Genomic DNA, 45,541 nt, shown 5'->3' on the forward strand with positions numbered 1-45,541 from the left:
TAAATACTGACAATGGTGAGGAATCTGCAGTAATCTCTGTTGACGTTATTGAATCTCAATCCGCCGAAGCAGGTACGATTGAAAACAGAACAGTGAGTGAAACTTCTGGGGTAATCTTTCTCGATAGTACTATTCTTAGTGATGATGCTACACAAGGAGGTGATTTCACAGCCGATGAAGGAGTGCTAAATGCTGATGGAAATTTTGATCCTTCAGTTGGACCAGGAGTTTACCAGATAACTTACTCAGTAGATAATTCAATTCCTTGTGTTACAGGTCAGGATTCAGTTACTTTTAGTATAACGGTCACTGAAGAAACACAAGAAACACCTGTGTATAACATCCAGCTGTGTTCTGCTGATATTAACAACCCTGATCTTCAAGGTTTCAGAAATTATTTCCAGGCCCAGGTCACAACAAAAGCAAGGCTGCCTCTAGGTGGAACATTTAATCCCACTATAGCCGAGCTACACAGTCAATACCAAGCTGATCCTTTCGGAGTTTTTACAACTACCTATACAGTAAATACTGACAATGGTGAGGAATCTGCAGTAATCTCTGTTGACGTTATTGAATCTCAATCCGCCGAAGCAGGTACGGTTGCAGATGTCACCCTTCAGTGTGGTGCAGATTTATTTGTTCTCAACGAAACATTGCTGAGCGAAAATGCAGTTCGAGGTGGAACATTTACAGCCGAAGCAGGAGTTTTAGATTCGAATGGCAATTTTAATCCATTCATTGGACCCGGAGAATACGTCATTACCTATACTGTAGATTCTTCAGTTTTATGCGTAGAAGGTAAAGACTCCACTTCTTTTACTATTACGGTAACTGAGGATCCGGCCGAACAGACTCCTATACATGTGGACATTTGCATTATAGAAATTAATAATCCCACAGTAACTGGATTTACCAACTTTTACAAAAACTTGATTAATTCAAACACAAATTTTCCTACTGGTGGAACCTTCAATCCTAGTATGGAAGAACTGGTTTCCAACTACAACGAAAATCCTTTGGCAACTTTTACCTCTGTTTATAGTGTAAGCACTGCATGTGGAGAAGCAACAGTAGAAGTTTCTGTAACGGTATTGGAGTCTCCTAACGCTGGTCAAAGCACTACTGTGAACCTTGAAGAAGGAACAACTGAAACAGTAGACCTTTTTGCTGAACTTGGTGAAAACGCAGAGACAGGCGGAACCTGGACATTTGGTGGCGAAGAAGTTGACGGAACTTTTGATCCGGCAACCGATGAAGAAGGTGTTTATACCTACACGGTTACCAGCGAGAACGGATGTTCCGCTTCAGCTACTGTAACTGTTATCATTGGAACTCAGGAGCCAAATTGTCCTGAAGTTAATGAAACAGAGCAAACCTTCTGTGGTGGAGCTCCAACAGTAGCCGACCTTGTGCCAACCGGAGTACAGTGGTATGCCTCAGCAGATGGCACTACGCCACTTACAGATGATACAGCACTTACAGATGGAACTGTATATTTTGCGGGACCTGTAGAAGGCACCTGTGATGACAGACCTTCAGTAACCGTGACTTTATCCGACAATCCTGATGCTCCAACTGTAGCCGACTTTACCGATTGCGTAGTGACAGGTGCAACAGTTGCTGATTTTGACATTACCGGAGAGGACGGTGCGACTTTCACTGTTTATGCAGATGAAGCCCTTGAAACTCCTGTAACTGAAACTACAGTTCTTGAAGAAGGAACCTATTACGTTACTCAAACCAACGCTGCCGGATGTGTATCTGAGGCTGCAATGATTAATGTAACCCTTAATGATGCGGACACTCCTACGATTTCAGCTGACGGAAATGTCTTCTGTGAGTTCGACGGCGCCACAATCGCAGACCTTCAGGAAAACGTTTCGGGAACTGGAACCATTACCTGGTACACCACGGCTACAGGAACACAAACAGTACCTCAGAATACGGTTCTGCAGAACAACACAACCTATTACGCAGCTTCAACAGATGCTACAACAGGATGTGAGAGTTCGCAGAGATTACCTGTAACTGTTACTCTTGAAGTTTGTGAGATAGTTATTCCGGATGCCTTCTCTCCAAACGGGGATGCAATCAATGACAGGTTTGAGGTAATGAACCTCACTTCTGAATACCCTAACCATCAAATGGAAATTTACAACAGATGGGGTGAGCCGGTATTTAAAGGACAGGCAGGAGAAGGTCAAGGTTGGGATGGAACTTCTTCAGAAGGATCTTTTGGAAGCGGAGTACTACCAGCAGGTGTTTATTTCTACATCCTCTATTTCAACGACGGACAAACAGCACCAACTCAAGGTAGAGTATACTTAAGCAGATAATTTTGAAATATTCGAAACACATGAGAAATTCATTTATAAAAATTTTTACAGTTGCTTGCATTGCCCTTTTTTCACTAAAGGGTAATGCACAACAAGACCCTATGTATACTCAGTATATGTATAACATGAGCGTGATCAATCCCGCTTATGCGATAGATGATCTGGGAATACTAAATGTTGGTGGTATCTATAGGAACCAATGGGCCGGTATGGAAGGCGCTCCTGAAACTGCTAACTTTTTTGCCAAAACTGGTCTTACAGAAAGACTTGAGGCAGGATTGTCAATTGTTCATGATGAAATTGGTGGAATTGTGAAGGAAAACAACCTTTACGCCGATGTCAATTATATTCTTCCTGTATCGGAAACTTCAAAGTTATCTTTTGGAGTAAAAGCAGGAGTGACTTTCTTTGATGCCGACCTTACCAGATTGACAACCAACCAGGGAAATGACCCGGCAATGCAGAACATCAGTGAGGCGTTCCCTAATTTTGGTGTTGGAGCTTATTACTTTGGAGACAACTACTATGTAGGTTTATCTGCTCCAAATATCTTTACTTCAAAACACCTTGAGAACGAAACGGGTCTGGCACGTTTGGGAGAAGAGAACATTCATTATTTCCTTACAGGGGGGTATGTATTCGACCTTAACCAAAACTTAAAGCTCAAGCCGGCCTTTATGGCCCGTGCGGTAGAGGGTGCACCTCTTTCTGTAGACATTACCGCCAACGTGCTTCTTTATAATCGTTTTGAAGCCGGTCTTGCTTATCGTTTTGATGAAACAGTAAGTGGACTTGTAAACTTCAGAGTTACGCCAGAATTGAGAATAGGTTATGCCTATGACTACACTACAGGAAATCTAGGTGATTTTAACGATGGCACACATGAAATTATGGTGCTGTTTGACTTAGACCTGCTTGGCCTTTCAAAAGGTTATAACGTATCACCCCGATTCTTCTAAAACCTAAGAAACATGAAAAAACTTTATACGACACTTTTAGCGATCTTTATTGGATTCTCGGCTTTGGCCCAGAGTTCACAGGTAAAGAAAGCTAACCGCCTTTACAACCAGAGAGCCTATATGGAAGCATCCGATGCTTACCGCCTGGTTCAGGATAAGGATCAGGAAGTCCTTCAAAGACTGGGTGATTCCTATTTCTTTACAAACAGGATGGGAAATGCCGCTGAAACCTACCGCGATCTTTTCCTCAAGTACAATGATGGCAGCATAGCTCCTGAATATTCCTTCAGGTTTGCACACGCCCTGCGTGCTACAGGGAAAAACGAGGAGGCAGATGAGTACTTCAGCCAGTATTGGAATAAAACTGTGGATTTTGAAGAGTGGACCACTAAAATGGATACTGCGGTATCGCATACCTATACTACAAACCAGGTAATGCAGAATGCAGCTTCTTCAGACTTCGGAATTACTTTCATGGGAGACAAAATTGTTTTTGCCTCTACCAGAAACTCAAGCCGTCCTATCTATGCCTGGAATCAGAAGCCTTACCTGGATCTTTATATGGCCAACATAGATGATGAAGGAAAGCTTAGCAACATTGAGTTATTCAATGACAAGATCAATACAGATACACACGAGAGTTCGGCTGCTTTTACAAGTGATGGTAAAACCATGTACTTTGACCGTACTAACTCTAGAAGAGTTAAGGTGGACTGGGCCGAAGTACCTGTAGCAACCATCAGGATCTATCGTGCTGAACTGGTAGACGGAGAATGGACAAATATTGAAGCACTACCTTTCACCAGTGACCAGTACTCTGTTGAGCATCCCACTTTAAGCCAGGATGGATCCACTTTGTATTTCGCCAGTGATATGCCCGGTTCTATTGGTTCGTTTGACATTTATAGTGTAGCTGTTAACGAAGATGGAACTTTCGGACAACCGGTAAACCTTGGTCCTAATGTAAACACTCCTCACCGCGAGCAGTTCCCTTACATTGCCAATGACGGGACGCTGTATTTTACTTCTGATGGGCATCTAGGCTACGGAAACCTGGATGTATTCAAAAGTGAGCAGTTAAACGGAACTTTTGGGGAGGCTCAAAACCTTGGAAATTCCCTTAACAGTGAGTTTGATGACTTTGCATTTGTACTTAAAGAAGGAGAAGAAAAAGGTTATTTGGCATCAAACCGAAGAGGATCTGATAATCTGTATGCCTTCACAAGAGAAGATTACACCCCTCCTATCCTTCCAAAAGAGGAAATGGAGATCAATCCTGAAACCGGAAGAAGACAAATTGCCGGGGTTGGAAATATCTATTTCGACTTTGACAAGGCTACAATTAAACCTGAATCTGAACCTACTCTTAATCGTGTAGCGGAGATCATGAAGAATTACCCAATGTTGAAGATAGAAATTGGATCACATGCCGATGCACGTGGTTCTAATAAATACAACATGGATCTTTCACAGCGTCGTGCCGAGTCCACTCTTGAGTACCTTGTAAGTCAGGGAATCAGTAGAGATAGACTTGTACCTAAAGGATATGGCGAAGAAGTACCATTGAATGACTGTACAAGACCAAATATGTGTACTGAAGCGGAATACGCTCGCAACCGAAGAAGTGAGTTCACTGAGATAACCAGAGAAACCCCATACTTCCAGGACCAGCCTGAAGCTGCAGAAGACAACGAAAATTAGACTATCAAACTAACCAGCCAAAAAGAAGGCCCTGAGAGATCAGGGCCTTTTTAATTATAATAAAACAATACCAGAATTACCTTTTTGGAGGGTAACCTTCCAAAGCTTTCCTTACTACCTTTTCAAAACGCTTATGCCTTTCTTCGGGACTTGAATTAGGATCAAATTTACTATCAACTACTGCCTGCCAGACTAGATTATCTGTTTTCGCGTCAACGAGATCAAACGTGAGTCTCAAAAATGTTTCAGGTCCACCCAGAGGAATTCCACCACTCACGCCTACTCCTACGTTCCTTCCGGTACCGCCAATTCCAACTCCTACATTAGTGCGATTTGGCTCCTGGTATTCCTCAGAATTGATATTCAGATATAGATCAGGTACGACCGAAACGAAGAGGTCTCTTTCCCGTAAAACATCTACAACACTTGCAAGCAGGCGCTTTTCATCGAGTTCGCTTAAACCTGTATTGATGCCGGGATAAATTGCAATGGAAGAATATGAACTGAAGTTGGCCTGCTCATCATAGTCATAGGCCGCTCTGGGCCCTCCACAGGCACTAAGCAAAAGACAGAAACAGAATAACTGTAAAAATTTCATAGTAGCGTTTTCTCTAATTTAATTAAAACACTACTGAAAATTAAGAGATTAACAGGATTTAAACAGGTTCCTTATTCAGCATTTCCCAAAGCTTATCTTTGAGTTCGGTCAGACCCTGTTGTGCTACCGAAGATATAAAGAGGTAAGGAGCCTCCAGATTTTTATCCAATTCGGCTTTAAGTTCGTCTTTTAACTCACTGTCGAGCATATCGCTTTTGGAGATAGCAATAAGCCGGTCCTTGTCCAGCATTTCGGGATTATACCGTCGCAGTTCATCGACCAGGATCTCATATTGTTTCTTAATGTCCCTCGCATCTGCAGGGATCAAAAATAGTAAGGTTGAGTTCCTTTCAATATGTCTCAAAAACCGGTGCCCAATTCCTTTTCCTTCCGCAGCGCCTTCAATGATACCGGGGATATCGGCTACCACAAAAGTTTTGAAATCCCTGTATTCCACAATACCAAGGTTTGGCTTGAGGGTAGTAAATTCGTAATCGGCAATTTTAGGTTTAGCTGCTGTGATAACCGAAAGAAGAGTAGATTTTCCTGCATTGGGAAAACCTACAAGACCCACATCGGCCAAAATTTTAAGCTCAAGAGTTATGTCCTGCTCCTCTCCGGGGATTCCGGGTTGAGCATATCGCGGGGTCTGATTCGTGGAGGACTTAAAATGACAGTTACCCAGACCTCCCTTTCCACCTTCAGCCACAATGATCTCTTGTCCGTCTTCAGTGATCTCGTGAAGGATCTCCTGAGTTTCGGTATCTCGTATAACAGTCCCCAAAGGCACATCAATAACCTCATCCTGCCCATCGCCACCTGTGCTGCGCTGTTTACTTCCATGCTCACCGTGGCCTGCTTTAATATGTCTTTTAAACTTGAGATGAAAAAGAGTCCAAAGGTTTTTATTGCCTTTTATGATCACATGGCCTCCCCTTCCTCCATCTCCCCCATCGGGACCGCCTTTCGCAACATATTTCTCCCGGTGTAGGTGAGCAGATCCTTTTCCTCCATTTCCGGATGCCACGTGGATCTTTACGTAATCAACAAAATTCCCCTCAGTCATTCTTCTCTATTTTTCTCCGGCTGGCTATAATTAAACCAGCGGGTCAATAACTTCTTTGAGACGGGCAGTGATCTCATCAATTGATCCTACGCCATCCACTCCAAAGTATTTATTTTGTTTTAGGTAAAACTGCTTTAAGATAGCAGTTTCCTCGTAATAAACCTTAATTCTCTTGCGAATCACCAATTCATTGGCATCATCCGGTCTTCCGGAAGTCTTTCCTCTTTCCAGCAAACGCTCCACAAGGATTTCATCATCAACCTCTAGGGCAATCATTGCACTCACGGCTGTGCCTTCTTCATGAAGAAAATCTGCCAGGGCTTCAGCCTGAGCAACAGTACGTGGAAATCCGTCGAAAATAAAACCATTACCCTCTCTTGCTTGCCGTACCTCGGCCTTCAGCATATCAATAGTCACACTGTCGGGTACTAATTGTCCTTTATCCATATAGGCTTTGGCAAGTTTTCCCAGTTCGGTCTCATTTTTAATATTGTACCTAAATACGTCTCCGGTTGAAATGTGCTTAAGATTGTAATGATCCTTTAAAATTGTGGCCTGGGTCCCCTTTCCTGCACCTGGAGGTCCAAACAGCACGAGATTTGTCATTTTACTTTTTTTAAGTTTATAAACCTGGGTAAGGTTCCTGCCCAGACCGTTATAATCAAGTCCATATCCCACTATGAAATCGTTTGGAATTTCCATTCCAACATAATCTATGTTGAGATCCTTTTTATACGACTCTGGTTTGTAGAATAGAGTCGCGATTTTGTACTGGTTCACCTTTTCCTTTTCGAGGATCTTATGAATACTTTCAAGGGTATTTCCGGTATCCACGATATCCTCGATCACTACTACATCCCTTCCTTCAAGTGGTGCTGTCAACCCCATTAAGGATTGAACATTTCCGGTAGTGCCGGTGCCTTCGTAAGAACTCAGCTTTACAAAGTGAACCTCACAATCCCCTTTAAACCTTTTGATAAGCTCGGCTGAAAAAAGAAAAGCTCCATTGAGAACCCCTAGAAAAACAGGTGTTTTGCCTTTAAAGTCGGTATTTATCTGGGCAGCCACTTTCTCAATCCCGGCGTTGATTTCGGCTTCAGAAATAAAAGGAGTAAATTGTAGATCGTGTAATTGAACCAAAACAAAATATTTTTGGGAAGCAAAGATACATATTCATTTCAACCTGAAAGCTCATCTCTTACGCATTTCTAAATGAATCATACGGCATTTCAGATTTTTAAAATTATTTTTGCTGAAAGAGCTCAAAAAATGACCAACTACTTTTCTTCAAAATTTACCCTCGGAATTCTGGGTGGCGGGCAACTGGGAAAAATGCTGCTGTACGAAACCAGAAAATACGATATTCGAACTGTAGTTCTTGATCCCAGTGCAGAAGCGCCTTGCAGGATTGCATGTAATCGATTCTACCAGGGTGATCTAATGGATTTTGACACAGTAGTTGACTTCGGAAGAAAAGCAGACGTGATAACCTTTGAAATTGAAGGAGTGAACGTAGAAGCTTTGGAGCAACTGGAACAGGAAGGAATTAAAGTCTATCCGTCTTCCGAGACCCTGAAAAGAATTCAGGATAAAGGAGTTCAAAAAAGCTTTTTTAAAGAACATGTTATCCCGACAGCCTCCTTTAAGAAATACCCTTCAAAAAAGGCATTTTTGGAAGGTCTTAAAAAAGGAGAATTTTCCCTGCCTCTTGTGTGGAAAGCCACTACAGGTGGCTACGATGGCAAAGGGGTAGCAGTGATTAAAGATGTTGCTTCAGCCGAAAAGCTTCCTGAAGTTGCCTGCATTGCAGAAGAACTCATTCCTTTTAAGAATGAATTGGCTGTAATTGTGGCTCGCAATCCTTCAGGAGAGGTAAAAACTTATCCGGTTGTGGAAATGGAATTTCATCCTGAAGCAAATCAGGTGGAATACGTGATTTGCCCGGCCAGAATTGATGCTGAACTTGCCGAAAAAGCACGCAAAGTAGCCGAAAAAGTTTCAGATGCATATCAACATGTGGGATTACTGGCAGTAGAAATGTTCCTGACCAAAGATGATGAGATCCTGGTAAATGAGGTAGCTCCCCGCCCGCACAACAGCGGTCACTATAGCATAGAAGCTGCATTTACCAACCAGTTTGAGCAGCATTTGCGGGCTATCCTTGACCTTCCGTTAGGAGAAACAGAGAGTAAGGCAGGCGGGGTAATGGTCAACCTGGTAGGAGAAGAAGGTTTTGAAGGAAATGTTGTCTATGAGAACATTTCAGAAATAATGAAACTCAAAGGAGTTACCCCTCATATCTACGGAAAGAGCATTACACGTCCATTCAGGAAGATGGGACACGTGACAATTGTAAATGCAGATCTTTCGGAAGCCCGCAGGATCGCTGAAGAAGTAAAAAAGACAATCAGAGTTATAAGTGAATAATTCAAATCACATAGGTTTAAAGAAAAAGATATGAGTAAAGTTGGGATCATCATGGGCAGCACCAGCGATATGCCGGTAATGCAGAAAGCAATTGACATTCTAGGATCTTTTGAGATTGAAGTGGAGGTGGATATAGTTTCGGCTCACCGCACCCCTGAAAAATTGTTCGACTATGGTCAAAATGCTCACAAAAGAGGCTTTAGCGTAATCATTGCAGGAGCCGGAGGCGCAGCTCACCTTCCCGGGATGATCGCATCCCTGTCGCCTCTCCCCGTGATTGGCGTGCCCGTAAAATCAAGCAATTCCATCGATGGATGGGACTCTGTACTATCTATTCTTCAAATGCCTGGCGGAGTTCCTGTAGCCACTGTAGCTCTCAACGGCGCCAAAAATGCAGGAATTCTCGCCGCACAGATCCTGGGCAGCGCCAATGAGGAGGTACTTCAGAAAATCATAGATTACAAGGAGAGCCTTAAGCAAAAAGTCATCGAAGGTGCCAAAACTGTAAAAAAGTAAAGCCACGCTTTCACGTGGCTTTTAAGTAGCATTTCGTTGTTTTAATAGTATTTATTAACCATTCTAAATATATTAATCAAAAACCTAAAAGCTACTATGTCGAATTTTTTGGAAATGTGAAGTAAAGAAAAATTTTAGAAACTACCGAATTTTTTCAGAAAATTTCGTTAAAGTGCATTCAGGAATTGCAATAAAGATTGGATATGAATCAGAAAAACCCACTACTGGAACCTTTCGAAACGGCTCCATTTTCCAGAATAAAGACCGAACATTATAAACCTGCAATAGAAGAATCCATTCGAAGGGCTAAAGCAGATATTGAGAAGATCACTTCTTCAAAAGACTCTCCAACCTTTGAGAATACTATTGAAGCTCTGGAATTTGCCGGGGAAGAACTGGATCGAATCACCAGTATTTTCTTTAATATTAATTCGGCAGAGACCAATGAGGAAATTCAAAAGCTAGCCCAGGAGATCTCTCCGGTCCTAACCGACTTTAAGAATGATGTGATCCAGGACCCCGAACTTTTTAAGAGGGTAAAGAAGGTTTATGACAAGAAGGATTCTCTGGATCTCAATGTAGAGCAGAATACCTTGCTGGATAAGAAATATAAAATGTTCACCCACAATGGAGCAAATCTTGATCCAGAACAAAAGAAGCAGTTACGGGAATTGGACAAGAAGCTGGCTGCGCTGAGCCTTAATTTCGGTGAGAACGTTTTGGCAGAAACCAATAAATTCGAACTGCATCTTACTAAAGAAGAAGACCTTGATGGTCTTCCTAAAGGCGTAAGAACTGCAGCCAGGATGCTGGCAAGGGAAAAGAACAAACAAGGTTGGATCTTTAACCTTCATTACCCGAGCTATATTCCATTTATGAAGTACGCCAAAAACAGGGAACTGCGAAAGAAGCTGGCAATAGCTTTTGGAGCCAAAGGCTTTCATGGCGATGAACTTGACAACCGGGAAAATGTACTGCAGATTGTAAAGCTTCGGCATCAAAAGGCAAATTTGCTGGGTTATCCCACATATGCGCATTTCAAACTGGAGGAACGAATGGCCGAAACTCCGGAAAAGGCTAACTCATTTATGGAAGAGTTGCTGGAAAAAGCAAAACCTGCAGCAGAAGAAGAGTTTAACGAACTGGAAAGCTTTGCCAAAGACCTGGATAATATTGACCGGCTAGAAAAATGGGATGCCGCTTATTATTCAGAAAAACTGAAGCAAAAACTTTTTGACCTGGATGATGAGCAGTTAAAACCATACTTCGAACTGAACAATGTGATCAACGGTGTATTCATTGTAGCCGAAAAGCTCTATGGCTTGAAATTTCAGGAGGTTTTTGAAGTAGAGATCTATCATCCCGAGGTAAAGACCTATAAGGTAACAGATGAAGAAGGGAATGACATCTCTCTTTTTTATGCTGACTTTCATCCGCGGGAAGGAAAGCGCGGTGGGGCCTGGATGACTTCTTATAAATCACAGTACCGCCAGAAAGAGAAGAATGAGCGACCGCATATCTCCATTGTCTGTAACTTCACCAAACCTACAGACGAGGAACCTTCTTTACTCACCTTCAATGAAGTAACCACACTTTTCCACGAGTTTGGGCATGCCCTGCACGGAATGCTGGCAGATACGGTTTACCCAAGTATTTCGGGAACAAATGTTTTCTGGGATTTTGTTGAACTTCCCAGTCAGGTCCTTGAAAACTGGTGTTATGAAAAAGATGCTTTGAAACTTTTCGCCAAACATTATGAAACAGGAGAAGTGATTCCCGATGAATTGATCCAAAAGATCAAAGATTCAGCTACTTTTCACGAAGGGATGGCAACCTTGAGGCAATTGAGCTTTGGAATGTTGGACATGAGCTGGCACGGCCGGGACCCTTCAGATATTCAGGATGTCAAAGCTCATGAAGAAAAAGCCTTTGAACCAACGCAACTTTATCCCGACGTCAAAGAGAACTGCATGAGCACCTCTTTCTCGCATATCTTCCAGGGAGGCTATGCTGCCGGCTATTATTCCTATAAATGGGCCGAAGTCCTGGATGCAGACGCTTTTGAATTCTTTACTGAAAACGGCATTTTTGACAGGGCAACTGCAAAAAAATTCCGGGAGACCATTCTTTCACAAGGTGGCACAGAACATCCGCTAACACTGTACAAGCGTTTTAGAGGAAGAGAAGCCGCTCCTGAAGCCCTGCTCAGAAGAGCGGGATTACTTCCGAAGAGATAATTCAGCAACAACATCTCTCCTTTCAACAGGAAAAGGTTTGGTAAAAGTTTAACCAAATCTTTTCCTATTTTTGAGGGAAACCAGCCACGAGATGCAAGAAAACAGCCTAAATCCCGAAAAATGGGTTGACCGGTATGCAGATTACCTGTTCAACTATACCATTGTGCGGGTGAATGACCGGGAAGTGGCAAATGATATTGTTTCTGAAACCTTTTTGGCAGGTTTAAATTCCATGAAGAATTTTAAGGGCGAGGCTTCAGAAAGAACCTGGTTAATTTCTATTCTAAAGCGGAAGATCATCGATTACTACCGAAAGAATAATTCGGCAAAAGGCCAGGCAGAAGTTAAAATGCACTTTCCAAACAGCGATGATGAAGGCGAATGGCTGGAGGAAAAAGTCGCAGATCTTTCAGATATGACAGCCGAAGACCAGATGGAGAACCGGGAACTGGGACTTGCTATCCTGGAATGCCTGGATCAACTCAACGAGAAACAGGCAACGATTTTCAAAATGAAAACTATTGAAGGAATAGACACTGAAACTATATGTAATGAATTTGATATTACCCCGTCTAACCTGTGGGTGATAATTCACAGAGCCAGGACTTCTCTGGCCAAGTGTCTTGAGAAAAACTGGTTTTAATATGAAGGGACTGAATCTTATGAAACTGAGCTGCGCAGAAGCAGCAAGTGTTTGCACAAAAGCCGAATATAAAGAGGCCGGCTTATTTGAAAAATGGAGATTAAGACTTCACCTCCATTTTTGCAGAACCTGTAAAGATTATTACCAGAACAATAAAAAACTTAGCAGTCTCATCAAAAAAGCTAATATCACACCCTGTTCTTCCCACGAAAAGGAAGTTTTTAAGGCTAAGATCAAGAATGGCAATTCAAAAACTTCTTAAGATCACCAGTATTCCCAGCCATAATAAAGGCAATGCCTCTACCCAAAATGCAGTGAAATAACGGGATTGCTCCTCTCGACTCGATATTACAAATATGCTTGTAATCAAGCAAAGAATGCCGAGTGCAAGAGTTGAAGTTGAAGCTGAATAACTTTTTAGAAGCTCCAGCAGGATAACTAAGGCCAGTAATATTAACCCCAGAATTTTAGTTGGCGTGACACCCATTCTTTGAGGAATAGTTCCCAACATTTCCAGGTCATATTTTAAATCCCGAATTTCAAACGGCAGGATCCATACCAGAACCAGCAGAAAACGCTGAACAACCTCCAGAAGAAGGTCTTCAAAAATGACATTTTCCGCACCTGTTATTGGCAGCACAACCGTTACCCCGGCCCAAACGAAAGCGATAATAAAGATTTTAAGTCCTGAGATGCTCCTTAGATTCCTCTTTTTGCTAAATACCGGAAGAGCATATAAAAGAGTAAAGGCTCCAAAAATGGCACTCCAGGCAATAATTTCAATGCTCAGAAAGAAAAGAGAAACTACAAGTCCGATCAAACAAATTAGCGTTAAAACCTGAATAAACCTTAGCCTTTTTGCCAGACTCCGGTGGTGCAGTCCTGTTACTTCGGCGTATTTCACGAAGTTGTATCCGGTCACAGCTCCAAAAAAGATAAAAAGCAACAGATTTTCTCTCACTTCAACCTCAAATTCGAGCATAGTGACGAGGCTGAGGGACACTAACGCCAAAGCCACATGAATACTGCTGTTGATATAGAGATCAATAATTTTTTTCACTCAATTTACCTCTTGTTTTAGGAGCTAAAAACCTTAACAAATCTTGCTGATCTAAATCATTAAAGATTAGGTCTAAATTGCGTAATTTCGCTGCTCAAAACACAACTTTTACTTCTAGATGAATACTTATTCTTTTGCTACACGTCATATAGGCCCTCGCGAGCACGATCTACAAGACATGCTCAAGACAATTGGAGCTGACTCTATGGATCAACTCATTTACGAAACCTTACCCGATGATATTCGCCTGAAAAAGGAACTCGACCTGGCTCCGGCAATGAGTGAAAATGAATATATCACTCACAGCATTTCCTTAGCAGCCAAAAATAAGATTTTCAGGAGTTACATAGGTCTTGGATATCATGAATCTATTACTCCGCCGGTAATTCAGAGAAATATACTGGAAAATCCGGGATGGTATACTGCTTATACTCCTTACCAGGCAGAAATTGCCCAGGGAAGGCTTGAAGCTCTTTTGAATTTCCAGACTGTTGTTGCCGATCTTACAGGTATGGAACTGGCCAATGCATCTTTACTCGATGAAAGCACGGCTGCAGCTGAGGCTATGTCTCTTTTGTATGAGGTACGGGAGCGCGAGCAAAAGAAAAATGACGTCAAAAAATTCTTCGTTTCTGAAGCTGTTCTACCTCAAACTATCGATGTTTTAAAAACAAGGGCGATCCCACTGGGAATTGAGCTGGTTATTGGAGATCACGAGGAATTCGATTTTTCAAACGAATTCTTTGGTGTTATTCTTCAATACCCGGGCAAACTTGGGCAGGTATATGACTATGCAGATTTTGTAAAAAAAGCAAAAGAAAACAATATAAAAACAGCAGTGGCTGCAGATATTCTCAGCCTGGTAAAACTCCGCGCTCCGGGAGAATTTGGAGTAGACGTGGTGGTAGGAACTACCCAACGCTTTGGTATTCCACTAGGCTATGGAGGTCCTCATGCTGCTTATTTTGCAACTAAGGAAGAGTACAAAAGAAGTATCCCCGGAAGGATCATTGGAGTAACCAAAGATACCGATGGCAACTTTGCTCTGCGAATGGCTCTTCAAACAAGGGAGCAGCATATTAAAAGAGACAAGGCGACTTCAAATATTTGTACTGCCCAGGTACTACTTGCTGTTATGGCAGGAATGTACGCTGTTTATCATGGACCACGAGGTTTGAAATTCATCGCCGGAAGAGTTCACAGCGCAGCGGCCACAGTTGCTGAAAATGTTGAGAAATTAGGTTTCTCTCAGTTGAACTCTACCTTCTTTGATACTATTCTTGTTAAAGCCGATGCAGCCAGGATAAAGAGTATTGCAGAAAGGAATGAAGTGAATTTCTACTATCCTTCTTCAGACGTAGTTTCAATTTCCCTGCATGAAGCAACAAACCTGGATGATATCAATACCATCATCTCGATCTTTGCTGAAGCTGCAGGAAAGGAAAGCATAAAAGTTTCAGAATTTTCAAAGGAGAACCACATTCCAACATCTGTTGAGCGTAAAACCGAATTCTTGAAAAATGAGGTTTTCAACTCCTATCATTCAGAAACTGAGTTGATGAGATATATCAAGAAGTTGGAGCGTAAGGATCTTTCCCTTAACCACTCCATGATCTCTCTTGGCTCGTGTACCATGAAGCTGAATGCCGCTGCCGAGATGCTGCCAATAAGCTATCCGCAATGGGGAAATATTCACCCCTTTGTTCCGGTAGAGCAGGCTGAAGGGTATCAAATCGTACTTAAGAAACTCGAAGAACAGCTCACAGAGATCACCGGCTTTGCGGGTACTTCATTACAGCCTAATTCGGGTGCCCAGGGAGAATATGCAGGACTTATGGTAATTCGCAAGTACCACGAATCAAGAGGAGAGTCTCACAGGAATATTTGTTTGATCCCATCTTCTGCCCATGGTACGAATCCCGCTTCTGCTGTAATGGCTGGCATGAAGGTAGTGGTTACAAAATCTACCGACACAGGTAACATTGATGTTGAGGATCTAAGAGAAAAAGCTTTAAAGCACAAGGATAATCTGGCAGCTTTAATGGTGACTTATCCTTCTACTCATGGAGTATTCGAATCGGCTATTGTAGAGATCATTGACATTATCCACGAAAATGGCGGGCAGGTTTATATGGACGGTGCGAACATGAACGCTCAGGTTGGTTTGACCAGCCCCGGTGCCATTGGTGCAGACGTTTGTCACCTCAACCTACACAAGACCTTTGCTATTCCTCACGGTGGTGGTGGTCCCGGAGTTGGTCCTATCTGTGTAGCTAAACAGCTGGTGCCATTCCTTCCCGGAAACCCGGTTATTCAAACAGGAGGTGAAGATGCCATTACGGCTATTTCTGCAGCTCCATGGGGTTCTGCCCTGGTATGTCTTATCTCATACGGATATATCAAGATGCTTGGAGCCGAAGGTCTTAAAAGATCAACCCAATTTGCCATATTAAATGCTAACTATATCAAAGCCCGAATCGAGGAACACTACAAGACCCTCTACAGTGGAGAATGTGGCAGAGCTGCCCATGAGATGATCGTGGATTGCCGTCCTTTCAAGGCAAAGGGTATTGAAGTTACAGATATCGCCAAAAGGCTTATCGACTATGGCTTTCACGCACCAACAGTGTCATTTCCGGTTGCCGGAACTCTTATGATCGAACCAACAGAAAGTGAAAGTAAAGCGGAGCTTGACAGATTCTGCGATGCATTAATTTCCATTCGAAAAGAAATTGAGGAAGCAACTGCCGAAGAACCGAATAATGTTTTGAAGAATGCTCCACATACTCTGGGTATGTTAACTGCCGATGAGTGGAATTTTCCATATACCAGGGAAAAAGCAGCTTATCCACTTGAGTATGTAGCCGAAAACAAGTTCTGGCCTTCTATTCGAAGAGTGGATGAAGCTTTCGGAGATCGAAATCTTATCTGCACCTGTGCACCCATAGAGGAGTATATGGAAGACTAAGAAAAGAAAAAAGACCGAAGGCAGATCACCTTCGGTCTTTTTTTACTCTTTCCTCCTTAACAAGTCCTTAACTAAAAGACATTTTTTCTCTTAAATTTTAATCATTAAAAAAATTTTGCCGTGATCTTTTAAAGATGCCGCAAAATTGAATTTTTAATGCAAAAAATGTAGGGAAACCGGCCTAACATTTACTAATTTTGATACTTGTCGACATTATAACTGACACGGAATGAGCATAAAAATCACTGGAGTAGGTAGCTACATCCCAAGCAGAGTTGAAAAGAATTCAGACTTTCAAAAGCATGAATTTTTATATGAGGACGGATCAAATTTTACGCAATCCAATACCGTAATCATTGAGAAATTTAAGGCCATTACCGGGATCGCCGAAAGACGTTACATCCATAATGAACTTAACAACTCCGACATCGCTTATCTCGCTGCCAATAGTGCTATTGAAGACGCAGGAATAAATCCTGAAGAACTGAATTACCTGATTGTTGCCCATAATTACGGGGACGTGCTTCACAATGATATGCAGAGCGATACAGTGCCAAGTCTCGCTACCAGAGTGAAGCATAAACTAAGGATCAAAAATCCCAAATGTGTTGCCTACGACATTCTGTTTGGCTGTCCCGGCTGGGTAGAAGCAGTGATCCAGGCCAAAGCCTTTATCCAAAGCGGAATGGCTAAGAAATGTCTGGTCATAGGATCTGAAACCCTCTCCAGGGTTGTTGATAAGCATGACAGGGACTCTATGATCTATTCAGATGGTGCAGGGGCAACTGTGATCGAAGCCAGTGAAGAATCCGGAGGAATTCTTTCTCACGAAAGTGCCACCTATTCCTTTGAAGAAGCCAATTTCATTTACTTCGGAAAGTCGAACAATCGCGAAGCGAAGGACGATCGCCGCTATATCAAAATGCACGGTCGAAAGATCTACGAATTTGCTTTAAGTCACGTTCCTGATGCCATGAGAACCTGCCTTGCCAATAGCGGGAAGAAGATAGAAGATGTCAAGAAGATTCTAATCCACCAGGCTAATGAGAAAATGGATAAAGCCATTATAAAACGCTTCTACAGGTTGTACGGCATGCAGGTGCCGGAAGGGATTATGCCAATGAGTATAGATAAATTAGGTAATAGTAGCGTCGCAACAGTCCCTACCCTCCTCGACCTCATCCTGAAAGGGAAAATGGAAGGACAATCTTTAGATAAGGGAGATGTGATCGTCCTGGCCAGTGTTGGTGCAGGTATGAACATTAATGCTATCGTGTACCAATTCTAGAATGTACGAAAAGACTTTTCCGAACAAACGCTATAAGGAAACCATCCAGTTCTTAGAAAAAGTTGCTCCTGCCCCGGCCAGTATTCTGGATCTGGGGGTAGACAACCCTTTTTCGAAGATTATGCGTGAACATAATTACAATGTCACGAATACCCGGGGGGAAGATCTTGACCTGAATACCGAAAGCGTTAAAAATTCTTCCGCAGAAATTGTCACCGCCTTTGAAATTTTTGAACACCTTTTGGCTCCGTTCAATGTCCTTCGGGATATTAAAGCGAGTAAACTCGTGACCAGCGTACCCCTAAGACTTTGGTTCTCTCCTGCCTATCGGAGTAAAACAGATCAATGGGACCGGCATTACCACGAATTTGAAGATTGGCAATTCGATTGGCTGCTGGAAAAATCAGGTTGGAAAATAAAGGAGCGCCACAAATGGACGAACCCGGTGAACAAGATCGGAATACGACCACTGCTGCGAACCTTTACTCCGCGTTATTATGCTGTTTATGCCGAAAGGAAAGGATAACCAAAAATGTCATTTTTGACACCTGTTTTTCCCACCGCCTAATTTTCGGCACTAAATTCTTTCCACCAATACCTGCTCAAAAGTTGTAATTTAGCTGAAAGTTTCTGCTGAATTGAAATTCTACATCATCATTCCCGCGCACAATGAAGCTGAATTTATTGGACGCACCTTGGCATCCCTTTCAGAACAAAGCCTGAAAGCAAATAAAATTCTAGTGGTAAATGACCAATCCTCAGATGAAACTGCCCAGATTGTCAAAGGCTTTGCCGAAAGGTTCCCTTACATTTGTCTTTTTACCATCTCCTCTTCCGAAGCACATTTACCGGGAAGTAAAGTAGTGAATGCTTTTAATCAGGGCCTTTCTCAGCTGGACGATAACTACGACGTCATTTGTAAATTTGATGCCGATCTTATCTTCCCCAAGAATTATTTAAGAACCATAGCGAGCCATTTTACAGAAGATCCAAAAATTGGAATGGCAGGTGGGTTCTGTCATATAAGAAAAGATGGTTCCTGGAAACTGGAGAGTCTCACAAATAAAGATCACATTCGCGGCGCTCTAAAAGCATACCGCAAAGCCTGCTTTGAGGAGATTGGAGGATTAAAGGCCTCCATGGGCTGGGATACGGTAGATGAACTCCTGGCGCAGTATCACGGCTGGACCATAAAGACAGATCCTACCTTAGCAGTTAAGCACCTTCGGCCTACCGGTTTTACTTATAACAAAGCAGCTAAATGGAAACAGGGAGAAGCTTTTTATAAGCTGCGCTACGGTTGGTTTATTACAGCTATAGCTTCAGTAAAACTGGCTTTAAAGAAAGGAGATCCAAAACTGGCTCTCGATTATCTTCAAGGCTTCAGAAAAGCAAAAGCCTCAAAAATGCCATTTTTGGTAGGTAAAAAAGAAGGAGCCTTCATTAGAAGGCTCCGCTATAAAAAAATGCTGTCAAAAATTTTTTAGCTAATCTTTCATAACTATGTATAGTGGTCTGCCGGTTGCCCCATTTGGAAAGGGAATCCCGAGCAAAGCCGAAATAGTTGGTGCTATATCCACAATCTCCGTTCGTTCGAGGCTACTTCCGGCTTTAATTCCTTTTCCGTAGAAGATCAAAGGTGCGTGGGTATCATAGTTATTTCCGGAACCATGAGTCGAACCTGTTCTGGAATAGGAGATCACCGAAGGTTCCAAAATCACAACAACGTCTCCGCTTCTCTTCTGGTTGAATCCATTATCTACAGCCGAGGCAATTTTTTCAGTATAATTTGCAGATTGCAGTTGCTCCCTGGTAAAAACCCTGTTGATCCTCTCGTACTGTAAGAGAAAATGTGCAATTTCCTGCTGAATTTCTTCAGAAGAAACTTCCATTTTCAATACCTCATCGTAATTAAGGAAGATCTGGTTGTTGGAGATGTTCTCTACGAGGTTCTCATTGGCAAATTTTCCGCTAAGGAAAGCATTGAGTTCCTTCTTTAAATCATCCCAATCAAAATAGCCGGAAGGAATCCTTACTGACTCCAAATAAGCAGGTACGTGTACCCCTCCGTGATCGGAAGTAAGGAAGAGGGTGTAATTCCCTGCACCCACTTTTTGATCAAGGGCTTTAAGAAGTCTCGCCAGATCCCGATCTAATCGCAGATAGGTATCCTGAATTTCTTTTGAATTTACTCCAAAATTATGACCTACATAATCTGTCGAAGAATAGCTCACGGTAAGGAAATCTGTAATATCATCCTTTCCCAGCTGCTCGCCGTCAAGTGCAGCAATGGCAAAATCTGTAGTAAGGCTGTTACCGTATGGCGTAACTTTCACGATATCATAGCCCCCGTTTCCATCTTTTAAAGTTCGGAGATCATATGGAAAACCCGTGTCTTCCTTACCCGAAAATCCACCTTCAAAAAGATTGATATCCACTCCACTTTCTACATAGCTGTTAATATCTGCAAGTGTAGTCCAGGGCTTAAGGTAAGAATCTACCTTACCTGAGGCGTTGAACTTCTGAACCCATTGAGGAAGCTCCTGAGTGTAAAATGAACTGGTGATCCATTTGCCTTCATCCCTTCCGTGAAACCAGTACGCTGCATTGGCTGTATGACCTGCCGGTAGTACTGCTCCCCTGTCTTTTAGCGCAATACCAATAGTTTTCCCTCTCATTTGAGTATGCAGGCGGTTCTCATCGGCAACCGTGGTAGTGATCAAACGGTGTGGAGACATCTTTCCGGCATCATCCATAGTGCCTACAGGTTCTACCGACTTGTCTTCCACACAATATACATACTCCTCATCAAATTTATCATACCAGTTATTCCCAATGATACCGTGAGTTCCCGGTGCTGCTCCTGAAAATACGGAAGCATGTCCCGGACCGGTGTAGGTGGGAATGTAATTGAAGTGATTGTTGCGAAGATTAAAGCCTTTAGAAACTAACTTTTTAAAGCCATCTTCTCCATAATGATTCCAAAATCTGGTGATGTAATCATAACGCATTTGATCTACCACCACACCAACTACAAGTTTTGGGTTTGCGTTCAGGTCTTTTTCTAGATCAAATGGTCTTGGATTGGTATGCTGGGCGTATAGATTTGTAATAAAGAGAGTAAAAAATAGAAGGGGGATAAAATGTCTCATTGGGGTAAATTTTATGCTGCAAAAATACAAAGTTCTATGGGTTTAAAGATTAAGTTAAGCTTAAATACATTCCTTTAAAAAATTAGTATTTTAGCCGCAACAAAAGCTTAAAATGAGGTACCTGCAGTCTATTGGGGAATATTTTTTGATGTTAAAGGGCGTGTTTGGCAGAATGACGAAAAGGTCTGTTCTAACCAACTTGATCTTCAAAGAAATAGACGATCTCATCATTGGATCCCTTGGAATTGTAGCTTTTATATCCTTTTTTATTGGAGGGGTTGTAGCCATCCAAACTGCTCTTAACCTCAATAATCCTCTTATCCCAAGAACGCTTATCGCTTTTGCAGCGCGGCAATCGGTCATCCTGGAATTTGCACCCACATTCATTTCGATAATCATGGCAGGTAAGGTGGGATCGTACATTACCTCCAGTATAGGAAGTATGAGGGTGACTCAACAAATAGATGCGCTTGAAGTAATGGGTATTAACTCTCTTAATTACCTGGTCTTCCCAAAGATCATTGCAATGCTTACTTATCCATTTGTGATCGCCATCTCCATGTTCCTGGGGATTCTCGGAGCTTATACAGCCGGAGTTTTAGGCGGATTTGTGGCTTCTGAAGATTTTATTACCGGCTTACAGGAAGACTTTATAGGATTTCACCTGGTATATGCATTTATTAAGACCTTTTTATTCGCAATGATCCTGGCAACCATTCCATCTTATCATGGCTATTATATGAAAGGGGGAGCTCTTGAAGTGGGACAGGCCAGTACAACTTCCTTTGTCTGGACAAGTGTGGTCATAATCATTGCTAATTATATCGTAACCCAATTACTCCTAAGCTAATGATAGAAGTACAGGATATTAAGAAGAGTTTTGAAGGAGAGGAGATCCTGAAGGGTATTACAACGACCTTTCCGAAAGGGCAAACCAATCTCATCATTGGCCAGTCCGGAGCCGGGAAAACGGTTTTTCTGAAATGTCTGCTCGGACTTTTCAGGCCAGACTCAGGTAAGATCCTTTACGATGGAGACCCTTATTCTTCTTTTTCAGATGAAGAACAACGGGAACTTAGGCAGCAAATGGGAATGGTATTTCAGGGAGGTGCACTTTTTGACTCCATGACCGTGGAAGAGAATGTTATGTTTCCCCTACGTATGTTCACCCGGCAAAGAAGGTCTACTATGCTAAAGAGGGTGAGAGAAGTTCTGGACCGGGTTAATTTAGCCGAAGCCCAGCATAAAAAATTTCCTGTAGAAATAAGTGGTGGAATGCAGAAGAGGGTTTCAATTGCCCGGGCAATAGTTAACCAGCCGAAGTATTTGTTCTGTGATGAGCCAAACTCCGGCCTCGATCCTCAAACCGCAACAGTAATTGACAATCTTATCCTCGAGATCACCCGGGAGAATGATATAACTACAGTCATCAATACTCACGATATGAATTCGGTGCTTGAGATTGGAGAAAAGATCGTCTTCCTCAAAGGCGGAAAGCTGGAATGGGAAGGTGACAAAAATGTCATTTTCAAGACCGATAATGAATCTGTAACAGAGTTTGTCTATTCATCCGATCTTTTCAGAAAAGTGCGGGAGGCCCAACAGCAAGGTCTTTAATTCAAAGTTCTTACAGTAAGCGTATCAAGTGCCAATCGCACCTGCAGCCATTGTTCCAGTTTATTTCTACCAGCTCTTTTTTCAGCTGCACTCAAATCTGATGACCACCTTACATTAAAAGTCGGAATGGTATCGATCTTTGAGAAATTGGTTACAATATTATTCGCGTAGCTCATTTCCTCAATTCCAGAATAGTTGATCTTGGCCTCTTTGGAAACAGTGGCAAAGGGAATTCCTGCACTTCGGTATTTCAGCAGCTCCTGTTCCAACAGCTGAATTCTTGCATCTTTGTCTTCTACCAGTTGCTGATTCCGAACATAGAGATCTTCCAATATACCTGCTCTTACTTCAGTGGAAAGTCGGCTCGCTAGTTCCGAACTTTGGTCGGAGCCCTGATGCACTTCCAGCACCACGTCTTCAAAATTGGGAACTTCTTTTATCTGCTGCACCCATTGATCTATCTGTTCTCTGGGAACCGTGCGTCCTATAAGGTAGATCTCAATGATCTTTGTCTTGTAATTTTGATCAAACTTTACAACCTCTGCCCCGGGATAATCAATTACCTGATTCACAAATTCCTTTGTTTTGCTCACAAATACCTGCTCCCTTAAAAGGTTTACAAAAAGCACAATACTGGGGATCATTACCAGGACCGCGATTAGGGAAGCTAACCGCGCAGTATTGCGACGGTGTTTACTATTGGCATATTTCACGAGAGGAAAACGCAGAAGCTTTGCTACCAGGAAGGTCGAAAGGGCTATAAACACAGAATTTATGGAGAACAAGTACAATGCTCCACCTGCATATTGCCACTGGGCAGTTGCCAATCCATATCCTACGGTACAAAGTGGTGGCATAAGGGCCGTAGCTATAGCTACCCCCATAATTACACTTGCTATTGCTCCTCTTTTGGTCTTGGCAACAATTAAAGCCATTCCACCAAAGATGGCAACCAGCACATCAAGAATGGTAGGATAAGTCCTGGCAACAAGTTCCGGAGTTTCTTCTTTAATTGGAGAAATTAAAAAATACAGATAGGCGGTGAGGACACTTAAGACTACCATAACCCCCAGATTGACGAGACTTCGCTTAAGAGTGTCTATGTCGTTAATAGCAACCGAAAAACCAATACCCACAATTGGACCCATAAGTGGAGAAATTAACATGGCACCAATTACTACTGCGGTACTACTAACGTTAAGACCAATAGAGGCTACAAAAATTGAAAATACCAGGATCCACGCATTGTGACCTTTAAAGGAAATATCCCGCTTTACGGTTTCCAGGGTTGTCTCCCTATCTGTGTCTTCATGAATATCAAGAAGTTCCCGGAGAAATTCTTTTATACTTCTAAGAACGGTCTTGCCCTTGTTTCCTTCTCCTGAAGGGATTGCGGCGCTACTACCTGAATTGTTTTCCATTCACTAACCCAAATTTTCACCAAATTTTTTCTGAACTCTTTCCCGAATTCCTTTTATATCCTGTTCCTTAGACTTGGGAACTATGAGAAGGATCTCGTTCTCATCCACAATAACATGATCTTTGATCCCTTCTATAACAACAACTCTATTCCTGTCTGAAGTCACCAGGTTACCCGTAGCATTTTCTGCAAAAAGACGGGCATTCAAGGCTACGTTCTCCTCTTCATCCTTCGGACTTTCATTGTACAGGCTACCCCATGTTCCAAGGTCATTCCAGTCAAAGGAAGCAGGTATAACATATACCGTTCCCTGTTCTTTTTCAAGAATACCATAATCAATGGAAAGGTTTTCGGCTGTCGGGTAATTTTCCCTGATGAATTCCTTTTCTGCGGAAGTATTGTATCCGGCTTCTCCCTTAGAAAACAGCTGAAACATTAATTTCAGGTTTTTCTGAAACGAACGAACAATGAAATCCACATTCCAAATGAAAATACCCGAATTCCAGAGGTAATTCCCGTTGTCAAAAAATTCTTTTGCTACTGCATAAGTAGGTTTCTCTGTAAAAGTTTCTACCGGCTTGACCTTTTCTTCAGTATGTGCATCAAACTTGATATAACCGTAACCCGTGTTCGGGAACGTTGGTTTGATACCAAGAGTAATTATCCTGTCTTTATTTCGGGCAGCTTCAAAGGCGGCTTCAACGTCATTTGAAAAGGCTTTTTCATCTTCTATCCAATGATCACTGGGTGCCATGATCATGACCCCGTTCCTGTTCTTTTTTCTGATCTTTAGCGCAGCAAGTAGAACAGCAGGGGCCGTATTTCTCATAACCGGCTCAAGTACAATTTGTTCTTCAGTCAGTTGCGGTAGTTGCTCCCTTACGAGCTTATCATAGCTTTGATTCGTAAGTACAAAGATGTTTTGTGGGGGAACAAGTGCAGTCAATCTTCTAAAAGTAGTTTGAATAAGTGTTTCCCCCCTACCCAAAAGATCGCGGAATTGTTTTGGTTTTGCAGCAGTGCTAACCGGCCAGAACCTTGATCCTACGCCACCTGCCATTAAAACTGCAAAATTATTCCGGTTCATATCAATTAGCTGCTTTTAATAATTCCACCTCCGCATTGGGTTGGAATAAATATATTCTTCCTGTTTTGACCTCCACACATTCGTATCGTTTAATTCGCCGCTCACCCTTTTTAAAGACCTTACCGTTATAAATTCTGAAGATGCCTCCATGCGGGATCTCAAAAATGTAATTCTTATCGTTCTCTTCATCAAACTGCTTTAACGCTACAGAAAGATGAGCATCTGTATCACTGCTGGCTTTGGGATTCCTGAAATGCCTTGCTATGAAAGGAAGTAATTGACCTGGAAAAATTTCGGGCCTAATAAAAGGAAGCATTAATTGCTGAAAAGTCTTCTTCCATTCCTCTCCATGAGGTCTTATTTGTCTTCCAAATTTTTCAAAAGCTATTAGATGAGCGATTTCGTGAACCAAAGTGATCAAAAAACGATACTTATTGAGATTTGCATTGACCGTAATTTGATGAACCCCTCCCGGCAAATGACGATAATCTCCGTGCCTGGTCTTTCTCTCGTTCACGATCTTGAGGTGAATATTGTTGACCTGGATCAAACCAAAAACAGGCTCAACTGCATGAGTAGGGATATATTTCTCAAGAATGTGCTTCATAAATCTTAGGGGGTGCTACTGGAAACCTGCAGTAACTTTCCATTATAAAATTTGTTTCCGGTAAGGGAAAAATCAGCTATATAATCGGCCATTTCCTTAGGCTGCAGGGGAGCTTTATATCCGGGAAAAGCTTCTTCCAGCATTTCTGTTTGAACCGCACCTAAAGCCAGTACATTAAAGGCAGGTCCTGTTTCTTTATATTCTTCAGCTAATAGCTCGGCCAGTGTAATTACTGCACCTTTACTGGAACTATAAGCCGAAAGCCCAGGGAATTTCATATTTCCCTGTACTCCGCCCATACTGCTTACCGTCACTACATGTCCGTTTCGGTCCATGAATGGAAGCAATTTCCTGGTAAGGGCTGCAACCCCGAAGACGTTTATCTTATATATCTGTTCAAATTCTTCAGAAGTGATTTCTTCAAAGGGTTTATTAATTATTGCTCCTGCATTATGAATGAGGATATCAACCCCTTTCCAATTCTCACGAATAAAGTTAGATGCCTCTTCCAAGTGAGCTTCATTGGTAATATCAAAGCTAAGCGTCTTCACATTCTCTAAACCCAGATCTCTTACAGGCTGGTCATTCCTTGACAGGGCCAGGACATGATGACCTGCACCGGCAAGTATCTTCACCAGTTCAAGCCCTATTCCCCTGCTGGTTCCTGTGATCGCGATCTTTTTCATAGACTTTCTTTTAGCTTTATTTCCTTTTGTGAGGTATTGGCCATAGCCGCTAAGCCCGGAATGACAGCTTCGATCAGGTTCTCCATGTGTTTGGGATCCATTCTTTCGAACTCATCATCTACGTGGTGATAATATGGATAATTGCTAAAATCGAAAGTAGAGATCGTTTGTGCCGGCACTTTGAACTCCTGATAAAAAGGATAATTATCACTTCTCTGGAACAAGCTGTATTCTTTAGCCTGAGGAAGGAAGCCCAGGATCTTCTCTCCCGAATATTCATTGAACTTTTCAGCTAGATTAGACATGTCATAACCGGTTATATATGCCTTGAAATCACGTTCCTTCATGGGAACACCTATCATTTCAATATTGAACATGGTGTACAGATCAAGGTTTTCAGCTTTTAGTCTTTTTGCCAATTCCTTTGCGCCAACAAGCCCCATTTCTTCTGCTGAAAAAAGTGTGAAAAGCATACTCCTCCTGGGAGGGTTATCAGCAAAGAACTTTGCCAATTCCAAAACAGCTGTGGTCCCCGACGCATTGTCATTTGCGCCGTTGGCAAGACTATCACCTTCGACTGCTTTTGCCCTGCCGACATGATCGTAATGAGCACCCACTATAATGTATTGATCTTTTAGTTTCGGGTCTGTCCCCTCAACCAATCCGATGAGGTTGTAGCCTGTTACACCTTTTACATCAAAAGAATCTCTATAGGTCTCAAAAAAAGGTTTTAGCTCATGTGTTTGAAAATACTGTTCAATGTACTGCGCAGCCAGCTCAATTCCGTCTGTTCCGGTAGCTCTGCCCTGAAGTTCATCTGAAGAAAGATATTTTAAAGTCGCTGCAACTTCCTCCCCTAAAATGGCCTTTTCAACGGTCTCCTCATTTGTGGGCGCTGCAGCTACTTCTACAGCCGCTTCTCTTGATTGCCCGCAACTCATTAACAGCAAAAGACTGAGGGCGGCAACACCTGTAATGGAAAATTTTCTCATGTGGCTAAAGATAAAAAAATCCCGCTAAAAGCGGGATTCTAATGATATAAGTCAAGATGCCTTTATGCGAGCATCGTTACCGGGTTTTCGATATAGGTCTTAAGGGTTTCCAGGAACTGTGCACCTGTTGCTCCGTCGACTGTTCTGTGATCACATGCAAGGGTAAGCTTCATGGTATTTCCAACAACGATCTGCCCATTTCTCACTACCGGTTTTTCAACTATAGCCCCAACAGAAAGTATGGCAGAGTTTGGCTGATTAATAATACTGGTAAACTCAGTAATTCCAAACATTCCCAGGTTGGAGACAGTAAAGGTACTGCCTTCCATTTCCTGTGGTTGAAGTTTCTTGTTACGGGCTTTACCGGCAAGTTCTTTCACACTTCCTCCAATTTGGGTCAGCGACATTTGATCCGCGAACCTTAGTACAGGCACCACAAGTCCTTCTTCCACAGCTACAGCAACACCCATGTGAATGTGCCTGGCAATCTTAGTGGTATCTCCTGTCCATTGAGAATTCACCTTTGGATGCTTTCTCAAGGCCATTGCCGAAGCTTTGATCACCAGATCATTGAAGGAAACCTTTACGTCGGGAAGCTCATTGATCTGCTTACGGTTCGCCATGGCGTTGGCCATATCGACTTCTACCGTAAGGTAGTAATGAGGCGCACTGTATTTTGATTCTCCAAGTCTCTTCGCAATAGTCTTGCGCATTTGAGAGTTCTTGATCTCCTCAAAACTCTCTTCCCCCACAGGAGTGTACACCTGTACCGGCGAAGGCTGTGCCTGTTGTTGAGGTTGGGCTGCAGCGGGTTTAGCTTCCTCAGCTTTTGCTGAAGGTTTGTAGTTCTCAATGTCTTTTTTGACAATACGATTATTTTCTCCGGAACCTTTAACATCGTTAAGATCGATTCCAAGATCATCTGCCATCTTCTTTGCAAGCGGGGAAGCAAAGATCCTTCCTCCGTCTGAAGATGAAGTTGATGCAGCTTCTGAAGTCTTTGAAGACTCTTCGGCTTTTTCTTCTTTCTTCTCTTCTCCTTTTTGGGAAGCAGCAGGCTTCGAAGCTCCGCCTCCTTTAATTATTGAAGAAACATCGGTTCCTTTTGGTCCAATGATAGCAAGAACTGCATCTACAGGTGCAGTCTCTCCTTCCTGAATCCCAATATGCAACAAAGTACCCGAATAAAAAGATTCAAATTCCATGGTAGCCTTGTCGGTTTCGATTTCAGCAAGAATATCACCTTCCTCTACCTCATCGCCTTCTTTCTTGATCCAGGAAGCAACAGTTCCTTCTTCCATCGTGTCGCTTAGACGCGGCATTCTCACCACTTCTACGTCTTCAGGAATATCAGCTCCTTCAGAAGAAGCTTCTTTTTCAGAAGGTTCCTCAGATTCTGAAGACTCCTCTTTTTCTGAACTAGCGCTGGCATCACCGGCACCATCCAAAAGTGAGGAAATATCTTCCCCTTCTTCTCCTACAATAGCCAGGAGGGCATCAACCGGTGCAGTTTCGCCTTCTTCTATTCCAATATGCAATAAAGTTCCTTCATAGAAAGACTCAAACTCCATCGTTGCCTTATCTGTCTCGATCTCGGCCAGGATATCTCCTTCTTCTATTTTGTCGCCTTTTTGCTTAAGCCACTTTGCGACAACACCTTCTTCCATGGTGTCGCTAAGACGTGGCATTTTAATTACTTCTGCCATAACCTATTATAATTTATGGGGTAAAAACGGATAATCCTCTTGCTCATACACTACATCGTACATGGTCTGGATCTCAGGGAAATCAGATTCTTCAGCGAATTTCTCACATTCACTAACAAGATCTTTAACTCTCTTATCGATCTCCTTGATCTCTTTATCTGTAGCGTATTTTTTCTCTTTGATGATATCTTTTACCTGGGTAATAGGATCGATCTTTTGATATTCGGCCACCTCTTCTTTTGTACGATACTGCTGGGCATCACTCATGGAGTGACCGCGGTAGCGGTATGTCTTCAACTCAAGAAAAGTTGGTCCTTCCCCTTTACGCGCTCTTTTGATCGCTTCGTCAAGAGCTTCGGCAACCTTTTCGGGGTTCATTGCATCTACTGGACCACATGGCATATCATATCCAAGACCAAGCTTCCAGATCTCGGTACTTTTTGAAGTACGGGCCACAGATGTTCCCATAGCATACCCGTTATTCTCAACACAGAAGACCACAGGTAGATTCCATTTTACAGCCATGGTAAAGGTCTCATGGAGAGATCCCTGTCTTGCTGCACCATCCCCAAGGAAGGTTAGCGTCACGGCATCTCTCTTAAAGTACTTATCTGCAAAGGCAAGACCGGCACCAAGAGGAATTTGCCCTCCTACGATCCCGTGACCACCATAGAATCTGTGTTCCTTAGAAAAGATGTGCATAGAACCACCCATTCCCTGAGAAGTTCCGGTTTTCTTTCCGTACAATTCAGCCATAACTTTTCTTGGGTCAACACCCATACCAATTGGCTGGACGTGATTTCTATAGGCTGTGATCATTTTATCCTTTGAAAGGTCCATCACATGCAAAGCACCGGCAAGAATAGCTTCCTGACCGTTATACAGGTGTAAAAAACCTCGCACTTTCTGCTGAATGTAAACCTGGGCAAGTTTATCCTCAAACTTCCGCCAAAACAGCATGTCCTCGTACCACTTAAGGTAAGTGGCTTTTGTAATTTTCTTCATTTAACTACTTATTTTTAAGGCTAAGCGATGCTTGCGCCAAGCGAAACACAAAAATAGTATTTTCAAAATGAACAAAAAACAGTTTCTCTTTGAAAAAGCGCGAAAACGTTATAGATAGCTATTGTCAAAGATAAGAGGCAATAGATCTGAAATAGAATTCGCCTTGACCACCTTACCTTTTTCACCCATAAAAAAAACTCCAATTGGCTGATCCTGTTTTACTTCATATTCAGCAATTGCCTGTCGGCATGAACCGCAGGGAGGAGTAGGCACTTCCACTTTGTGATTTTCAGACCTCGCTGTCAAAGCCATTTTCAGGATCTTGCTTTCAGGATATTTGGCACCCGCATAGAAAATTGCTGTCCTTTCTGCACAAAGACCGGCGGGATAAGAAGCGTTTTCCTGATTGCTTCCGGTTACCACTTCCCCATTTTCAAGGAGAATAGCCGCACCAACCCTGAATTGGGAATATGGAGAATAAGATTTTTCCCGGGCTTCTACTGCCTGGGTCATCAAACCCTGTACATCCTGAGGTAATTCAGTTTCATCATTATACACCTCAAGATCTGCACTTATAGTTATTTTCTTCATGTTTGATATTTCTCTAGATAAAAGCTCCCGAAACTAAAAAGTTCGGGAGTCAGTAACATCTCGTTTTGAGCTGCAAAGTTAATTAATAATCAATGAAATTTATCGATCCTATTAGTACTGATAGTATTGTCTCCCAAAGTTAAAGGTAAGGCCAAAGCGGAGAGTTCCTTCAAGCGGACTAATAACATCGGAAGTCGAGAAAAGGTAAGACAGATCAATATCTACAACTGTATGGCGGAATCCGGCTCCAAAAGAGATAAAATCACGTGATCCTTTTTCAGGACTCTCGTGGAAATACCCGGTTCTTAAAGAAAACACCTCATCATAGACATACTCGGCTCCAAGAGCATAGGTCACTTCCTTCAGCTCTTCACTAAAACCATCAGGCGCATCACCAAAAGAGGTGAAGATACCTTCAATGGCGCCAATCGAGTTATATTCTTGAATATCTTCTTTGTCACCGTATTGACCGTTATTGTTAAAATCCTGCATAGTAGGCACAAGAAGTTTATTAAACTCTAAATAAGCTCCTATTGTATTCATGTTGTCAAGAATAAAATCAAAACCAGTACCTAATTTTAGATTAGTCGGAATGAAATTCTCCTGCCCTCCTGCATCGTATTTAATTTTTGGGCCTATGTTAGAAATATTTAGTCCCGCTCTCCAGCGACCGTCAAAACTGGTGTAATTAATTCTTTCACTCTGGTAGAAGGCTGCCACATCAACACCAAAGGTGCTTGCGGCAGAGGCATCTGGATCCAAGTCTTGAATTTTTAAATCAGATCGTAAAAATCTTCCAGCCACAGCCATAGAAAAATGGTCACTCAATTTAAGAGCATAAGAAAGATCGAGGGTGAATTCATTTGGACTGAGAATTCGCTCTAATTCATCGGGAAAATCTCTGGCCTCTATGTTTCCCATACTGAAATATTTTAAACTGGCACCAAAAGCACTTCGTTCACTTATGCGGTTATAATAAGTAAGGTTGCCAAGAAAAATGTCATTGACCAGTTCACTTAAATAGGGGGTATAGTTCACACCAAATCCTTGCTGACTCTCCACAAAAACATATTTAGCTGGATTCCACTGTTGTGAATATGCATCGGCAGAAGTTGCGACCCCTTGATCTCCCAAACCGGCAGCACGTGCGTCGGCGGCGATCATTAAAGTAGAAGCAGCTGTAGTAATTACTCGATCCTGAGCAAAAGATTTTCCACTGAACAGCAAAATCACCGCAAAGGTGAAAAATGATAAATTTCTCATAGGTCACAATAAATAATTAACAAATATACCCGAAATGCATTAAATTGTAGTACAATCCCTGAATTTCTCCTTTTTATCTTAACATAACGTTCAATTTAACAGAAGCTTATCTATTAAAATTATCTTTCCTACAATTCTAGTAAATTTTATAATACTTTTAAGTTTTTTACATCCCGTTAGTGTCCAGAACAGGAGAATTAGCCGGTTCAAATAAATCAAATATGTTACTAAAAAACCACTACTTTTGCCCGGTGAAGCTCTGGAAGGTTTTAACACAGCTAAATTATCAGCTATAAAATAATTCCTTCCGGGCGCCGTTATCATAAAGATTTACAGGAGACTACAAGATTTCGTTTCAGTTGAAATAATCTTGGTAGTTTTGCGTTAATTACTATATTGCAAAGCCATAATTGCTATAAAAGATATTGTGAATATGAGAAATAAGGTTGCTGTAAAAGCTCTTTTTGCCGTCGTTCTGAGCGCCGGCCTTTTTAGCTGTAACAACTCAAGGGATTACAAAAATAACTCCCGCGCCACCGGCTGGGATATCAATTCCAAGGAAGGTGGTTTTAATTATAATGCCGATTACGATGAGCAGGAGGCAGGACCGGGATTGGTTTTCGTAGAAGGAGGTACCTTTACAATGGGCCGTGTACAGGATGATGTGATGCACGATTGGAACAACACTCCCACCCAGCAACACGTTCAGTCTTTTTACATGGACGAGACCGAAGTTACTAATTTAATGTACCTGGAATACCTGGATTACCTTAAACGGGTATATCCTCCAAGTGAAGAAAGATATAGAAACATTTATCAGGGAGCTTTACCAGATACCCTTGTATGGAGAAACAGGTTGGGTTATAATGAAACCATGACCAACAACTACCTGCGCCACCCCGCCTATGCAAACTACCCGGTAGTTGGCGTAAGCTGGATCCAGGCAGTTGAATTTAGTAAGTGGAGAACAGACAGGGTGAATGAGCTTCGTCTCGAAAAAGAAGGATTCACTGCTGAAGGGGCACGTTTTGCTGCTGAACCCGGGCAGGGTTTTAGCACCGAAACCTATCTTAATGCACCAAGTCAGGTATATGGAGGTGATGAAGAGCTTTTGAGAGGCGGCAAAAATGCTGATCGTTTTGAAGTTGCAGGAAATGCTGATGACGGAACAGATGCTAAAAACCTATACGTACAGCGCAAGCACGGAGTACTGCTACCTGAATACCGTCTTCCTACTGAAGCAGAATGGGAATATGCAGCTCTTGCACTAGTAGGGATAAGAAATTATAACGTTTACCGCGGAAGAAAAAAATATCCATGGGATAGCCAGTACACCCGTAGTGGTGATGCCAGAAGAAGAGGTGACCAAATGGCCAACTTTAAGCAAGGTGACGGGGATTATGGCGGAATCGCAGGATGGAGCGACGACGGCGCCGATATTACTGCCGAAGTGAAATCATACGAGCCTAACGATTTTGGTCTTTACGACATGGCCGGAAACGTAGCTGAGTGGGTTGCCGATGTCTACCGCCCAATTGTGGATGACGAATTTAACGACTTCAACTACTATAGAGGTAATGTTTATACCAAACATGCGATCACTGAAGATGGAACCGTGAAGGTCCTTGGAGTAGACGAGATCGAATATGACACCTTGAGTAACGGAAGAATTGTAGCAAGAAACCTTCCGGGGGAGATAAAAACCGTTCCAATTACACCTGAAGACACTTATCTTAGAACGAACTTCAATGAAAGTGATCAAAGGAACTTTAGAGACGGTGACAGAACATCAACCCGTTACTATGACACCTTTGGTGATGAAAATGAAGCAGATCCAAGCAAGAGAATGTACAATTCCCCTGTACACACAGCAACTGTAGACAGCCTTGGAGGCCAAAGCCTCGAATACGATAAATCGACAGGACGTACCACTTTAGTTGATGACAACGTAAGAGTATACAAAGGTGGTTCATGGAGAGATCGCGCTTACTGGTTGGATCCTGCACAAAGGAGATTCTTCCCTCAGGATATGGCGACCGATTACATCGGATTTAGAAATGCAATGTCCAGAGTGGGATCAAAATCTTTGAATAAAAACAAAACAGCAAAGAATTAATTTTCTCTAAATATTAAGAAGAAGCCCTAATTACATTAGGGCTTTTTTTATAGCTTTATTTTTATGAAAATACTACAGCTCCACCAGTTATTCCTGGAAACTTCCGGCGTTAGTACCGACACCAGGAAGATCCTACCCGGCAGTATGTTCTTTGCCTTAAAGGGTGATAATTTTAATGCCAATGAATTTGCCGCGGAAGCAATTGAGAAGGGAGCGGCCTATGCGGTCATTGATGAAGATCTTTCCGAAGAGAATGATAAGTTTATTCGGGTGGAGAATGTGCTCAAAGCCCTACAGCAGTTGGCTGCACATCACAGGGAATATTTAAAGACACCAATCCTTGCCCTCACCGGCAGTAATGGGAAAACTACTACCAAGGAGCTGTTCAATGCCGTTTTGTCAAAGAAGTTGAGGACAGTGGCTACGGTAGGAAATCTTAATAACCATATTGGCGTTCCGCTTACCCTACTTTCCATGAACAAGGAGACTGAATTTGGAATTGTAGAAATGGGAGCCAATCATCAAAAAGAGATAGCATTCCTCTGCAATATCGCTTCACCAGATTACGGATATATCACCAATTTTGGCAAGGCTCACCTGGAAGGCTTTGGAGGTGTAGAAGGTGTTATAAAAGGTAAAAAGGAGCTTTATGATCACCTGAAAAGGCATCAAAAAATGCTCTTTTTAAATACCGATGATCCACTCCAGGCCCAGGAACAAGATTACGGGCAAACCTTCAGCTTCGGCTCATCTCCCAGGGCAGACCTGCAGCTTCATTATTACAGGGAAGACTCCTATGCCGGACTTGAGGTTGAAGGAAATAAGATCTGTGGACAATTAACCGGGGATTACAATGGCACAAACATGGCCGCTGCCTATGCGGTAGGAAAATACTTTAAAGTCCCTGCCGACGATATCATTGCCGCTCTTAAGGAGTATTCCCCGAAGAACAACAGGTCACAAATCATATTGAAGGATAACAGAAGGATCATCCTGGATGCCTACAACGCGAATCCCTCCAGTATGGCTGCAGCTTTAGAAAACCTCAAAAGCATGGAAGGAGCACCAAAAATTGCGATTTTAGGGGATATGTTCGAATTGGGATCCAGTGCTGCAGAAGAACATGAGCACTTACTGGAACAGTATAAAAAGTCAAATGTAGATAAGATCTATGCCATTGGCACTAACTTCTTTCAAACCAATATTTCCTTTGAGAGGATGAAAAAATTCAAAAGTTTTGAGGATTTCAGAAGTTGGTTTCAGCCTTCTGAATTCAATGCCGGCACAATTCTTATCAAAGGTTCCCGCGGAATGGCGCTGGAAAGGGTGATGGAACTTTTATAATTCCGGATTCAAGGTTCAAGATTCAAAATTGAAGCAAAAAAAACCTCACAGGTTTTGAAAACCTGTGAGGTTTATAGATTTCTTTTGGAATTTGTTTATTGGTAATTATAAATTCCCACTTGTGGGTGATACTGGGTTCGAACCAGTGACCCCTACCTTGTCGAGGTAGTGCTCTGAACCAGCTGAGCTAATCACCCTTTAATCAAAAAAGGCCTCCAAGAGGAAGCCTTTGATTTTGTGGGCAATGAGGGATTCGAACCCCCGACCCCCTCGGTGTAAACGAGGTGCTCTGAACCAACTGAGCTAATTGCCCTAAAATGTTTATGAACTTCCGCATCCTTTGCGACTATATCTCTTTCTGAATGCGGATGCAAATATAGACCACAATTTCAATTCTGCAAAGAATAATTTCAAAAAAATCAAATTATTTCTGCAACCGTAAAAGTACTGCCACCCACATAGATCACATCCTTAGTCGAAGCCTGCAATAACGCAGCTTCATAAGCTTCAGGGACTGAATTGTATACCTCCCCAAAAAGACCATTTTCAATTGCCTTCTTTTGCAGTTCGACAGCATCAAGCCCCCGGGGAACATTGGGTCTGGAAAAATAATATTTTGCTCTTTTCGGGAAAAGCGGGAGCACGGCATTAAGATCTTTGTCGTTGACTACGCCGACCACTATGTGCAATTCTTCCGCTTCTTCCTCCTCCAGTTGTTTCATGGCATAGACCAGTCCTTCTTTATTGTGTGCAGTGTCGCATATCACCCTGGGGCTTTCCTGCAACACTTCCCACCTGCCTCGCAATCCCGTGTTAAAAATGACATTTTTGAAGCCCTTTTCTATCGCTTCCTTGGAGATTTGCCAACCCTTTTGCTTCAGCACTTCCAGAGCCATAGAAACAGTTCGAACATTCTTTTGCTGATAGTGTCCTTTAAGATCTGAATTGTACAACCTGCCCCTGTATTCTTCAGCTAAATGAAATGGTGCCTGGTTGGCTTCAGCCAATTTTTTAAATACTGGAAAAGTTTCCTCCTGGTATTCGCCAATCACAACAGGAGTATTTGGCTTTATAATTCCGCCTTTTTCAGCAGCTATTTGCGGTAAAGTATTTCCGAGGATGGCGACGTGATCAAACCCTATATTTGTAATGACAGAAACTTCGGGAGAGATGATGTTGGTAGAATCCAATCTTCCACCAAGCCCGACCTCAATTACAGCTATATCCACTTTTTCTTCGGAAAAATATTCAAAAGCCATTCCTACCGTCATTTCAAAGAAAGAAAGACTCTCCTGCTCAAAAAAGACTTTATTAGTCTCTATAAAATCTATCACAGCAGCCTCTGCGATCATTTTCCCATTGATTTTGATACGCTCCCGAAAATCCTTCAAATGTGGGGAAGTGTATAATCCAACTTTATAACCCGCCTCCTGTAAAATGGAAGCCAGCATATGCGACACAGAACCTTTCCCGTTTGTGCCGGCGACATGAATAGTCTTAAAATTTTGGTGCGGATCCTGAAGCCGGCTGATCAATTTTTTGATATTGGAAAGGTCCACCTTATAGGCTTTGCTTCCCACCTGTTGATACATAGGCAACTGCTGAAACATCCATTCAACAGTTTCTGTATAGGTCATCAAGTTATTCGGTAAGTTTAAAGTTGTAGATAATGGTTCCCACCTGCTTTACGGGAGCATCGGGATCGCTGTTAAAACGGGTAGCCAGTGCGGCCCTTTTTGCAGGATCTGTTAGACAAGTCGCATTATTGGTAGTGCCCTTAACTCCGGGAATAGCACGGGTAACCGTGCCGTTACGGTTTACTTCGATCTGGACCACTACAATTCCCGACTCATTACAATCCTGAACAAATTTTTCTTTATTCAGAGCTTTACGTCCGCCAAGGCGGTAATTCCCATCGCCATCCAAGCCCATTCCGGTACCGTAGTAAGATTTGGCATTTGGATCACCATCGGGACTTCCTTTATCCCCGGCAGCTTCATCATTTCCTTCCCCTCCACGCGCTTGTCCGTCGCTTACAGGTCCGTTTAAAATGCTGCTCAATGCATCTGTGGTGGATTTTGAAGGTTTGGGGTCTGGCTTTTTCACCGGCTCCTCCTTCTTCTTAACCGGCTCTTCAACTTTCTGAACCACCTTTTCCTCTTTCTTTTTCTCCACAACAGGGGCTTCCACCACATCCTGAGTGACCACCTCTTCCCTGATATTCGTTTCTACAGGAGTAACCGGGGGAGGAGTAGTTCGTTGAGATGAGGTCTGAATCTTTTCTACAGGCTGCTCAATGCCCGAGCCGACATCGGAAGTTCCGAAGTTTATAGCAATACCACTTTCCGGTGGAGGATCGAGATAAGTGAATCCAAAGAACAGCAATAGCAGAATTAGCAACACGTGGAGTACCACCGTAATTGCCATAGATTTTCTTTCGTGTTCTGTCTCCAGGTATTTCACTTACTTCTTTTTCTAAATTTTATGTAGCAAACATAGTTCCACAATGTCTCAAAAAGTGGAAAAGCAGCAAAGATTTATTCAGGTTTTACTGCAAGTACGATCTTGTAACGGTTTCGATTGGCAATATCCATTACACTAACTGCATTTTCAATTGGCACCCCTTCTTCTGCACGAAGAATAATTGTTGGATCTTCAACTCCTGTCAGCACCTCTTGTAATCTGGCTTCCAAAGAACTGTTGCTCACTCGCTCTTTATCAATATAAACCTGCAGGTCTTTTGTGATACTCACCGCCACATTTTGTTTGGTTGTGGTCTTACCTTTTGCCTTTGGCAGGATAAGATCAAGCGCTTCCGGAGTAATAGCCGGGGAAGTGAGCATAAAAAAGATCAACAACAGGAATACAATATCGGTCATGGAACTCATACTGAATTCCGGACTGATCTTATTTCTTCCTCTTAAGTTCATATTATACCGGTTCGTTTAGAAGGTCAAGGAAATCTACGGCAGTAGCTTCCATTTGATGCACTACTTTATCTGTCTTTACCACCAGGTGGTTATAACCGATATAAGCGATGATACCAACAATGAGCCCGGCAACGGTCGTGGTCATGGCAGTATAAATACCTTCGGCCAGGGCTCCCATTTCGGCCTGCCCGCTACTGGTAGCCAGTTCATGAAAGGCGATCACCATTCCTATTACGGTTCCAAGGAAACCAATCATTGGTGCGGCACCGGCAATGGTCGCCAGCACACTCACGTTCTTTTCAAGCTTATAGACTTCCAGACGGCCGGCGTTCTCAATGGCTGTATTGATGTCCTCGAGCGGACTCCCAATTCGATCAAGACCTTTGGCAGTAAGTCTCGCCACAGGTGAATTTGCCTGGGCACAACGAATGCGCGCAGACTCAATGTTTCCATGCATAACGGAATCTTTGATCTGGTTCATGAAGTTGCTATCTGTTTCTGAAGCCGCTTTGATAGCAAATAACCTTTCAAAGTAGATGTAAATCGCTGCAAACAGAAGAATGAAAAGGATGAGAATTATTACCTGCCCTCCTACTCCTCCACTAAGGAACAAGTCAAATAAAGAGAGGGTTTTCTCCTCTACTACGGGTTCTGCCTCTTGTGCTGCCTGGGCAAGACCATCTTCCTGAAAAAAGTATAGCATTTGTGTATCGGGTTTTTTATGTAACGTGAGAATGTAAAATTAATTGTAAAGATAAACAGCCTTTGATTTCTTGCAACTCCTCCTTCAGAATAAATGAAAAAGTAATTCACAATGGATTTCATGAAAAAGGGCGCTATAAAAGCACCCTTTAAATTCTTTATTAGTTTTCAGAATTAGACCAACTTTTTCAGCGCCACCTCAAAAGCCGTTTTACTAATATTCGTTTTGCTGCTGTTGTTATTATAGGTATTTTGAATAGCATTACGAATGGTGATCGAGGTATCGTTGAAGATGGCCTCATCTGTCATTTGCACCCTGCGCTCCATAAAATAAGCGAACACTCTTGCCATACCGCAGTTGGCAATAAAATCTGGGATCACGCTAATCTTTTCATCTGAATATTCCATAATTGGACCAAAGAAAATTTCCTTATCTGCGAACGGAACATTGGCACCACTCGAGATCACTTTCAGCCCCGCAGCTACCATTTCATCGACCTGTTCTCTGGTGATCAAACGAGACGCTGCACATGGTGCAAACACCTCTGCGTTCAGGGACCAGATGCGGTCATTGATCTCTTCAAACGGAATAAGGTTATCGGCCTTCAAGGTATTTCCTTCCTTGTTCAGGAACATATCGCGGATCTCCTCAAAAGTGAATCCTTCTTCGTTGATCACACCTCCCACCCGGTCAATGATCCCAACTACCTTTGCTCCCATCTGCGCCAGGTAATAGGCTGCAGCAGAACCGACATTTCCAAAGCCCTGAACTATGGCTTTTTTACCCTGCACATTTCCTCCGTAGATGTCATAGTAATGTCTTACAGCTTCAGCCACTCCATACCCGGTGATCATGTCGGCCACTGTGTATTTACGGGAAACGTCGGGAGAGAATCTACTATTTTCGAGTACCTTGATCACCCCCTGTCTTAGCTGACCGATGCGGTTGATCTTATCGGCTTCGGTTGGTTTGAAGTGTCCGTTAAACACTCCTTCCTGCGGATGCCACACTCCGGAATCTTCTGTAATTGGAATCACCTCGTGGATCTCGTCAACATTGAGATCTCCACCGGTACCATAATAGCTTTTAAGAAGCGGAGAAACCGCTTTATACCAACGTTCCAGAACCCCCTTTTTTCGGGGGTCATTAGGATCGAAATTTATACCCGATTTTGCCCCACCAATCGCAGGTCCTGAAACGGTGAATTTCACCTCCATCGTTTTTGCGAGGGAAAGCACCTCGTTCATATCGAGACCCGGTCTCATACGCGTTCCACCACCTGCAGCACCGCCCCGCAGAGAGTTGATCACCACCCAGCCTTCAGCTTCGGTTTCAGGATCTTTCCAATTAAAAACAATTTCGGGTGCTTTATTCTGATATAAATTCAATAATTCTTTCATAATTCCATTAAAAATTGAGACAAATATAAAAAACTAATTTTCTAGGTTTCTTGATTTCCATCATACTTAAGGCTGAAATATTACTCCTGAAGAATGATCTTTTGAAGCCCCGGTCACCGAGCTCAAAACATTGTTCTCCCCTCTCATTTTTAGTACTCCCAAAAATGCAAATATTAAAGCCTCCTTATAATTTACTACTTCAGCCGAAGGGATCACCACCGCGGTCTGTGTTCTTCTTCTAATTTCTTCAATGAGAAAGCGATTGAAAGCTCCTCCACCTGTCACCAAAACCTTTTCTCCGGAAGAATTCCTGAATTCGTTGGCGATTACTTCGGCAGCATGTTCAGTGTACGTCCGTAGCAAAGAAGGAACAGCATCATACCTCTCAAAAAGGGGAAAAATATACTTGTTTACCCATTCAATGCCTAAGGACTTCGGAGGACGGAGTCCGTAAAATGGGATTTTCTGAAGCTCTTCCAGCAGCTCTTTATTCAGTTCTCCGGAAGCTGCGAGCTTTCCGTTTTTGTCATAAGGCTTTCCCAGTTTTTGAGCGAGAGAATTAAGAACGGTATTTACCGCGCAAATATCGTAGGCGAGCCGCTCCCCCTTTGGGTTGGTGGAAATATTGGCAAAGCCGCCGAGGTTAAGACAGTAGTCATATTCCGGAAACAGGAGCTCATCCCCGATTGGTACCAGAGGCGCTCCCTGTCCCCCCAACTCCACGTCCTGCACTCTAAAATTACAGATCACCTTTCGATTAAGGAGCTTCGCCAGCTCGGGAAGGTTGCCGATCTGAAGGGTGTAGCCTTTTTCCGGCTCGTGCTTTATGGTGTGGCCATGACTGCAAATGGCATGGGTGTCAAAAATGCTATTTTTGGAGAGAAATTCAGAAATTACTTCAGCTAGAAAACGGGTGTAATCTTTATCGAGCTGCTTCAGGCGTCCATCATCATATGAAACAGCTTCAGCAAGGATCTTTTGCCAGCTTTCGGGATAAGGAACCGTTTCCGCAGTCAGAATTTTATAGTTCCATCCTTCAGAAAAAGTAAAGTTCACATGCGCCAGGTCGATGCCATCCAGCGATGTACCCGACATCACTCCTACAACGTTATAGTTATTTTGCTCCACGGCTGTAAAAATAGCACTCTCCATTGAATAAATGCCTGTAAAACGGTATCTTTGCCAACCAAAATTCAACATTTCTAAAAAATTACCGAATGGATTTTAATTTGACCGAAGAACATATCATGATCCGCGATGCGGCACGCGATTTTGCCAAAAATGAACTACTGCCGGGAGTTATTGAGAGGGACGAAAAACAGGAGTTTCCTAAGGAGCAAATAAAGAAGATGGGAGAACTTGGCTTTTTGGGCATGATGGTCTCTCCGGAATACGGCGGCGGCGGTATGGATACTGTGGCTTACGTGCTGGCAATGGAAGAGATTTCCAAAATTGACGCTTCGGCCTCTGTGGTAATGTCGGTAAACAACTCTCTGGTTTGCTGGGGGCTTGAAAAATTCGGTAACGAGGAGCAAAAACAAAAATATCTTATTAAACTGGCTACAGGGGAATCTATAGGTGCCTTTTGCCTTTCTGAGCCTGAAGCCGGAAGTGATGCGACTTCCCAAAGAACTACAGCCATCGAGAAAGATGATCACTACCTGCTTAACGGCACCAAGAACTGGATCACCAACGGTAGTATTGCCGACTTTTATATTGTGATCGCGCAGACAGATAAAGAGAAAAAACATAAAGGAATTAACGCCTTTATCGTAGAGAAGGGAATGGAAGGTTTCGAGATTGGGCCAAAAGAGCAGAAACTCGGGATTCGAGGAAGCGATACACACTCTCTTAACTTCAATGATGTAAAAGTTCCAAAAGAGAACAGAATAGGAGAAGACGGCTTCGGATTTAAATTTGCTATGAAGACCCTTTCGGGAGGACGAATCGGCATCGCTGCCCAGGCATTGGGAATTGCTGCCGGAGCTTATGAACTGGCAAAAGAATATTCGAAAGTGCGTAAAGCTTTTGGTACGGAGATCATGAACCACCAGGCCATTGCTTTTAAACTGGCGGACATGCATACTTCTATAGAAGCAGCACGTCACCTGGTGATGAAGGCTGCCTGTGATAAAGATAATGGCGAGAACTATGACTTGAGCGGAGCCATGGCTAAACTCTTCGCTTCCAAAACGGCAATGGATGTGACTGTAGAGGCAGTCCAGGTTCACGGCGGAAACGGATATGTAAAAGAATACCACGTAGAGCGATTGATGCGTGACGCCAAGATCACCCAGATCTACGAAGGAACTTCAGAGATCCAGAAGATTGTTATTTCAAGAAGTATTTTGAGGGACTAGATTTTTGCCACGGATGCACAGATATTGTATATTTTGCAGCGTTTAGAAGAATAGAAAAAGCAGCCGTTTCCGGCTGCTTTTCCTTTTTGGTTAATAATTACTAATCAAAATCTACTTTTTAGAGGAGACTATTTGTTTTACAAATTTCTCACGTTCAGTAATTACCTGCACTACGTACATCTGGTTTGCTTTCAAAGCAAAATCAATATTAAATGTAGTTGTCGAACCTCTTGTCACCTGGAAATCGGTATAACTTCTCAAGTGATTACCTCTTAAGTCAAACACTTCAATTTTAACATCTGAAGTATAGTCAAACAGGTAGTCAATATTGATTACCTCTTTGAAAGGAACCGGATAAAGAGCTACATCTGTTTCCACAGCTGGTTCTTCAATTATTTCTGAAGATTGTACGGTGATTGACTCAGCAGATGCAGTTTTATTTTTACCGCGATCATTACTTGTCTTACACTGTACCGCCTGAAGAGTCGAGTTTTTACCCTTTACCTGATATGTTTGCAAAGTACTCTGGCTTCTCAATTCTGCAATGTAATCGAGATTTCCGTTGCTGCTAGAACAAACATCGGCATGGGCAATTACATAAAAAACATCTCCCACTCCAATATCGTGAACACTATAACCTGTACTGTTGTCTAATGCACCGGAAGTCCATGGATACTGCCCCGGTGCCACAGTTATGTCACCTTTTTTATTTGTGGGATATTGACATTCTCCAACATATAAATGGGCAGATTTTAAAACATGTGTTTCTTCAATTTCATAATACACATCGATTTCTGATCCATCATATTCAATTCTTACCTGGCCAACGTAATTTCCTTTATGAGTATCACATTGTCCGGCTGCCTCATATAGATTGAGATAGTAAGTACCCGAATCTACGCGGCTAACATCAAATTTATTCGTCCAGCCCCATCTTTCACTATCGAGTCCGCTATCTATGAAGCATTCCGGACTCAAATTTTCATATGGCACATAAGGACTATTTGGCCCGGGATCTGTAGCCTCAGGTGCTTTAGCAAAAGTAGTTTCACAAACCAGGCAATTAATACCTACCACAGTTACTTCTGTAATACTTGAGCAGGCAATTTCATCCTCACCCTCACCAAAAGTGGAAACAGCTTTGATGTAGTAGGTGTTGTCTCCAACCACTGGATAAACAACACTACCTTCTGTCAACTCTACTCCTGTGGAGGATTCATAATCCCAATCGGAGTAGAAGGTTAATGTTGCACCGTCGGGATTGTAGATTCCGAAATCAGTTTCTGTTTCTGCAATTTGGTTTAGATCAATTGTTTCTCCTACACAAGTGTTTGGATAAGTGGCTGTGATGTCGGGATTGTCGAAAACAGTCAACACAAAGGAATCTGTGACATAACAATCAGAATCAGTAGCGTTCTCTGCACGTACGTAAACTGTTGTATTATCTGCAGCATTATAAGGACTGCTGAGTTTGCCTTCCTCTCCACCGGCATCTGCATTTGTCTGGCTGTTGTAAAACGTAACAGTTCCCTCAGTGGTAGTTAATCCACTTGTCAGGGTGAAATCAGCTTTACCGGTTTCTCCTATCTCACAAGCATCAAGACCCTGAGTCACAATATCCGGAACATCATACACGGTCAATACAAAGGAATCTGTGACATAACAATCAGAATCAGTAGCGTTCTCTGCACGCACATAAACTGTGGTATTATCTGCAGCATTATAAGGACTGCTGAGTTTGCCTTCCTCTCCACCGGCATCTGCATTTGTCTGGCTGTTGTAAAACGTAACAGTTCCCTCAGTGGTAGTTAATCCACTTGTCAGGGTGAAATCAGCTTTACCGGTTTCTCCTATCTCACAAGCATCAAGACCCTGAGTCACAATATCCGGAACATCGTACACGGTCAACACAAAGGAATCTGTGACATAACAATCAGAATCAGTAGCGTTCTCTGCACGTACGTAAACTGTTGTATTATCTGCAGCATTATAAGGACTGCTGAGTTTGCCTTCCTCTCCACCGGCATCTGCATTTGTCTGGCTGTTGTAAAACGTAACAGTTCCCTCAGTGGTAGTTAATCCACTTGTCAGGGTGAAATCAGCTTTACCGGTTTCTCCTATCTCACAAGCATCAAGACCCTGAGTCACAATATCCGGAACATCATACACGGTCAATACAAAGGAATCTGTGACATAACAATCAGAATCAGTAGCGTTCTCTGCACGTACATAAACTGTTGTATTATCTGCAGCATTATAAGGACTGCTGAGTTTGCCTTCCTCTCCACCGGCATCTGCATTTGTCTGGCTGTTGTAAAACGTAACAGTTCCCTCAGTGGTAGTTAATCCACTTGTCAGGGTGAAATCAGCTTTACCGGTTTCTCCTATCTCACAAGCATCAAGACCCTGAGTGACAATGTCCGGAACATCATACACGGTCAATACAAAGGAATCTGTGACATAACAATCAGAATCAGTAGCGTTCTCTGCACGCACATAAACTGTGGTATTATCTGCAGCATTATAAGGACTGCTGAGTTTGCCTTCCTCTCCACCGGCATCTGCATTTGTCTGGCTGTTGTAAAACGTAACAGTTCCCTCAGTGGTAGTTAATCCACTTGTCAGGGTGAAATCAGCTTTACCGGTTTCTCCTATCTCACAAGCATCAAGACCCTGAGTGACAATATCCGGAACATCATACACGGTCAATACAAAGGAATCTGTGACATAACAATCAGAATCAGTAGCGTTCTCTGCACGCAC

The 45,541-nt window shown here is 42.6% G+C and carries 38 protein-coding genes and 2 tRNA genes; 17 read left to right on the forward strand and 23 right to left on the reverse strand.

The features are described 5' to 3' along the window. The 3 genes from VR862_RS09365 to VR862_RS09375 form a co-directional block, all read left to right on the forward strand. A partial coding sequence (locus VR862_RS09365) for a T9SS type B sorting domain-containing protein (RefSeq protein WP_324720698.1) occupies positions 1 to 2,336 on the forward strand: 2,336 nt, incomplete at its 5' end. A gap of 20 nt (positions 2,337 to 2,356) precedes the next feature. Beyond that, entirely contained in the window at positions 2,357 to 3,295 is a 939-nt protein-coding gene (locus VR862_RS09370; protein WP_324720699.1) for a PorP/SprF family type IX secretion system membrane protein, read from the forward strand. A gap of 12 nt (positions 3,296 to 3,307) precedes the next feature. After that, on the forward strand, positions 3,308 to 4,996 hold the full coding sequence (locus VR862_RS09375; protein ID WP_324720700.1) for an OmpA family protein: 1,689 nt from the start codon (positions 3,308 to 3,310) through the stop codon (positions 4,994 to 4,996). Positions 4,997 to 5,072: 76 nt separating this feature from the next. Here the strand turns inward: VR862_RS09375 and VR862_RS09380 are convergent, their stop codons facing one another. The 3 genes from VR862_RS09380 to VR862_RS09390 are packed head-to-tail and all read right to left on the reverse strand — an operon-like array spanning position 5,073 to position 7,800. Continuing rightward, the gene (locus VR862_RS09380) at positions 5,073 to 5,594 is read right to left on the reverse strand and encodes a DUF4136 domain-containing protein (RefSeq protein WP_324720701.1); all 522 of its coding nucleotides are present in this window, start codon (positions 5,592 to 5,594) and stop codon (positions 5,073 to 5,075) included. A 58-nt stretch (positions 5,595 to 5,652) separates the two neighbouring features. Beyond that, entirely contained in the window at positions 5,653 to 6,660 is a 1,008-nt protein-coding gene (gene obgE, locus VR862_RS09385; protein WP_324720702.1) for a GTPase ObgE, read from the reverse strand. Between the two features lie 30 nt (positions 6,661 to 6,690). After that, positions 6,691 to 7,800, reverse strand: a complete 1,110-nt coding sequence (locus VR862_RS09390) for an adenylate kinase (protein ID WP_324720703.1) — start codon at positions 7,798 to 7,800, stop codon at positions 6,691 to 6,693. A 129-nt stretch (positions 7,801 to 7,929) separates the two neighbouring features. Here VR862_RS09390 and VR862_RS09395 point away from each other — a divergent pair, with 129 nt between their 5' ends. The 5 genes from VR862_RS09395 to VR862_RS09415 all read left to right on the forward strand — a co-directional run bounded on the left by VR862_RS09395 (position 7,930) and on the right by VR862_RS09415 (position 12,745). Next, positions 7,930 to 9,087 (forward strand): 5-(carboxyamino)imidazole ribonucleotide synthase, encoded by a 1,158-nt coding sequence (locus VR862_RS09395; RefSeq protein WP_324720704.1) that lies wholly within the window; start codon positions 7,930 to 7,932, stop codon positions 9,085 to 9,087. A 30-nt stretch (positions 9,088 to 9,117) separates the two neighbouring features. Next, positions 9,118 to 9,603 (forward strand): 5-(carboxyamino)imidazole ribonucleotide mutase, encoded by a 486-nt coding sequence (gene purE, locus VR862_RS09400; protein ID WP_324720706.1) that lies wholly within the window; start codon positions 9,118 to 9,120, stop codon positions 9,601 to 9,603. Between the two features lie 203 nt (positions 9,604 to 9,806). After that, entirely contained in the window at positions 9,807 to 11,840 is a 2,034-nt protein-coding gene (locus tag VR862_RS09405; RefSeq protein WP_324720707.1) for a M3 family metallopeptidase, read from the forward strand. 91 nt (positions 11,841 to 11,931) lie between these two features. Continuing rightward, complete coding sequence (locus VR862_RS09410; protein WP_324720708.1) at positions 11,932 to 12,483, forward strand: sigma-70 family RNA polymerase sigma factor; 552 nt, start codon at positions 11,932 to 11,934, stop codon at positions 12,481 to 12,483. 1 nt (position 12,484) lies between these two features. Beyond that, on the forward strand, positions 12,485 to 12,745 hold the full coding sequence (locus VR862_RS09415; protein ID WP_324720709.1) for a hypothetical protein: 261 nt from the start codon (positions 12,485 to 12,487) through the stop codon (positions 12,743 to 12,745). On the opposite strand, the gene VR862_RS09420 is transcribed toward VR862_RS09415, so the two are convergent. Then, the gene (locus tag VR862_RS09420; RefSeq protein ID WP_324720710.1) at positions 12,731 to 13,543 is read right to left on the reverse strand and encodes a UbiA prenyltransferase family protein; all 813 of its coding nucleotides are present in this window, start codon (positions 13,541 to 13,543) and stop codon (positions 12,731 to 12,733) included. The genes VR862_RS09415 and VR862_RS09420 overlap by 15 nt on opposite strands. A 118-nt stretch (positions 13,544 to 13,661) precedes the next feature. Between VR862_RS09420 and gcvP the strand changes: the two genes are divergently transcribed. From gcvP to VR862_RS09440, 4 genes are all read left to right on the forward strand, one after another. Beyond that, positions 13,662 to 16,511, forward strand: a complete 2,850-nt coding sequence (gene gcvP / locus VR862_RS09425; protein WP_324720711.1) for an aminomethyl-transferring glycine dehydrogenase — start codon at positions 13,662 to 13,664, stop codon at positions 16,509 to 16,511. A gap of 229 nt (positions 16,512 to 16,740) precedes the next feature. After that, entirely contained in the window at positions 16,741 to 17,799 is a 1,059-nt protein-coding gene (locus VR862_RS09430; protein WP_324720712.1) for a 3-oxoacyl-ACP synthase III family protein, read from the forward strand. Between the two features lies 1 nt (position 17,800). After that, positions 17,801 to 18,325, forward strand: coding sequence for a class I SAM-dependent methyltransferase (locus VR862_RS09435; RefSeq protein WP_324720713.1), 525 nt, complete (start codon positions 17,801 to 17,803; stop codon positions 18,323 to 18,325). 112 nt (positions 18,326 to 18,437) lie between these two features. Next, entirely contained in the window at positions 18,438 to 19,286 is an 849-nt protein-coding gene (locus VR862_RS09440; protein ID WP_324720714.1) for a glycosyltransferase family 2 protein, read from the forward strand. Here the strand turns inward: VR862_RS09440 and pafA are convergent, their stop codons facing one another. Continuing rightward, the gene (gene pafA / locus VR862_RS09445) at positions 19,287 to 20,951 is read right to left on the reverse strand and encodes an alkaline phosphatase PafA (RefSeq protein ID WP_324720715.1); all 1,665 of its coding nucleotides are present in this window, start codon (positions 20,949 to 20,951) and stop codon (positions 19,287 to 19,289) included. It abuts the gene before it with no gap. A gap of 112 nt (positions 20,952 to 21,063) precedes the next feature. Between pafA and VR862_RS09450 the strand changes: the two genes are divergently transcribed. After that, on the forward strand, positions 21,064 to 21,801 hold the full coding sequence (locus VR862_RS09450) for an MlaE family ABC transporter permease (RefSeq protein WP_324720716.1): 738 nt from the start codon (positions 21,064 to 21,066) through the stop codon (positions 21,799 to 21,801). Then, positions 21,801 to 22,568: an ABC transporter ATP-binding protein gene (locus VR862_RS09455; protein WP_324720717.1), complete on the forward strand. Its 768-nt coding sequence runs from the start codon at positions 21,801 to 21,803 to the stop codon at positions 22,566 to 22,568. Before VR862_RS09450 ends, VR862_RS09455 begins: the two co-directional genes overlap by 1 nt. Here VR862_RS09455 and VR862_RS09460 read toward each other — a convergent pair. From VR862_RS09460 to porV, 9 genes are all read right to left on the reverse strand, one after another. Then, positions 22,565 to 23,989: a DUF389 domain-containing protein gene (locus VR862_RS09460; RefSeq protein ID WP_324720718.1), complete on the reverse strand. Its 1,425-nt coding sequence runs from the start codon at positions 23,987 to 23,989 to the stop codon at positions 22,565 to 22,567. The two genes, VR862_RS09455 and VR862_RS09460, sit on opposite strands and share 4 nt — an antisense overlap. A gap of 3 nt (positions 23,990 to 23,992) precedes the next feature. Next, positions 23,993 to 25,075: a mannose-1-phosphate guanylyltransferase gene (locus tag VR862_RS09465; RefSeq protein WP_324720720.1), complete on the reverse strand. Its 1,083-nt coding sequence runs from the start codon at positions 25,073 to 25,075 to the stop codon at positions 23,993 to 23,995. A 1-nt stretch (position 25,076) separates the two neighbouring features. Continuing rightward, a complete protein-coding gene (locus tag VR862_RS09470; RefSeq protein ID WP_324720721.1) occupies positions 25,077 to 25,682 on the reverse strand; it encodes a SprT-like domain-containing protein in 606 nt (201 codons plus the stop codon). Positions 25,683 to 25,687: 5 nt separating this feature from the next. After that, entirely contained in the window at positions 25,688 to 26,368 is a 681-nt protein-coding gene (locus tag VR862_RS09475) for an SDR family NAD(P)-dependent oxidoreductase (RefSeq protein WP_324720722.1), read from the reverse strand. Then, positions 26,365 to 27,360, reverse strand: coding sequence for a M28 family peptidase (locus tag VR862_RS09480; RefSeq protein ID WP_324720723.1), 996 nt, complete (start codon positions 27,358 to 27,360; stop codon positions 26,365 to 26,367). The genes VR862_RS09475 and VR862_RS09480 overlap by 4 nt, the downstream gene beginning before the upstream one ends. Before the next feature lie 62 nt (positions 27,361 to 27,422). Beyond that, the gene (locus tag VR862_RS09485; RefSeq protein ID WP_324720724.1) at positions 27,423 to 29,066 is read right to left on the reverse strand and encodes a pyruvate dehydrogenase complex dihydrolipoamide acetyltransferase; all 1,644 of its coding nucleotides are present in this window, start codon (positions 29,064 to 29,066) and stop codon (positions 27,423 to 27,425) included. Positions 29,067 to 29,072: 6 nt separating this feature from the next. After that, positions 29,073 to 30,071, reverse strand: coding sequence for a pyruvate dehydrogenase (acetyl-transferring) E1 component subunit alpha (gene pdhA, locus VR862_RS09490; RefSeq protein WP_324720725.1), 999 nt, complete (start codon positions 30,069 to 30,071; stop codon positions 29,073 to 29,075). 108 nt (positions 30,072 to 30,179) lie between these two features. After that, entirely contained in the window at positions 30,180 to 30,662 is a 483-nt protein-coding gene (gene cdd / locus VR862_RS09495; protein ID WP_324720726.1) for a cytidine deaminase, read from the reverse strand. Between the two features lie 111 nt (positions 30,663 to 30,773). Beyond that, positions 30,774 to 31,925 carry a type IX secretion system outer membrane channel protein PorV gene (gene porV, locus VR862_RS09500; protein ID WP_324720727.1) on the reverse strand — a complete coding sequence of 384 codons (1,152 nt, stop codon included), beginning with the start codon at positions 31,923 to 31,925 and terminating at the stop codon, positions 30,774 to 30,776. A gap of 433 nt (positions 31,926 to 32,358) precedes the next feature. Here porV and gldJ point away from each other — a divergent pair, with 433 nt between their 5' ends. Beyond that, positions 32,359 to 34,041 carry a gliding motility lipoprotein GldJ gene (gene gldJ / locus VR862_RS09505; RefSeq protein ID WP_324720729.1) on the forward strand — a complete coding sequence of 561 codons (1,683 nt, stop codon included), beginning with the start codon at positions 32,359 to 32,361 and terminating at the stop codon, positions 34,039 to 34,041. Positions 34,042 to 34,104: 63 nt separating this feature from the next. After that, the gene (locus VR862_RS09510; RefSeq protein ID WP_324720731.1) at positions 34,105 to 35,385 is read left to right on the forward strand and encodes a UDP-N-acetylmuramoyl-tripeptide--D-alanyl-D-alanine ligase; all 1,281 of its coding nucleotides are present in this window, start codon (positions 34,105 to 34,107) and stop codon (positions 35,383 to 35,385) included. Between the two features lie 122 nt (positions 35,386 to 35,507). Here VR862_RS09510 and VR862_RS09515 read toward each other — a convergent pair. The 8 genes from VR862_RS09515 to VR862_RS09550 all read right to left on the reverse strand — a co-directional run bounded on the left by VR862_RS09515 (position 35,508) and on the right by VR862_RS09550 (position 41,570). Next, positions 35,508 to 35,582: transfer RNA gene (locus tag VR862_RS09515), tRNA-Val, on the reverse strand. 41 nt (positions 35,583 to 35,623) lie between these two features. Continuing rightward, positions 35,624 to 35,698, reverse strand: a tRNA-Val gene (locus VR862_RS09520). Between the two features lie 106 nt (positions 35,699 to 35,804). Further along, positions 35,805 to 37,022: a bifunctional folylpolyglutamate synthase/dihydrofolate synthase gene (locus VR862_RS09525; protein WP_324720732.1), complete on the reverse strand. Its 1,218-nt coding sequence runs from the start codon at positions 37,020 to 37,022 to the stop codon at positions 35,805 to 35,807. A 4-nt stretch (positions 37,023 to 37,026) separates the two neighbouring features. Then, positions 37,027 to 37,848 (reverse strand): energy transducer TonB, encoded by an 822-nt coding sequence (locus VR862_RS09530; RefSeq protein WP_324720733.1) that lies wholly within the window; start codon positions 37,846 to 37,848, stop codon positions 37,027 to 37,029. A gap of 74 nt (positions 37,849 to 37,922) precedes the next feature. Continuing rightward, complete coding sequence (locus VR862_RS09535) at positions 37,923 to 38,315, reverse strand: ExbD/TolR family protein (protein ID WP_324720734.1); 393 nt, start codon at positions 38,313 to 38,315, stop codon at positions 37,923 to 37,925. Between the two features lies 1 nt (position 38,316). After that, the gene (locus VR862_RS09540) at positions 38,317 to 39,018 is read right to left on the reverse strand and encodes a MotA/TolQ/ExbB proton channel family protein (RefSeq protein WP_324720735.1); all 702 of its coding nucleotides are present in this window, start codon (positions 39,016 to 39,018) and stop codon (positions 38,317 to 38,319) included. Positions 39,019 to 39,191: 173 nt separating this feature from the next. After that, positions 39,192 to 40,418, reverse strand: a complete 1,227-nt coding sequence (locus VR862_RS09545) for a Glu/Leu/Phe/Val dehydrogenase dimerization domain-containing protein (protein ID WP_324720736.1) — start codon at positions 40,416 to 40,418, stop codon at positions 39,192 to 39,194. Between the two features lie 66 nt (positions 40,419 to 40,484). Continuing rightward, positions 40,485 to 41,570: an anhydro-N-acetylmuramic acid kinase gene (locus tag VR862_RS09550; protein ID WP_324720738.1), complete on the reverse strand. Its 1,086-nt coding sequence runs from the start codon at positions 41,568 to 41,570 to the stop codon at positions 40,485 to 40,487. 65 nt (positions 41,571 to 41,635) lie between these two features. On the opposite strand from VR862_RS09550, the gene VR862_RS09555 reads away from it, so the two are divergent. Next, positions 41,636 to 42,778 carry an acyl-CoA dehydrogenase gene (locus VR862_RS09555; RefSeq protein ID WP_324720739.1) on the forward strand — a complete coding sequence of 381 codons (1,143 nt, stop codon included), beginning with the start codon at positions 41,636 to 41,638 and terminating at the stop codon, positions 42,776 to 42,778. Between the two features lie 111 nt (positions 42,779 to 42,889). Here VR862_RS09555 and VR862_RS09560 read toward each other — a convergent pair. Then, the coding region (locus VR862_RS09560) for an FIDD domain-containing protein (protein ID WP_324720740.1) at positions 42,890 to 45,541 on the reverse strand (2,652 nt) is incomplete at its 5' end.

The organism is Salinimicrobium aquimaris (assembly GCF_035607535.1).
In the GTDB taxonomy this organism is placed as follows: Bacteria; Bacteroidota; Bacteroidia; order Flavobacteriales; family Flavobacteriaceae; genus Salinimicrobium.

Excerpts from the sequence above, each read along its gene's own strand:
- VR862_RS09455 (WP_324720717.1), top strand. The coding sequence starts at position 21,801 with ATGATAGAAGTACAGGATATTAAGAAGAGTTTTGAAGGAGAGGAGATC.
- gcvP (WP_324720711.1), top strand. The coding sequence starts at position 13,662 with ATGAATACTTATTCTTTTGCTACACGTCATATAGGCCCTCGCGAGCAC.
- cdd (WP_324720726.1), bottom strand. The coding sequence starts at position 30,662 with ATGAAGAAAATAACTATAAGTGCAGATCTTGAGGTGTATAATGATGAA.
- VR862_RS09405 (WP_324720707.1), top strand. The coding sequence starts at position 9,807 with ATGAATCAGAAAAACCCACTACTGGAACCTTTCGAAACGGCTCCATTT.
- VR862_RS09465 (WP_324720720.1), bottom strand. The coding sequence starts at position 25,075 with ATGAACCGGAATAATTTTGCAGTTTTAATGGCAGGTGGCGTAGGATCA.
- VR862_RS09510 (WP_324720731.1), top strand. The coding sequence starts at position 34,105 with ATGAAAATACTACAGCTCCACCAGTTATTCCTGGAAACTTCCGGCGTT.
- pdhA (WP_324720725.1), bottom strand. The coding sequence starts at position 30,071 with ATGAAGAAAATTACAAAAGCCACTTACCTTAAGTGGTACGAGGACATG.
- VR862_RS09370 (WP_324720699.1), top strand. The coding sequence starts at position 2,357 with ATGAGAAATTCATTTATAAAAATTTTTACAGTTGCTTGCATTGCCCTT.
- VR862_RS09485 (WP_324720724.1), bottom strand. The coding sequence starts at position 29,066 with ATGGCAGAAGTAATTAAAATGCCACGTCTTAGCGACACCATGGAAGAA.
- VR862_RS09525 (WP_324720732.1), bottom strand. The coding sequence starts at position 37,022 with ATGACCTATACAGAAACTGTTGAATGGATGTTTCAGCAGTTGCCTATG.
- VR862_RS09415 (WP_324720709.1), top strand. The coding sequence starts at position 12,485 with ATGAAGGGACTGAATCTTATGAAACTGAGCTGCGCAGAAGCAGCAAGT.
- VR862_RS09430 (WP_324720712.1), top strand. The coding sequence starts at position 16,741 with ATGAGCATAAAAATCACTGGAGTAGGTAGCTACATCCCAAGCAGAGTT.
- VR862_RS09475 (WP_324720722.1), bottom strand. The coding sequence starts at position 26,368 with ATGAAAAAGATCGCGATCACAGGAACCAGCAGGGGAATAGGGCTTGAA.
- VR862_RS09470 (WP_324720721.1), bottom strand. The coding sequence starts at position 25,682 with ATGAAGCACATTCTTGAGAAATATATCCCTACTCATGCAGTTGAGCCT.
- VR862_RS09480 (WP_324720723.1), bottom strand. The coding sequence starts at position 27,360 with ATGAGAAAATTTTCCATTACAGGTGTTGCCGCCCTCAGTCTTTTGCTG.
- VR862_RS09435 (WP_324720713.1), top strand. The coding sequence starts at position 17,801 with ATGTACGAAAAGACTTTTCCGAACAAACGCTATAAGGAAACCATCCAG.
- VR862_RS09410 (WP_324720708.1), top strand. The coding sequence starts at position 11,932 with ATGCAAGAAAACAGCCTAAATCCCGAAAAATGGGTTGACCGGTATGCA.
- obgE (WP_324720702.1), bottom strand. The coding sequence starts at position 6,660 with ATGACTGAGGGGAATTTTGTTGATTACGTAAAGATCCACGTGGCATCC.
- VR862_RS09460 (WP_324720718.1), bottom strand. The coding sequence starts at position 23,989 with ATGGAAAACAATTCAGGTAGTAGCGCCGCAATCCCTTCAGGAGAAGGA.
- VR862_RS09450 (WP_324720716.1), top strand. The coding sequence starts at position 21,064 with ATGAGGTACCTGCAGTCTATTGGGGAATATTTTTTGATGTTAAAGGGC.
- VR862_RS09550 (WP_324720738.1), bottom strand. The coding sequence starts at position 41,570 with ATGGAGAGTGCTATTTTTACAGCCGTGGAGCAAAATAACTATAACGTT.
- pafA (WP_324720715.1), bottom strand. The coding sequence starts at position 20,951 with ATGAGACATTTTATCCCCCTTCTATTTTTTACTCTCTTTATTACAAAT.
- gldJ (WP_324720729.1), top strand. The coding sequence starts at position 32,359 with ATGAGAAATAAGGTTGCTGTAAAAGCTCTTTTTGCCGTCGTTCTGAGC.
- purE (WP_324720706.1), top strand. The coding sequence starts at position 9,118 with ATGAGTAAAGTTGGGATCATCATGGGCAGCACCAGCGATATGCCGGTA.
- porV (WP_324720727.1), bottom strand. The coding sequence starts at position 31,925 with ATGAGAAATTTATCATTTTTCACCTTTGCGGTGATTTTGCTGTTCAGT.
- VR862_RS09540 (WP_324720735.1), bottom strand. The coding sequence starts at position 39,018 with ATGCTATACTTTTTTCAGGAAGATGGTCTTGCCCAGGCAGCACAAGAG.
- VR862_RS09545 (WP_324720736.1), bottom strand. The coding sequence starts at position 40,418 with ATGAAAGAATTATTGAATTTATATCAGAATAAAGCACCCGAAATTGTT.
- VR862_RS09535 (WP_324720734.1), bottom strand. The coding sequence starts at position 38,315 with ATGAACTTAAGAGGAAGAAATAAGATCAGTCCGGAATTCAGTATGAGT.
- VR862_RS09395 (WP_324720704.1), top strand. The coding sequence starts at position 7,930 with ATGACCAACTACTTTTCTTCAAAATTTACCCTCGGAATTCTGGGTGGC.
- VR862_RS09380 (WP_324720701.1), bottom strand. The coding sequence starts at position 5,594 with ATGAAATTTTTACAGTTATTCTGTTTCTGTCTTTTGCTTAGTGCCTGT.
- VR862_RS09375 (WP_324720700.1), top strand. The coding sequence starts at position 3,308 with ATGAAAAAACTTTATACGACACTTTTAGCGATCTTTATTGGATTCTCG.
- VR862_RS09555 (WP_324720739.1), top strand. The coding sequence starts at position 41,636 with ATGGATTTTAATTTGACCGAAGAACATATCATGATCCGCGATGCGGCA.